The 43,974-nt window shown below is 43.9% G+C and carries 42 protein-coding genes; 27 read left to right on the top strand and 15 right to left on the bottom strand.

Annotation, left to right across the window (positions count from 1 at the left end; all coding sequences use genetic code 11):
- Positions 1-93 precede the first annotated feature (93 nt).
- The 15 genes from yceD to R8269_RS20100 all read left to right on the top strand — a co-directional run bounded on the left by yceD (position 94) and on the right by R8269_RS20100 (position 13,243).
- Positions 94-618 carry a 23S rRNA accumulation protein YceD gene (gene yceD, locus R8269_RS20170; RefSeq protein ID WP_005387307.1) on the top strand — a complete coding sequence of 175 codons (525 nt, stop codon included), beginning with the start codon at positions 94-96 and terminating at the stop codon, positions 616-618.
- A gap of 59 nt (positions 619-677) precedes the next feature.
- On the top strand, positions 678-848 hold the full coding sequence (gene rpmF, locus R8269_RS20165; protein WP_005396978.1) for a 50S ribosomal protein L32: 171 nt from the start codon (positions 678-680) through the stop codon (positions 846-848).
- Positions 849-858: 10 nt separating this feature from the next.
- The gene (gene plsX, locus R8269_RS20160; protein ID WP_017633846.1) at positions 859-1,884 is read left to right on the top strand and encodes a phosphate acyltransferase PlsX; all 1,026 of its coding nucleotides are present in this window, start codon (positions 859-861) and stop codon (positions 1,882-1,884) included.
- 5 nt (positions 1,885-1,889) lie between these two features.
- Positions 1,890-2,840, top strand: coding sequence for a beta-ketoacyl-ACP synthase III (locus R8269_RS20155; protein ID WP_017821385.1), 951 nt, complete (start codon positions 1,890-1,892; stop codon positions 2,838-2,840).
- A 75-nt stretch (positions 2,841-2,915) separates the two neighbouring features.
- On the top strand, positions 2,916-3,839 hold the full coding sequence (gene fabD / locus R8269_RS20150) for an ACP S-malonyltransferase (RefSeq protein WP_005387313.1): 924 nt from the start codon (positions 2,916-2,918) through the stop codon (positions 3,837-3,839).
- 45 nt (positions 3,840-3,884) lie between these two features.
- Positions 3,885-4,619, top strand: coding sequence for a 3-oxoacyl-ACP reductase FabG (fabG, locus tag R8269_RS20145; protein ID WP_031781117.1), 735 nt, complete (start codon positions 3,885-3,887; stop codon positions 4,617-4,619).
- 246 nt (positions 4,620-4,865) lie between these two features.
- Entirely contained in the window at positions 4,866-5,099 is a 234-nt protein-coding gene (gene acpP, locus R8269_RS20140; RefSeq protein WP_004406112.1) for an acyl carrier protein, read from the top strand.
- Between the two features lie 93 nt (positions 5,100-5,192).
- Entirely contained in the window at positions 5,193-6,443 is a 1,251-nt protein-coding gene (fabF, locus tag R8269_RS20135; RefSeq protein ID WP_005372948.1) for a beta-ketoacyl-ACP synthase II, read from the top strand.
- Between the two features lie 107 nt (positions 6,444-6,550).
- A complete protein-coding gene (gene pabC / locus R8269_RS20130; RefSeq protein ID WP_086046934.1) occupies positions 6,551-7,366 on the top strand; it encodes an aminodeoxychorismate lyase in 816 nt (271 codons plus the stop codon).
- On the top strand, positions 7,363-8,379 hold the full coding sequence (gene mltG, locus R8269_RS20125; protein WP_054577646.1) for an endolytic transglycosylase MltG: 1,017 nt from the start codon (positions 7,363-7,365) through the stop codon (positions 8,377-8,379). The genes pabC and mltG overlap by 4 nt, the downstream gene beginning before the upstream one ends.
- Positions 8,376-9,008, top strand: coding sequence for a dTMP kinase (gene tmk, locus R8269_RS20120; RefSeq protein WP_005387350.1), 633 nt, complete (start codon positions 8,376-8,378; stop codon positions 9,006-9,008). Before mltG ends, tmk begins: the two co-directional genes overlap by 4 nt.
- Positions 9,009-9,032: 24 nt before the next feature.
- Complete coding sequence (locus R8269_RS20115) at positions 9,033-9,995, top strand: DNA polymerase III subunit delta' (protein WP_258476835.1); 963 nt, start codon at positions 9,033-9,035, stop codon at positions 9,993-9,995.
- Positions 9,986-10,753, top strand: coding sequence for a TatD family hydrolase (locus tag R8269_RS20110; RefSeq protein ID WP_005372957.1), 768 nt, complete (start codon positions 9,986-9,988; stop codon positions 10,751-10,753). The genes R8269_RS20115 and R8269_RS20110 overlap by 10 nt, the downstream gene beginning before the upstream one ends.
- A gap of 444 nt (positions 10,754-11,197) precedes the next feature.
- Positions 11,198-12,628, top strand: a complete 1,431-nt coding sequence (gene ptsG, locus R8269_RS20105; protein WP_005372959.1) for a PTS glucose transporter subunit IIBC — start codon at positions 11,198-11,200, stop codon at positions 12,626-12,628.
- A gap of 213 nt (positions 12,629-12,841) precedes the next feature.
- Complete coding sequence (locus tag R8269_RS20100; RefSeq protein WP_005372960.1) at positions 12,842-13,243, top strand: hypothetical protein; 402 nt, start codon at positions 12,842-12,844, stop codon at positions 13,241-13,243.
- Positions 13,244-13,312: 69 nt separating this feature from the next.
- Here the strand turns inward: R8269_RS20100 and R8269_RS20095 are convergent, their stop codons facing one another.
- From R8269_RS20095 to R8269_RS20085, 3 genes are all read right to left on the bottom strand, one after another.
- Positions 13,313-13,408, bottom strand: a complete 96-nt coding sequence (locus tag R8269_RS20095; protein WP_017633863.1) for a MetS family NSS transporter small subunit — start codon at positions 13,406-13,408, stop codon at positions 13,313-13,315.
- Positions 13,405-14,871, bottom strand: coding sequence for a sodium-dependent transporter (locus R8269_RS20090; RefSeq protein WP_005372966.1), 1,467 nt, complete (start codon positions 14,869-14,871; stop codon positions 13,405-13,407). The genes R8269_RS20095 and R8269_RS20090 overlap by 4 nt, the downstream gene beginning before the upstream one ends.
- A gap of 569 nt (positions 14,872-15,440) precedes the next feature.
- Entirely contained in the window at positions 15,441-16,031 is a 591-nt protein-coding gene (locus R8269_RS20085; RefSeq protein WP_005372968.1) for an outer membrane protein, read from the bottom strand.
- Positions 16,032-16,158: 127 nt separating this feature from the next.
- Between R8269_RS20085 and R8269_RS20080 the strand changes: the two genes are divergently transcribed.
- Positions 16,159-16,251, top strand: coding sequence for a YnhF family membrane protein (locus tag R8269_RS20080; protein WP_005372970.1), 93 nt, complete (start codon positions 16,159-16,161; stop codon positions 16,249-16,251).
- Between the two features lie 44 nt (positions 16,252-16,295).
- Positions 16,296-17,447, top strand: coding sequence for a patatin family protein (locus R8269_RS20075; RefSeq protein WP_005372971.1), 1,152 nt, complete (start codon positions 16,296-16,298; stop codon positions 17,445-17,447).
- A 108-nt stretch (positions 17,448-17,555) separates the two neighbouring features.
- On the opposite strand, the gene pyk is transcribed toward R8269_RS20075, so the two are convergent.
- A complete protein-coding gene (gene pyk / locus R8269_RS20070) occupies positions 17,556-18,998 on the bottom strand; it encodes a pyruvate kinase (RefSeq protein ID WP_005372972.1) in 1,443 nt (480 codons plus the stop codon).
- 407 nt (positions 18,999-19,405) lie between these two features.
- Between pyk and R8269_RS20065 the strand changes: the two genes are divergently transcribed.
- A complete protein-coding gene (locus R8269_RS20065) occupies positions 19,406-20,623 on the top strand; it encodes an ROK family protein (protein WP_005372973.1) in 1,218 nt (405 codons plus the stop codon).
- A gap of 363 nt (positions 20,624-20,986) precedes the next feature.
- Positions 20,987-21,940, top strand: a complete 954-nt coding sequence (locus R8269_RS20060; protein WP_005372976.1) for a chemotaxis protein CheV — start codon at positions 20,987-20,989, stop codon at positions 21,938-21,940.
- A gap of 72 nt (positions 21,941-22,012) precedes the next feature.
- On the opposite strand, the gene R8269_RS20055 is transcribed toward R8269_RS20060, so the two are convergent.
- The 4 genes from R8269_RS20055 to R8269_RS20040 all read right to left on the bottom strand — a co-directional run bounded on the left by R8269_RS20055 (position 22,013) and on the right by R8269_RS20040 (position 28,091).
- Positions 22,013-25,087 carry an error-prone DNA polymerase gene (locus R8269_RS20055; protein WP_085569763.1) on the bottom strand — a complete coding sequence of 1,025 codons (3,075 nt, stop codon included), beginning with the start codon at positions 25,085-25,087 and terminating at the stop codon, positions 22,013-22,015.
- A gap of 27 nt (positions 25,088-25,114) precedes the next feature.
- Positions 25,115-26,518, bottom strand: a complete 1,404-nt coding sequence (locus R8269_RS20050; RefSeq protein WP_005372978.1) for a Y-family DNA polymerase — start codon at positions 26,516-26,518, stop codon at positions 25,115-25,117.
- 4 nt (positions 26,519-26,522) lie between these two features.
- Positions 26,523-27,215, bottom strand: a complete 693-nt coding sequence (imuA, locus tag R8269_RS20045; protein WP_005372979.1) for a translesion DNA synthesis-associated protein ImuA — start codon at positions 27,213-27,215, stop codon at positions 26,523-26,525.
- Between the two features lie 129 nt (positions 27,216-27,344).
- A complete protein-coding gene (locus R8269_RS20040; RefSeq protein WP_005372980.1) occupies positions 27,345-28,091 on the bottom strand; it encodes a YciK family oxidoreductase in 747 nt (248 codons plus the stop codon).
- Positions 28,092-28,345: 254 nt separating this feature from the next.
- Between R8269_RS20040 and sohB the strand changes: the two genes are divergently transcribed.
- The 8 genes from sohB (at position 28,346) to R8269_RS20000 (ending at position 37,456) form a co-directional block, all read left to right on the top strand.
- A complete protein-coding gene (gene sohB / locus R8269_RS20035) occupies positions 28,346-29,407 on the top strand; it encodes a protease SohB (RefSeq protein ID WP_005385819.1) in 1,062 nt (353 codons plus the stop codon).
- 208 nt (positions 29,408-29,615) lie between these two features.
- On the top strand, positions 29,616-30,296 hold the full coding sequence (gene cmk / locus R8269_RS20030; RefSeq protein ID WP_021033981.1) for a (d)CMP kinase: 681 nt from the start codon (positions 29,616-29,618) through the stop codon (positions 30,294-30,296).
- Positions 30,297-30,406: 110 nt separating this feature from the next.
- Positions 30,407-32,077, top strand: coding sequence for a 30S ribosomal protein S1 (gene rpsA / locus R8269_RS20025; protein ID WP_005385817.1), 1,671 nt, complete (start codon positions 30,407-30,409; stop codon positions 32,075-32,077).
- Between the two features lie 213 nt (positions 32,078-32,290).
- The gene (ihfB, locus tag R8269_RS20020) at positions 32,291-32,572 is read left to right on the top strand and encodes an integration host factor subunit beta (RefSeq protein WP_005385816.1); all 282 of its coding nucleotides are present in this window, start codon (positions 32,291-32,293) and stop codon (positions 32,570-32,572) included.
- A 269-nt stretch (positions 32,573-32,841) separates the two neighbouring features.
- Positions 32,842-33,138, top strand: a complete 297-nt coding sequence (locus R8269_RS20015; protein ID WP_005376663.1) for a LapA family protein — start codon at positions 32,842-32,844, stop codon at positions 33,136-33,138.
- A gap of 18 nt (positions 33,139-33,156) precedes the next feature.
- A complete protein-coding gene (gene lapB, locus R8269_RS20010) occupies positions 33,157-34,332 on the top strand; it encodes a lipopolysaccharide assembly protein LapB (protein ID WP_005376665.1) in 1,176 nt (391 codons plus the stop codon).
- An 84-nt stretch (positions 34,333-34,416) separates the two neighbouring features.
- On the top strand, positions 34,417-35,118 hold the full coding sequence (pyrF, locus tag R8269_RS20005; protein ID WP_005376667.1) for an orotidine-5'-phosphate decarboxylase: 702 nt from the start codon (positions 34,417-34,419) through the stop codon (positions 35,116-35,118).
- A 499-nt stretch (positions 35,119-35,617) separates the two neighbouring features.
- Positions 35,618-37,456, top strand: a complete 1,839-nt coding sequence (locus R8269_RS20000) for an extracellular solute-binding protein (protein ID WP_017633867.1) — start codon at positions 35,618-35,620, stop codon at positions 37,454-37,456.
- Positions 37,457-37,517: 61 nt separating this feature from the next.
- On the opposite strand, the gene R8269_RS19995 is transcribed toward R8269_RS20000, so the two are convergent.
- The 7 genes from R8269_RS19995 to R8269_RS19965 form a co-directional block, all read right to left on the bottom strand.
- Positions 37,518-37,757, bottom strand: coding sequence for a hypothetical protein (locus R8269_RS19995; protein ID WP_005385812.1), 240 nt, complete (start codon positions 37,755-37,757; stop codon positions 37,518-37,520).
- Between the two features lie 206 nt (positions 37,758-37,963).
- Complete coding sequence (locus R8269_RS19990; RefSeq protein ID WP_031778929.1) at positions 37,964-38,737, bottom strand: hypothetical protein; 774 nt, start codon at positions 38,735-38,737, stop codon at positions 37,964-37,966.
- 102 nt (positions 38,738-38,839) lie between these two features.
- Positions 38,840-39,418, bottom strand: coding sequence for a membrane integrity-associated transporter subunit PqiC (locus R8269_RS19985; protein ID WP_017821657.1), 579 nt, complete (start codon positions 39,416-39,418; stop codon positions 38,840-38,842).
- Positions 39,418-41,064 carry an intermembrane transport protein PqiB gene (pqiB, locus tag R8269_RS19980; protein WP_017821656.1) on the bottom strand — a complete coding sequence of 549 codons (1,647 nt, stop codon included), beginning with the start codon at positions 41,062-41,064 and terminating at the stop codon, positions 39,418-39,420. Before pqiB ends, R8269_RS19985 begins: the two co-directional genes overlap by 1 nt.
- Positions 41,057-42,388: a paraquat-inducible protein A gene (locus tag R8269_RS19975; RefSeq protein ID WP_215810316.1), complete on the bottom strand. Its 1,332-nt coding sequence runs from the start codon at positions 42,386-42,388 to the stop codon at positions 41,057-41,059. Before R8269_RS19975 ends, pqiB begins: the two co-directional genes overlap by 8 nt.
- A gap of 303 nt (positions 42,389-42,691) precedes the next feature.
- Positions 42,692-43,744, bottom strand: a complete 1,053-nt coding sequence (locus tag R8269_RS19970; RefSeq protein WP_151515001.1) for a c-type cytochrome — start codon at positions 43,742-43,744, stop codon at positions 42,692-42,694.
- Positions 43,745-43,752: 8 nt separating this feature from the next.
- Positions 43,753-43,974: c-type cytochrome (locus R8269_RS19965; RefSeq protein ID WP_318222646.1), on the bottom strand; the 222-nt coding region annotated here is incomplete at its 5' end.

Below are 43,974 nucleotides of genomic sequence, written 5' to 3'. Positions count from 1 at the left end.
TGGCTAATGCTCTGTATGTTAAGCGTAAAAAAGTACAACTTTTTTGCCTTTTTCTTTGACTAATTTTGATTTGGAAGATAATATTCGCGCCCTATGCAAAAGGTAAAAATACCGCGAACGGTTGACCCAGCTAAAGCTGCACAGAAACGATTGGATTACGATGGCATCATCCAAGCTAGTCTTTTCAAGCGCTTAGTGGAAACAACTGAAGGCGTAAAACGCGACGCAGAAGTCTCATTGTCATTTGGGATGGATGAACAGCGACTCGTTGTTATCTCTGGTAAAGCTAACATCGAAGTCGATTTAGAGTGTCAGCGTTGTAATGAGGTATTCGCACATGAGTGCGAAGTTGAATTCCTTTCTACTCCTTACTACGGTGAGAAAACAGAACAGGAAGCACCAGAAATTTATGATTTGGTAGATCTAAATGAATATGGTGAATTAGACCTCATACAACTTGTTGAAGACGAGTTCATCTTAGCATTACCTCAAATTGCGATGCACGATGAAGCGGATTGTAGCGTTGATTCAAATAACATGGTTTTTGGTGAGATTCCTGAAGAAATTGAGGAAGAAAAACCGAATCCATTCGACGTTTTGAAAAGTCTGAAAAAGTAATAGGTGTGGTAGCCGATTCTTCTTCAGGTTTTTAACCCAATAGTATAGGAGTAGGGTCAATGGCCGTACAGAAAAACCGTAAAACTCGTTCTAAGCGCGGTATGCGTCGTTCACACGATGCGCTAACTACAGCTGCTCTATCTGTAGACGCGACTTCTGGTGAAACTCACCTACGCCACAACGTAACTGCTGAAGGTTACTACCGTGGTCAAAAGGTTATCAACAAGTAAGGTTGAACCTTTGCAAAGTATTACCGTTGCACTTGATGCAATGGGCGGGGATTTCGGTCCACGCGTAACAGTGCCTGCCGCCGTGCAGGCACTGTCTCATTTCCCAGAGCTAAAAGTGATTCTTATTGGTGATCAATCTCTGATCACGTCTCAATTATCTCAACTCGGTACCTCGACCAGTTCCCGCTTGACTATTCTTCACAGCGAGAAAGTTATCTCGAACTCAGAAAAACCTTCATTGGCGTTGCGTAATAGCCAAAATAGTTCTATGCGTATGGCTATCGATTTGGTTTCTGAGCAGAAAGCGGATGCTTGTGTTAGTGGTGGCAACACCGGTGCATTAATGGCACTATCGCGTTTCATTCTTAAGTTACTTCCTGGCATTGAACGTCCTGCTTTAGTTTCCGCTTTACCGACGATTACCGGAAAGCGCACTTGGATGCTAGATCTGGGGGCGAATGTATCGTGCGATGCTGATAGCTTGTTCCAATTTGCTGTAATGGGCAGTGCATTAGCTGAAGAACACTTGGGTCGTCCTCCTCGCGTTGCTGTACTCAATATTGGCGCAGAAGAGATTAAAGGTAACGATTTAGTCAAACGTTGCGCAGAAATGCTTTCTCAGACCGATGCGATTAACTTTGTCGGTTATATTGAAGGTAATCAAATTTTGCATGATGTTGCTGACGTCATTGTTTGTGATGGATTTGTCGGCAACGTATGCTTAAAAGCCAGTGAGGGAACAGCTCAACTTTTTATCGAAAAAATTAAAACCAGCATAATGGCATCAACGATAAAGGGTTGGATAGCTAGAAAGTTGTTTTCTAGGCTGTTTAATGAACTAAAAACACTGAACCCCGACCAGTATAACGGCGCAAGTTTGCTAGGATTGCGCGGCATTGTCATAAAAAGCCATGGAAGTGCGGATGTATCTGCGATTGTCAATGCACTTGGCGAGGCAGTACACGAGGTCAAACGACAAGTACCAAGCCGTATTAGCGATCGTTTGGAAGCGGTTTTACTCGAGAGGCATTATTAGTCTTCATGTATAGCAAAATTTTAGGTACTGGCAGCTACCTGCCATCTCAGGTGCGTACAAACGCAGATCTAGAGAAAATGGTAGATACAAGTGATGAGTGGATCGTTGCTCGCACGGGTATTAAAGAGCGTCGAATTGCTGCAGAAAACGAGACTGTAGCAGACATGGCATTCTACGCAGCTGAAAACGCTATCGATATGGCGGGTATTGATAAAAACGATATCGACCTGATTATCGTAGCCACAACGAGCAGTAGCCATACTTTCCCTTCATCTGCGTGTCAGGTGCAGGCAAAGCTTGGCATTAAAGGTTGTCCAGCTTTTGACTTAGCCGCTGCTTGTTCTGGTTTTGTGTACGCATTATCTGTTGCAGACCAACATATCAAATCTGGTATGTGCAAAAACGTACTTGTGATTGGTTCAGATGCTTTGTCTAAAACGTGTGATCCGACAGACCGTTCAACCATTATCCTATTTGGTGATGGTGCCGGAGCCGTTGTCGTAGGCGCTAGCCAAGAGCCTGGCATTATCTCTACCCACATATACTCGGATGGTCAATTCGGAGAGCTTCTAAGCCTACCTGTACCTGTGCGGGGGCAAGATGCGGATAAATGGCTTCATATGGCTGGGAACGAAGTATTCAAAGTCGCTGTCACTCAGCTATCGAAACTAGTAAAAGATACGCTTGAAGCCAACAACATGCATAAGTCTGAACTAGACTGGCTAGTGCCGCACCAAGCGAACTACCGCATTATTTCAGCGACAGCGAAGAAACTTTCGATGTCACTAGACCAAGTCGTGATTACACTTGATAAACACGGCAACACATCAGCTGCGACGGTGCCAACAGCACTAGATGAAGCGGTACGTGATGGTCGTATTAAACGCGGTCAAACTCTGCTTCTTGAAGCGTTTGGCGGCGGATTCACTTGGGGCTCGGCCCTTGTGAAGTTCTAAGTTTCACAAGAATTCAAAATTTAAGGTGCACTTGGTGCATCTTATTTCTTTTTACTTTGCTTAAAGGAAAACAACATGAGCAAGTTTGCTATCGTATTTCCAGGTCAAGGTTCTCAAGCTGTAGGTATGCTTGCAGAACTAGGCGAACAATATGACGTAGTAAAACAAACATTTGCAGAAGCATCTGACGCACTAGGTTACGATCTATGGGCGCTTGTTCAAAATGGACCTGCAGAAGATTTAAACGAGACTTTCCGTACTCAACCAGCTTTGCTAGCTTCATCTGTTGCAATCTGGCGTGTATGGCAGGAACTTGGCTTAGAGCAACCAGCAAACCTAGCCGGTCACAGCCTAGGTGAGTACTCAGCACTTGTATGTGCGGGTGTTATTGACTTTAAAGAAGCCATCAAGCTGGTTGAATTACGTGGTCAACTTATGCAAGAAGCAGTACCAGCTGGTACTGGCGCAATGTACGCGATTATCGGTTTGGCTGATGATGCGATTGCAAAAGCGTGTGAAGACGCAGCGCAAGGCGAAGTGGTCTCTCCAGTAAACTTTAACTCGCCTGGTCAAGTCGTTATCGCTGGTAGCAAAGACGCAGTAGAGCGAGCTGGTGCGCTATGTAAAGAAGCTGGTGCGAAGCGTGCGCTTCCTCTTCCTGTTTCAGTACCTTCACACTGTGCACTTATGAAGCCAGCAGCGGAAAAACTTGCTGTAGCTCTCGAGTCTATCGAATTTAACTCACCACAGCTGCCAGTTATCAACAACGTTGATGTGGTTGCTGAGACAGATCCTGCAAAAATCAAAGATGCGCTTGTTCGTCAGCTACATAGCCCAGTTCGTTGGACTGAGACAGTTGAACTGATGCACGAACAAGGCGTAGAAAATCTTCTTGAGCTTGGTCCTGGTAAAGTTTTAACAGGTCTAACAAAACGTATCGTGAAAACGCTAACTGCAGCCGCAGTGAATGATATCGCATCGCTAGACGCTGCGAAGTAATCCATCAAGCGATAAATTTGCGATAAGAAAAGGAAACACAACATGATGAATCTAGAAGGTAAGATCGCGCTAGTTACCGGCGCAAGCCGTGGTATTGGCCGCGCGATCGCGGAACTTCTTGTCGAGCGAGGTGCTACGGTTATCGGTACTGCTACTTCTGAAAGTGGTGCGGCTGCTATCAGCGAGTATCTTGGTGATAACGGTAAAGGCTTAGCGCTTAACGTGACTGATGTCGAGTCTATCGAAGCGACATTAAAAACGATCAACGAAGAATTTGGTGTGATCGATATTCTGGTGAATAACGCTGGTATTACTCGTGACAACCTATTGATGCGCATGAAAGATGATGAGTGGAACGACATCATCGATACCAACCTAACGCCAATCTACCGCATGTCTAAAGCGGTTTTACGCGGTATGATGAAAAAACGTGCGGGTCGTATCATCAACGTAGGCTCTGTTGTTGGTACCATGGGTAATGCTGGTCAAACTAACTACGCAGCAGCGAAAGCGGGCGTGATTGGTTTTACTAAATCAATGGCTCGTGAAGTTGCGTCTCGTGGTGTAACAGTGAACACTGTTGCTCCTGGTTTCATCGAAACTGACATGACTAAGGCACTAAATGATGACCAACGTGCGGCAACATTGTCGAACGTGCCAGCAGGTCGTTTAGGTGACCCACGTGAAATTGCATCAGCAGTAGTTTTCCTTGCTTCTCCTGAAGCAGCGTACATTACTGGTGAAACTTTGCATGTAAATGGTGGCATGTACATGGTTTAATGCGACAGTTTATGCAAAATAAGCTATTTTACATTGTGAAAAATAGCCTATAGTTGCAGTTAACTGTCATGAACTTGTCATGCTTATGCGCAAGATTTGTGCATGATTTAAGTCAAAAATGTATTGAAATTCGGTTAAATTCGCTAATTTTGTGGTTTGACCAGCAAGGACCCCCTTGCAACTTTCAATAGTTCGAATAAACTACGGAATCATCGCATTAGGCGAAATCTGTAAAGGAAAAGAAAAATGAGCAACATCGAAGAACGCGTAAAGAAAATCATTGTTGAACAGCTAGGTGTAGACGAAGCAGAAGTTAAAAACGAAGCTTCTTTCGTTGACGATCTAGGTGCTGATTCTCTAGACACTGTAGAACTAGTTATGGCTCTAGAAGAGGAATTCGACACTGAGATTCCTGACGAAGAAGCTGAGAAGATCACTACTGTTCAAGCTGCAATCGACTACGTAAACAGCGCTCAGTAATTAGCTCTCCCAGGCGGTCTCCTAGACCGCCTGTGTTCTTTCTAACTTCTTCTATCCTCTCATAGAAATATTCAATTCCCGGAGAATTATATCGTGTCCAAGCGTCGTGTAGTTGTCACTGGCATGGGTATGTTGTCACCGGTAGGCAACACAGTAGAATCATCTTGGAAAGCCCTGCTAGAAGGTCAAAGTGGTATCGTAAATATCGAGCACTTTGATACTACGAACTTCTCAACTCGTTTTGCAGGTCTTGTTAAAGATTTCGATTGCACAGAGTACATGTCTAAAAAAGATGCTCGTAAGATGGACCTTTTCATCCAGTACGGCATTGCAGCGGGTATTCAAGCTCTTGATAACTCTGGCTTACAAATTACCGAAGAAAATGCGGCTCGAGTTGGTGTTGCTATCGGCTCAGGCATTGGCGGTCTTGACCTTATCGAAACTGGCCATACTGCATTAGTAGACAAAGGCCCTCGCAAAGTTAGCCCATTTTTTGTTCCTTCGACCATTGTAAACATGGTTGCAGGTAACCTATCTATCATGCGTGGTCTTCGTGGTCCGAATATCGCGATTTCTACCGCATGTACTACTGGCCTGCATAATATCGGCCATGCAGCACGTATGATTGCCTACGGCGATGCAGATGCGATGGTTGCTGGTGGTGCAGAAAAAGCTTCTACGCCTCTTGGCATGGCTGGCTTCGGTGCAGCTAAAGCGCTATCTACTCGTAATGAAGAGCCTCAAAAAGCGTCTCGCCCATGGGATAAAGGCCGTGATGGTTTTGTTCTAGGTGATGGTGCTGGCATGATGGTGCTTGAAGAGTACGAACACGCGAAAGCACGTGGCGCGAAGATTTACGCAGAACTGGTTGGTTTTGGTATGTCTGGTGATGCTTACCACATGACTTCTCCAAGCGAAGATGGCTCTGGTGGTGCACTTGCGATGGAAGCGGCAATGCGTGACGCGAACATCACAGGTACCCAAGTAGGTTATGTGAATGCTCACGGTACATCTACTCCTGCTGGCGACGTTGCAGAAATCAAGGGCGTGAAACGTGCTCTTGGTGAAGAAGGTGCGAAGCAAGTACTTGTATCATCAACTAAGTCTATGACTGGTCACCTATTAGGTGCAGCAGGCTCTGTTGAAGCAATTATCACGGTTATGTCTTTGGTTGACCAAATCGTTCCACCAACGATTAACCTTGATGACCCAGAAGAAGGTCTAGACATCGACCTTGTGCCGCACACTGCGCGCAAAGTTGAAGGTATGGAATACGCTATCTGTAACTCGTTTGGCTTTGGTGGTACAAACGGTTCTTTGATCTTCAAAAAGTTCGCTGAGTAACACTATCTAACCTTATTTAGATAAGCGAAACTTGTATTCTAACGGCTCGATGCTTAGCATTGAGCCGTTTTGTTTTATTTGTTGTCTGCTAATTTGAAGGTACGTGAATGTTTTGGGTAAATGGAGTTCCGCAAACGCATGTAGAGCTAGGTGACCGCTCATTCCAATACGGTGATGGAGGCTTTACCACCATCCTGACCCAAAATGGAGAGTTGGTTTACTGGCAAGAACATACTGAGCGCATGAGTGCTTGCCTTGACGCTTTGAAGATCTCTTCACCTGACTGGGAAGTTGTGCATGATTGGGCAAGCAAAGCGGTTTTATCTGACGCACGAGCGGGGGTGAAGATTCACGTTAGCCGCGGTATTGGCGGGCGAGGGTATAGCCCTAATGGGATTGAAGGCCCTATCGTGACGATTTCCAATTTTGCGTTTCCTTCTCATTATTCATCTTGGCAAGAACAAGGTGTGGACTTGGGCGTTTGTAATACTCGTCTAGGGATTCAACCTTTACTTGCGGGACATAAGCACAACAACCGTTTAGAGCAGATTCTCGCCAAGGCTGAAATCGACAATACAGAGTTTGCAGATGCAATAACGTTAAATGTGCAAAACCATGTCATTGAAACTACAATGGCCAACCTTTTTTGGGTTAAAGGTAATAAAGTATTTACGCCGGAGCTGACCTTATCAGGCGTTACGGGCGTAATGCGTCGTAAGGTGCTTGAGTTACTTAAAGTAAGTCATATTGAAGTCATCGAGGGGCGTTTTATACTTCCAGATTTGCTGAGTGCTGACGAGGCTTTCATGTGTAACTCAATATTAGGTATCGCACCTATTCGCAGCATAGTGACATCGAACTCTAAGACTATATTTCCGATAGGAAAATTGACTCAACGACTGCAAGGGAATTTAACTACGTGATTAAAAAACTGTTGGCTTTTGTTGTGCTGATCGCAGTGATAGGCGCAGCAGCTGTTTTTTATATAATTTCACAGGCTAAACAATACGTTGAAAAGCCTATTCTATTGGAACAACCTCAGCTGTTTACTGTAGAAAGTGGTACAAGCTTTCATCATGTCATGCGCGCCTTAGTTGAAGATGAGGTGATTGAAACATCGGAGTATATCCGTTTAATTCCTCACTTATATCCAGAATTGTTGCAAGTGCGAGCGGGTACTTACCAACTTGAGCCTGGTATGTCACTTTCGCAAACATTGGAGGATCTGAATACTGGAAAAGAATACCAGTTTGCGATCACTTTTGTTGAAGGCAGCCGCTTTTCTGAATGGGTAGATCAACTAAAAAGTGCTCCTTATTTAAAGCATGATTTAACCGATCTTTCAGAAAAAGAAATGGCTGCGAAGCTCGGAATTGAGAGAGAAAAGCTAGAAGGGTTGTTTTTAGCAGAAACCTACCATTACACAGCGGGTGCGAGTGAAAGCCAGTTATTAAAACGAGCGCATCGAAAACTCAATAAAATACTGGACGCTAGCTGGGAAGCTCGTCAAGAAAAGCTGCCATTACAGGATAAATATGAAGCCTTGATTCTCGCGTCTATCATCGAGAAAGAGACGGCTATTGATTCTGAGCGTGAGCGCGTCGCTTCTGTGTTTATCAACCGATTGAACAAACGTATGCGGTTACAAACTGATCCGACAGTTATTTATGGTATGGGTGACGCCTACGATGGCAACATTCGTAAGAAAGATTTGCGTACGCCGACACCATATAACACCTATACCATCAATGGTTTGCCACCAACACCGATTGCGATGGCTGGTGAAGCTTCCATTGAAGCGGCTTTGAATCCAGAAAGCAGCAACTATTTATATTTTGTAGCAAGTGGAAAGGGCGGACATGTATTCTCGAAATCCCTTGCTGAGCACAACCGTGCTGTTCGTGCCTATTTAAGAGAACTAAGAAAGAACAAATGATGAAAGCAAACTTTATTGTCGTTGAAGGCCTAGAAGGCGCGGGTAAAAGCACTGCGATTAAAACCGTTTTAGATACGCTAAAAGCGGCCGGTATTGAGGATATCGTAAATACCCGTGAGCCAGGAGGCACACCGCTAGCAGAAAAAATGCGCGCTCTGGTGAAAGAAGAGCACGAAGGCGAAGAACTTAAGGACATGACGGAGTTGCTTCTTCTGTACGCTGCACGTGTTCAGTTGGTTGAGAACGTGATCAAACCAGCTTTGGAAAACGGTCAGTGGGTGGTTGGTGACCGACACGATATGTCGTCGCAAGCTTATCAAGGTGGTGGCCGTCAGATTGACGCATCGTTAATGAAAAATCTCCGGGATACAACGCTTGGTGATTTTAAACCTGCTCTCACTCTCTATATGGATATTGACCCTCGTGTTGGGCTTGAGCGTGCACGTGGGCGTGGTGAGTTAGATCGTATAGAGAAGATGGATATTAGTTTCTTCGAGCGTACACGTGAGCGTTATTTGGAGATTGCTCATGCCGATCCTTCCATCGTTATCATTAACGCAGAACAGACGATTGAAGGCGTGTCGCGTGATATTCGGGACGCTCTAAACGAGTGGCTAGCTCGTCAATAAGTGAAACGTAAATTTAGGTGACTCATGTTAAATGATTATCCATGGCTACAGCCAATATGGGATAACCTCAAAGTAGGGTTAGAGTCGGACAGAATACCAGGTGCGCTTTTATTACAAAGCGAGCAGGGCTTGGGCATCGAAAAACTTATCGAGTTTTTTAGCCAAGTACTTCTTTGCCAAAATTACGCGAGTGAAGCATGCGGTTTTTGTCATAGCTGCCAGCTAAATCAATCTCAAAACCACCCTGATTTACACTGGATCAAGCCAGAGAAAGAAGGAAAGGCGATAACGGTGGACCAAATTCGCGCTTGTAACCGTCTTGCTCAGGAATCATCTCAGCTTAATGGTTACCGCCTATTTGTAATAGAACCGGCGGACTCTATGAACGAGTCGGCATCGAATGCGCTGTTAAAGACGCTAGAAGAGCCTGGGGCAAAGTGCTTGTTTTTGCTCGTTACCCACAATCAGGAGCGTCTGCTCCCAACGATTCGTAGCCGTTGCCAACACTGGGTTGTTGCGCCTCCGTCAGCGGAACAAGCAATGCAATGGATGCACGAACAAGGGGCGAAGCAAGTTCCTGCTTATGCCTTAAAACTGAATATGGGCTCTCCAATAAAAACATTGGATGCGTTAAATAATGGTGATCTCGAAGCTTACTTGGCTTTTGAACGCAGTTTTATTAAGGCAATGTCTTCGCCTGTTTCAGACGTTTCTGAGTGTGCTTCTTTAATCGCTAAACACTCAGAGCAATCACTAGACTGGGCATGGTATTTACTGACAGATGCTCAGAAAGCGCAGTTTGGTGTATCAGAAGCTCAAATGCTTCCGGGCGCGACAAAGTTTCAACCGGACAACTATAACGGTTTGTACTCATCAGCGAAGGCGCTGATGAACCTGAAAGCTCAGGTGCAAGCCTTTCCTGGCCTGAACCTTGAGCTACTATCAATGAATTGGTTAATTGAATCACGAGAGGCATTATGTTCGTAGATTCTCATTGTCATTTAGACAAATTGAATTACGACGATCTCCACATCAATGTGGAAGACGTTATTAACAAAGCTAAACAAGCAAACGTAACTGAGCTACTTTCTGTTGGAGTAACGCTGGATTCTTTCCCGAAAATGATGGAAATGATCGAGCCTTATGACAATGTTTATGCTTCGTGCGGTGTGCACCCACTTGATGTTGAAAGCGACTTTTCGATGGACGTATTGCGCCACCATGCGTCGAATGCAAAAGTCGTCGCTATTGGCGAAACGGGTTTAGATTATCATTACAAGCCCGAAACGGCCGCGTTACAGAAAGAGCGCTTTGAGCAACACGTTGATCTTGCAGTGGAGCTCAACAAACCTTTAATTATCCATACCAGAAACGCACGTGCGGATACTCTAGATATTTTGCGTAAGGGTGGGGCAGAGAAATGTGGTGGTGTTATCCACTGTTTTACAGAAGATCTTCCATTTGCTGAAGCTGCACTGGAGCTGGGGTTTTATATTTCTATCTCGGGGATTGTTACTTTCCGTCAAGCTACAGAGTTAAAAGAAGTGGTGAAGACTCTACCTTTAGAGAAGCTTCTTATTGAGACAGATTCTCCTTACTTGGCTCCTGTTCCCCATCGTGGCAAAGAGAATCAACCCGCTTACGTTGTCGAAGTCGCTTCTTATATTGCGCAACTCAAATCGTGCTCTCTTTCTGAAGTGGCACAAAAAACCACCGAAAACTTCCGAAATCTTTTTTTGCGATGAAAAAATAATAAGAGCATAAAAAAGGAGCTTAGGCTCCTTTTTTGTTGATAAAAACAACAGATACGCTCACGAGTTTAATGTTTACTAAAAATGTTGATTTAATAACATTCAAAAATCACAAATGTAATTTTGTTACTAAAAATAACATTGGGGCGTATTTTATTTACGCCTTAAAATTAATTATATAAATAATTAATTCTTTATAAAACAGTAATATAAGTGCAATGCAAACCTTTTCATCGGCTGTTTTTGGGTGTGATCCAAGACTTGTTTTGAAACTAAATTTCGTAACTGTGTGGAAAGTTTGAGGGTCATCAATATATATTTAGAGCCGGAAAATATAATGCAGTTGTGGTTACATTTTCATTGGGTGCTAACCTTTAGGCTACGGGGGTGTGCCGTTAGTGCCCAAATAATACTTATAAATTTATCAGGAGCATAAACATGTTTAAGAACCTTTTTGCTAACCTGCAAAAAGTTGGTAAGGCTCTGATGCTTCCAGTATCAGTTTTACCAGTTGCAGGTATTTTATTAGGTGTGGGTGCTGCCCATCTAAGCTTTATTCCAGAGATCGTTTCTAATCTTATGGAACAAGCTGGTGGTTCAGTATTCGGCCAAATGGCACTTCTATTTGCAGTAGGTGTAGCGCTAGGCTTCACTAACAACGACGGTGTTGCAGGTCTTGCAGCTATCGTTGGTTACGGCATCATGACGGCAACGCTAGGTGTAATGGCGGGCGTTATGGGTGTTGAGAAAATCGATACAGGTGTACTAGGTGGTATCCTTGTCGGTGGTGTGGCTGCTTGGGCATTCAACCGTTTCTTCAAAATCCAACTTCCAGAGTACCTTGGCTTCTTCGCTGGTAAGCGCGCAGTGCCAATCATCACTGGTTTTGCTGCGATCATCCTAGGTGTTATCCTATCTGTTATCTGGCCACCAATTGGCGGTGCAATTTCTGCATTCTCTGATTGGGCTGCACACCAAAACCCACAGCTAGCATTCGGTATCTACGGTGTTGTTGAGCGTTCTCTAATCCCATTCGGTCTACACCACGTATGGAACGTACCGTTCTTCTTCGAAGCAGGTTCTTGTGTTAACGCTGCCGGTGAAGCTCAAAATGGTGTACTAACTTGTTACCTAGTTGCTGATGAAGCATCTCGTGCTGCTGGTAATGGCTTCGGTCAGCTAGCGGGTGGTTACATGTTCAAGATGTTCGGTCTACCAGCTGCAGCAATCGCAATTGCTCATTGTGCTAAACCAGAAAACCGTGCAAAAGTAATGGGTATCATGGCGTCAGCTGCACTGACTTCATTCCTAACTGGTATTACTGAGCCAATCGAATTCTCATTCCTATTCGTTGCTCCGCTACTATACGGTATCCACGCTCTACTAGCTGGTTCTGCATACATCGTTTCGAACACTCTAGGCTTTGTACACGGTACTTCTTTCTCTCACGGTCTGATCGACTTCCTAGTCCTATCTGGTAACGCTCAGAAGATGGTGCTAATGATTGCCGTCGGTCTAGTTTACGCAGTAATTTACTACGTAGTGTTCCGTGGTGTAATCACAGCGCTTGACCTAAAAACACCTGGCCGTGAAGATGAAACGGAAAGTGCAGCTGTAACTTCTGGCTCTGATATGGGCGGTGAACTGGTTGCAGCGTTTGGCGGTAAAGCTAACATTACTGGTCTAGATGCATGTATCACACGTCTACGTGTAGCAGTTGCAGATACAGCAGCTGTTGACCAAGACAAGCTAAAACAACTAGGCGCTGCTGGTGTTGTAGTTGTAGCTGGTGGTGTACAGGCTATCTTCGGTACTAAGTCTGATAACCTAAAAACTGAAATGGATGAGTGGATTCGTAACCACGGTTAATCGCAGTCATTCATAGTAATGCATAAAAGGAGGCTTCGGCCTCCTTTTTTAGTTCCTATTTTATTAACTGACAGTTCCTTTTTTAGTGTGATCCTAAACTCATCTTTACTTTTGTCAGCTTTTTCATACATCGAGCTTACCCATCGTTGACATATTGATATGCCATTATGTTTGAATAGCGAATAATGTTTTTTTGAATAATTGATAACGTGTATGAAGAACAAATTCATTTTAGTTTTGGGACTAGTTTCTAGTACGGCAATGGCGGCAAGCGAACCAACGGATCTATCAGTTGGTATGGCTGTCGATCAACAATTAAGTGTTGTTGTAGAGTTAGATAACAAATATCGTGGCATTATCGGAAACGATGGTATGGCGTTTGATTACATCGCTAAGCGTGGAACATTCGATCAAAACATGCCTGTGACTTGGTATGTCGGCGTTGGTGGCTGGTATGAATGGGATGACGAGTTTGGTGTGAGAGTACCACTTGGTGTGAACTGGGATTTATCACGCGGCTGGGACCTTTATGGCCAAATACACCCAGAGCTAGATCTTTACAAAGGTGCTGACTTGCAACTTGGCGGCGCCGTTGGCATCAAGTACAGTTTCTAGAATTGAACTAATGTATGTATAAAAAAACGCCGGTAACTACCGGCGTTTTTTTGTATGGAACTTAACGTTCTATTGTTTATTCATGGCTCGCTTAATGCAAACGGCAGCGCCGCCCCAAGTGATACCTAAACCAATAACCATCATAATAATTGCGCTGATTGTCATTTTGCTGTCTCCTTGCGGTTCACTGCGTTGATCACTAGACCAAAGATAAAGAGTGCGGCGATAAGTGCCCAGCCTAAAGTTAGATCATAGCCACCGTAGCCTTCAGTAATTAGGGCGTATAGCTTGGTCGCTAAGATAATGGCGAGCATGATTGGTGTAACGAAGCGTAAGCAGATCTCGAACCATTGACCAACAGAGAAATCAGAGCGCTCGTTAACGTAATTACGTACTTCTGGCACGCGCTTCAATAGCCACGCCATCAAGACAATCTCAACCAGACCACCAACCATGATGCCAACGTTGTTTGCAAAGTGGTCTACTAGGTCGAGTAGCAGCAGACCGCCATTGGTAGCAAACGCCATAGAGACAACGAAGCCAATACCAATCACAACATTTGCAGCTTTTTTACGGCTCCACTTCAGCTTGTCGATAATGGCTGAAGTTACGGCTTCCATAATTGAAATATGCGAACTTAGACCAGCAACCACCAGTGCAAAGAAGAACAGTGGACCAAGAATATATGGGGCAGGTAGTAGGTTAATTGCCGCAGGTAAAGTAACAAAAGCCAAGCCAACGCCTGCAGATACCACCTCTGTTAACGGCTTACCTTGCTCTTGAGCCATGTAACCCAATACTGAGAAGATCATGATGCCGGCTAGGATCGAGAAGCCACAGTTGATCAACACGGTCATAAACGCGTTATTCGTTATGTCTGACTTTTCTGGTAGGTAGCTAGAGTAAGCTAGCATGATGGCGAAGCCGATACTTAGCGTAAAGAAGATCTGACCATATGCCGCTGCCCATACTTTCACATCCCAAATTTTGCTGAAATCGGGTTCGAACATGTAGTTCACGCCATCTAGAGCTCCTGGCAAGAAAATCATACGTCCGATTAAGAAAATCACCATCAAGAATAGGATTGGCATCATAATTTTAGATGCTCGTTCAATTCCTGATTTCACGCCTTTGGCAATGGCGGTGTAAGTAATTGCCCAAGCAATTACCATGGATAAAGCAATCTTCCATTGAATACTGCCTAAGTCTGTTGGTGAGTTGTCACCTAGCTTTAGGTATTCACTAAAGAAAAATGCGTTGGTATCGGTTCCCCAACCTTGAGTGAACGACAACCCAAAGTAAGAAATCGACCAACCGATAACAGCCACATAGTAAACGGCAATAACTGCAGCCACACCAACTTGGAACCAGCCAAGCCATTCAAATTTAGAATGAATTTTCGCAAGTGTTTTTGGTGCCGAGCCTCGGTATTTTTGTCCCATACTGAACTCAAGGATCATAAATGGAATACCGGCAGTGATCATGGCAAAAATGTAAGGAATAAAAAATGCGCCGCCACCGTTTTCATAGGCCATGTATGGGAAACGCCAAATGTTTCCCAAACCGATAGCAGACCCAACTGCTGCTAAGATGAATCCCGCCCGGGATCCCCATTGTTCTCGCTTCATATTTGACTCCTATAAGACTCCCTGAGGAATGAAGCTCTCTACGTAACACAGTAATAATTGCGCAAATAGTTGGAAGAAAGGACCGCTGTTATCCATCAGCTTTTCTATCCTTAATTCTAACTTCTTATAATTTTATAGAGCTATATTCTGGCTACTGTAAGAGAAAGTAGATTATTAATCTTAAAATTTTGATGTGTGTTTGATAAAACTGAAATATTTATCTGTTTTCACTGATCAGACTAACTTCTAATAATACTTAGCGCAATAGAATCTAAATGTTAATTCAGATGCGTTGTCTGGTTTTAATCTTGTTAAATTTGAGTTTGATTGTGGTTTTATGTGGGTGTGTGGTTGTTTGTCTGGAATAAATGACTGGGATCTAATAATTGCTTTGGTGTTTAAGACTATTTTGATTAATTAGGGCGTACGGCTATCTTTTGTGCACCTATCTAGATGATGCTTCGTTACTTTGCCAAACAATGGTGTTTAGACGATATCCTTTATCGGCTCTGTGCAGGACTCGTTCAGCGTTCTTTGTGACGAGTCCTATAAAGGAACATGCATAAAAATTAGAAGCGGAAACTAAAACCGACATTTGATTGGAATTGGTTCATCCAATCAGTATCGAACTTAATGATACAGTTTGAGCCGTCATTAGGTAGAGTACAGGCGCCAGATGTATCGTTATCAACGACCGTTCCTAACCATCTCAGTTGGGCTGTTAATGCAAAGTTCTTTGAAAATTCATATTCCAGCCCTGCAAAAGCGCTAGCCGAAAATCCGTATTTTTTGTCTACCCAATCCACATCGGCGTAAGAAGCGCCCAAACCTACACCGATATAGGTTTGCCATTTTTCTGCGACAGGATAGTACATGCTGCTTTGGAAGTGCAGATAATGGATATCTGCCGAGTTGGACAGCTTTTCAAGTTCCGTCGATTGATTGGAGTAAAACAATCCGATCCTTCCTTTTTCTAAGGGAGTCTCGACTGAAAGAGCGTAATTCACTGCGGGGTCGAGATCGTATGTATTACCACTTTCATCCTCTACTTGGCCGCCTCCTGTATAGCCTATGTATGGTGTAACGATGATATTCGCTTGTGCATTGATAGCAGTACTCATCATCATGATTCCTACTAGCCAGCTGAGTTTTTGGTTCATGCCCTATCTCCTTATTATGACTAAGCTAATTGTGATGGGTTAGTCAAAATTGCGCGACTAAATTAAGCAAATCTTGAACATATTTCACACCGGTGTTATTAATTTGTTACATATTAAGGAGGTGTTTATGGAACACGATCTAAAATCCGCATTAATCATTGTGGTGACTGTTTTTGCAGTGCTTTTGTCATTTGGCATCATTGCTATTACAACAGCTTAAGATAACCACTTTTACCAAACGTTTTAACAAAACGGCGTGAGCCTATGATACGTAACAGCGGTATAATCACAGAAAGCCATGCAGAGCTTGATGTAAAAGTTTATGAGCACTTTAGGCATGGTAAAACTGCTTTAGTCACGCAAGGTGGAGGGCAGAGAGGGATTTTTACCGCTGGCGTTTTAGACGCCTTTTTACTTTCCAACTTCGATCCTTTCGATGAATTCTATGGCACCTCTGCCGGAGCACTTAACTTATGTTCTTACTTGTGTCGTCAACATGGCATGGGCAAAGCTTTTATTACCGAGCTGACAACGTCTCCTGAATTTTTTAATCTGTTTCGCTATATCCGAAAGCAGCAGTACTTAGGTTTAGAGTGGGCATTAGAACGGATTCAAGATTTCCCATACAAGCTTGACCTTGATTTAGGTCGCAGTGCATTGGGAAAACGAGGGGCGTTTGCTGCGGTAACGAATATAGAGACGCTATCAGATCAATATCTACCAATCTTGGATGACTCGTGGTTTAACACTATGCTAGCGACATGTGCGATTCCCAAGTTATATCACGGACCTGTCGACGTAAATGGCAATAAGTTTGTGGATGGCGGCGTGTCTGCCTCTATCCCTGTTCAAGAAGCGTGGCGTCAGAATGCTCGCAACATTATTGTCATTCGCACAGAGCCGTTTTCAGAGATTGAAGCGAGAGCCCAAAGTGAGGTGGGGGATGTGCCTGTCGAATGGTATCGGGAGTCTATCAACTCAGTACAGCAATCATGGCAGCAAAAAGTGAATCAGTGGAAGCTGGATTGGGCGTCGTTCTTCCAACAAAAAATTAATGCAGCACATCAATCGAAGCTTGCAGGGAAAATGCTGTTAAATGGAGGCCGTTGGTTGTTCGGTGCCGATAACTTGTATCGTTTAAGTCATCTGATTGGTGAGAATTTTGATTCAGGTTTAGCCGACATGCTGATGATTCATTATCAAACATTTGAGCTCACTCAGGCCTTTATATCTGCTCCACCTGACGACACTTTTATTTTACAAGTTGCGCCTAAAGAGGGACTTCGTTCTTCTTCTTTGTTAAGTGACCAAGAGTCACTAGAGCATGACTATCAACTTGGGCTTCAAGCTGGGTTTAACCTAGTTCAACTCTATGACCAGCTGGATGTTGAAATTGATGGTAGAGAGAGTGCATAAACCTTCTTACGTTCACGATGTGCGCAATATACAAAGCATATAAATAAGGCTCCATTTTCGGAGCCTTATTTGCGGGTTCTTGTGGTTAACTCCGGTTAGGTATAACGACTACGCTTGTAGAATGCGCATGCAGTTGGTTGAGCCAACAACATCCATTACATCGCCTTGAGTAATAATGACTAAATCACCTTTGTGCAAGAACCCTTGCTCTTTAAGGCTAGTAATCGCTGCTTGAGCCGTTGGTAAACCCGCATCACTTTTTGACTCGAAATATACAGGTGTCACGCCTCGGTATAATGCTGCTCGATTTAGTGTCGATTCATTCCGTGATAAGGCAAATATTGGCAAGCCAGAGCTTAAGCGAGACATCATCAACGCAGTCCTGCCGGACTCAGTTAACGAGATCATCGCTTTAATTCCTTCCATGTGATTCGCAGAGTACATGGTTGCCATTGCGATGGTTTCTTCAGCGGTTTCGAAGGTTCTATCTAAGCGATAGGTTGATAGACTTGCCTCCGACATTTTTTCTGCCCCCACACATACTTCGGCCATGGATTTGACCGTTTCTACAGGATATTTACCTGCAGCGGTCTCTCCAGAAAGCATCACCGCGTCAGTGCCGTCTAGAACCGCATTGGCCACATCCATCACTTCAGCACGCGTTGGCATTGGGCTAGTAATCATGGACTCCATCATTTGTGTCGCAGTAATCACGATACGGTTTAAACTGCGTGCGCGGCGAATCAGTTTTTTCTGGACACCTATGAGCTCAGGGTCACCGATTTCTACACCAAGGTCACCACGTGCAACCATCACCACATCGGATGCGAGAATAATGTCGTCAATAGACTCATTGGTCGCGACGGTTTCTGCTCGTTCGACTTTAGCCACTAACATGGCTTCAAGGCCTGCATCTCTGGCTAAGCGTCGAGCGTAATGCATGTCTTCGCCGTTACGCGGGAATGAAATAGCAAGGTAGTCTACTTGAATTGCTGCGGCGGTAAGAATGTCGGCTTTATCTTTCTCTGTGAGCGCATCGGCTGACAATCCGCCGCCTTTTTTGTTGATCCCTTTATTGTTGGACAGTGGACCACCGACAATCACACGGGTATGAACTTTATTACCCTCTACTTTGGTAACTTGCAGCTGAACGCGTCCATCATCGAGTAATAAAATGTCATTTGGTGAAACATCTTGCGGTAGTTCTTTATAATCTAACCCTACAGATTCTTGATTGCCTTCACCTTTTGGTAAATCACTATCTAATGTGAATTTATCGCCCACATTCAAAATGACTTGGCCGTCTTTAAACGTTGATACACGGATTTTAGGGCCTTGTAAGTCACCAAGAATTGCAACCTGACGCCCAAGTCTTGCTGCAATGGTACGGACTTTGTTCGCACGTTGAATGTGGTCTTCACTGGTTCCATGTGAAAAATTCATACGGACAACGTTTGCACCGGCTTTGATGATCTCCTCAAGTATATTGTCCTTATCCGTTGAAGGACCCAGCGTAGTGACAATTTTTGTTCGTCTTAATTTGGAAGTCATAGATTCTCCGATGAATGTGTGTGTACAGGTAACTTGAACTCTATCCTTACTTTACGCAATCGCTCTCAAGGTTAGCCTCGCTTAGCCCACACCTTAAAGCTACTTGAATATAAGTATATGCACAGAATGTTTACATTAAGAGTAACCCCGGTAAAACAGACAGATATTCGACAGGCAATGGCCTTATTGATAAAAATACGCTGCTTTAAAGGCATTACTTCATAATTTAGTGAATAAAAATAAGTTATTTTTCAAACAATTTAACAGGAGTAGATTCTTCGTTATTTGATTGAATACACAAACAAACAGGTTTATACGTGATGCTTGTCACGGGGATTTATTAATTCACTTCACAATTAGTTCGCAAAGTAAAAAAATTGTCCCGTTATAGAATTTCGGAGTGCAAGATGTACATGGCTCAACCGGGCCATATTGATCATATCAAACAGGTCAATGCTGGTCGTGTATATAAACTAATTGACCTAAAAGGTCCTATTTCTCGAATTGATTTGTCCAAGCAGAGTGAGCTTGCTCCTGCTAGTATCACCAAAATCACTCGAGAATTAATTGAAGCGCACTTGATTCATGAAACGACAGTACAAGAAGCGACGAGTCGTGGTCGACCTGCTGTCGGTTTGCAGGTCAATAATGAAGGCTGGCAATTTTTGTCAATGCGTTTGGGGCGGGGTTATTTAACCATTGCTTTGCATGAGTTAGGCGGTGATGTACTAATCGATACTAAAATCGAGATACACGAGCTTGATCAAGACGATGTGCTTGAGCGCCTGCTTTACGAAATTGATGAATTCTTTCAGACTTACGCGGATCAACTTGATCGTGTTACCAGTATTGCCCTTACGCTGCCTGGTCTCGTGAACTCAGAGCAAGGTGTCGTTTTGCAGATGCCTCATTACAATGTCGAAAATCTTGCTCTTGGACCAGAGATATACAAAGCAACAGGCTTGCCAGTTTTCATTGCCAATGACACGCGAGCTTGGGCATTAGCAGAAAAGCTTTTTGGTCATTCTCAAGATAATGACAACTCCGTTCTTATCTCTATCCACCACGGTTTAGGTGCGGGCATCATTCTGGATGGGCGCGTTTTGCAAGGCCGTCACGGTAACATTGGTGAACTCGGGCATATTCAAATTGACCCAAATGGAAAACGTTGTCATTGCGGCAATATTGGCTGTTTGGAAACCGTTGCCAGTTCTCAGGCAATTCGTGAAGAAGTCGTAAGACGAATCGCTGATGGCGAAGACTCTATTCTTGCTAAACAAGAGGAAATGAGTATTGAGAGCATTTGTGAAGCCGCTGCAAACGGTGATCCTTTGGCCGTCGATGTGATTGAAAAACTTGGAGGCTACTTAGGCTCTGCAATTGCTATTGTGATCAACTTATTTAACCCTGAGAAAATCTTGATCGGTGGTGTGATTAACCAAGCAAAAGATGTGCTTTATCCTGCGGTTCGTCGCTGTATCGAAGAGCAGAGTTTACCTGTTTATCACCAAGATCTTGAGCTGGTGGAGTCTCGTTTCTATAAGCAAGCCACAATGCCTGGTGCCGCGTTGATTAAGCAGGCGTTGTACGATGGTCAACTATTGATGAAGGTTGTGGAAGGTTAAGTACTTTTTAACATGATGATGTGCCTGGCTGTTGAGACTGCATTTGTAGGTGATTTAGGGTGAGACTTAACGGCTCACCCTTTTTGATCGCCTATTACTAGAAAGGGAATTTGAGTTATGCTGCATTGCTATATCTGCGCCATTCATGTAATTTCCTAAAAAGCTCAAGTAAATAAACAAAATGGCTTTCAATGTGCTGCGTGACTTTGCGTCTGATGCAAAGAGAAGTAATACGCTAAAACTGTTGTACTTTAAAGCTGTGCTCGAAAAGCCAAATATTTTAAGGTTATTTGGTTATATAACCTTGCTGTGTCTGTACTGATTTCGAGTAAAATAAGAATTATCCATAATTTAGGTAGTAGTATGTCCGGAGTGTTAAATACGGTTGACCAGCGTACAAACTTGGTTGGTGAAAATCGACTAGAGCTTCTGCTGTTCACTTTAAATAGTCGCCAATTGTTTGCGATTAATGTGTTCAAAGTGAAAGAGGTCATCAAGCTGCCACCGTTAACCAAGCTTCCTGGCTCACACTACAACATTCGTGGGGTCGCTTCTTTACGAGGTGAAGCAGTGCCAGTGATTGATTTGCGTGGCGCGATAGGTTTCCCAGCTTTGCGTGGTGAAGCGGAAGAAGAAAATTTGATCGTGACAGAGTACAACCGCACGGTGCAGGGCTTCTTAGTCGGTCCGGTTAAAAACATTATTAATACGGCATGGACTGAAATTCAGCCGCCTCCTTCCACGTCTGGTCGCTCGAATTACCTCACGGCTATCACGCAAATTAAAGAGGGGGATGCCTCTCAAATTGTCGAAATTATTGACGTTGAAAAAGTTTTAGCAGAGATCGTACATTACGACGTGACTATCTCGGAGGATATTCTCGATCAAGAATTGGCCCAAGCAATGGTCGGGCGTAATGTTCTGATTGTGGATGATTCCTCTACAGCTCGTAATCAAGTTCGCGATACGCTTTCTCAATTAGGTATGAATATCATCGAGTGTCGTGACGGGCTAGAAGCGTTAACGGTTTTAAAACGTTGGTGTGATGAAGGTAAAGATGTAGAAAAAGAGCTGTTGATGATGATTACGGATGCTGAAATGCCTGAAATGGACGGTTATAAACTGACCCATGAAGTGCGCCAAGATCCACGTATGTCTAAGTTGTTTATCACATTGAACACTTCTCTGAGCGGTAGTTTTAATGAAGCCATGGTACAAAAAGTAGGCTGTGATCGCTTTATATCTAAATTCCAACCGGATCTGCTGGTTGAAGTTGCTCAAGACCGATTACGCCAGATGCTTTCTAAAAGTGCATGATTAGATCTAGTGAAATCAGAGGGAGCGCACCTCTCTCTGATTTTTAACATCTCTCTCCTTAATTCCTCTGTACTAATGGAAATCCCGAGATTTACTTTGTAGATTGTTCAAGTAGTGCGTGCAATCAATCAACTTACCAGCAATGACGTGCGTGACTTCTCCCTCTCTTTCAAGAATGCCTTTCACCATTAATACTTTAGCGCCTAAATACGCTTGCTTTTGGGCTCGTGCTGTAGCTTGCCAAACGACCACATTAATGTTGCCCGTGTCATCTTCTAACGTAAAAAATGTCACGCCAGCGGCGGTGCCTGGAGATTGTCTTCCTGTTACCACACCTACCACTGTGACCAGTGACTTATGCGGTTTCTCTGTCAGTTGCCTCATGCGGGTAAAGTGAGGGAGTTTGCCCGTTTCTTCTAATAATTTAATTGGATGGCGGCTAAGAGATAGTCCCGTGCTTGCGTAATCCTCAATTAAATTTTCATATTCAGAGGGTTGAGTCTGGTAGCTAACATTGGGTTCTTCGACCTTGTGAAACAATGGTAGGTCAGATAAGGAATCCATTGCTGCCCAGCGAGCGTTATAACGATTTCCCGATAAGGCTTGAAATGCATTGGCTGAAGCCAATAATTCAATGTCACTTCGGCTTCTTAATATCTGCTTTACTTCTTGAATCGATCGGTAACCATTAAGTGGTTTGCGCTCAATAAGCCTTTGTGCGCTTTCTGCGTTAAAGCCTTTCACCAAGCGAAAACCAAGTTGCACGCCGAGCCTGCCATTCGGACGTGAGACGAGATGATGTTGATATTTTGAATGATTGACGCACACCGGCAATACTTCGACGCCATGTCGGCGAGCATCTTGTACTAATTGCGATGGGCTATAAAATCCCATTGGTTGGCTGTTCAACAATGCAGTGTAAAATTCGGCTGGGTAATAATATTTTAACCATGCAGAACAATATGCCAGCACTGCGAAAGACGCTGAATGACTTTCAGGGAAGCCGTACTCACCAAAGCCGCAAATCTGATCGAAAATGCGCTCAGCAAACGCTAAGTCATAACCTCTCTCTTGCATACCATTGATCAGTTTTGGTCTGAATTTAGCGAGATCGCCATTCTTTTTCCATGATGCCATCGCTCGACGGAGTTGATCGGCCTCGCCGCCGCTAAACCCTGCGGCTACCATGGCTAGCTTGATGACTTGCTCTTGGAAAATAGGGACGCCCATAGTCCGCTCAAGAACGCTTTTTACTTCTTCCGATGGATAACTGACAGGCTCTTTGTGATCTCGTCGTTTTAAAAAAGGATGCACCATATCACCCTGAATAGGGCCTGGACGAACAATTGCAATTTGAATCACTAAGTCGTAATAACAAGCAGGCTTTAGGCGAGGAAGCATGCTCATTTGTGCACGAGATTCTATTTGGAATACGCCTATCGTGTCAGCTTTTTGGATCATGCGATACACGTGTGGATCATCTTGTCGGCGAGTGATTTCGGAAATAGAGAGGGATCGCTGGTGATGTTTCTCGACCAGCTGAAAGCACTTTTTGATGGCGTTTAACATGCCGAGTGCGAGCACATCGACTTTTAGTAGCTTCAAGCTTTCTAAATCGTCTTTATCCCATTGAATGATAGTGCGATCTTCCATCGAGGCATTTTCAACAGGTACCAACTCATATAAAGGGCCAGATGAAATTACAAAGCCACCTACGTGCTGAGATAAATGGCGTGGGAAGCCAATGATCTCGTTGACCAATTGGATAAACTGCTGCCCTTTGAGAGATTCTGGTTGTAAGCCAAGTTCAATAATTTGAGCTTGCCAGCCTTGGCTGCGATCTCGGCGATTAACATTCTTAATGAAAAAATCTAATTGGGTCTCTTCAATCCCTAGTGCTTTACCGACTTCACGCACGGCACTTTTAAAGCGATAGCTGATCACTGTTGCAGCAAGTGCTGCACGCTCACGGCCATATTTTTTGTAAATATACTGGATAACTTCTTCACGGCGCTCGTGTTCAAAGTCCACATCAATATCCGGCGGTTCCTTACGTTCTTTACTGATAAATCGTTCGAATAAGACAGCGATTTGTCGAGGATCGACGGCGGTAATTTCCAGGCAATAACACACCACAGAGTTTGCAGCGGAACCTCGCCCTTGGTAAAGAATGCCTTGCTGTTTCGCGAACATTACGATGTCGTGAATAGTAAGGAAGTAGTAGTGGTATTTCAGCTCTTGAATAAGCGCCAGTTCATTCTCGATGGTTTGATTGACTTCTGCTGGCACGCCTTCAGGAAAACGCAGCCTTTTACCACGTTCGACCAACATACGTAAGTAAGAGTCGGGTGTATAACCATCTGGGATCAGCTCGGTAGGATATTCGTATTTTAAATCGGAGAGCTTAAACTCGCATAAATCGGCGATGTAAGTACTTTCTTCCAGCCATTCTGGTTTGTAAATCCGAATCAACTTTTTAAAAGGACGAAGCGCTCGCTCAGTATTCGAAATACGGCCAAAACCGAGTTTATCGACGCTACACCCATGCTTTATAGCAGTAAGTACATGCTGTAATGGCAAGCGTTCAACATCATGCATGAGAACGCCTCCGCAGGCAGTTATAGGTAATTGAAATTCATGTGCTAACTGCTCGCAGTGCGCAATGTACTCAGTATCGTTGTTACTCAAATGGCGCTGAATCGCTACCCACAAACGATTAGCGTGGTGTTGATTGAGCCAGCGCCCCCAATAGTGATCACTCTCTTGATGTGTGGGCAGCCACAATACCAAACAATGTCGAACCGACATCAAATCCCATTCGAACAGTTGATAGTTGCCTTTTTCACTACGTCTTCTTGCGTTTGTGATGATACGACACAACTCGGCATAAGCCTTGCGACAAGGGCAAAGCAGTACGATTTGGCATTCATCATTTAACCAAAACATACTTCCAACGATTTGTTTGATATCGAGTTTATGTTGTTCGATGGTCGCATGGGCTTTGACAACGCCCGCGACTGAACATTCATCCGTTATAGCTAGAGCTTGATAGCGATAGAAAGCAGCTTGGAGTACCAGCTCTTCTGCATGAGAAGCTCCAGTCAAAAAAGAGAAGTTAGACTGACAAAATAGTTCCGCGTAACTCATAATGACCCAACAAAAATAACTGTCGATTTAACAAAAATAGCCATGAAGAAACCAGTGCTTGTGCTGATCGCGAAATATCCATAACCAGCGGCCTTGCTTGGTGTGTGCAATGTAGTAATCACGCATGATCTCATCACCATCCCACCACCCAGAAACTATTCGCTCAGGTCCGTGGACCAAAGAAACTTGTTCTTGCAATACAATGGGAGTGGGTAATTGCATTGCGGGGCGTAGTATGGAGGGTATGGCGTGCCCCTTTTTATCTGGAGCATCAGCAGGGCGATACTGACTGGCCTTTTCTGGTCTAGGATCGCAAGCAATATTGGGTTTTAAAACGGCACTTTTCCCCAATTTAGCTTGCAGTAAAGAGAGCAGCTCTAAAGCATTCATGTTTCCTTTCTGCCCAGCAAAGAGATCGCGTGATGCACTAAGAGGCTCACCTTGACGGATGACTTTTAACGTTAGCCCTGTGACTGGGCCATTAAGCGAGAGTGACTCTAAGCTCAAACTCGCTAACTGTTGCCAACGCTGACATAGGTAATCACCTTGCGCAGAAGTGAGTTGAAGGTGTTGCTCTTGTTTCTCACGCTGGTGGAGTGTTAAACACAGTTCAAAAGCGACCTTATCTCTTAATTTAAGAAAGGTTTCGAGTTGACGAAGTAATTTGGCCAACGGTTTTTCAATCCACTGAACGTTTTCGATCTCAAACAACAGCTCTAAATAAACTTGGAAGGATTCGGTAGGGTGATAAAGGTCGACAGGGTGTTTAAACTGCCCAGTCAGTCGACCAACGTAGTTCACCAAATCGATATCAAAGCGTCGTGCGATGTCTTGCAATGGCAGTTCAAGCAGGTTTTGCAATGTGGTGACGCCTACACGTTGTAACTTCTCTACTGTAGCGCTTGATAAATCTGCCAGTGTTAACGGTAATGGTGATAGGACTTTTTGTATGGCAGATTTGTCTTCACTGATGACGTTCGCTCCTGATATTGCCATCAATTTGGCAGCAAAAGGCGAAAAACCACATCCGAATTGAAAACTCAGTTTCAGCTCCGATAAGTGAGCTCTGACTTTATTCCAATAGTTTTCAAGCCCTTCATACAGAGCGAGCATTGGAGTAGCACGCAGTAAAATACCTTGGTTTGGCATCAACACAACGTCAGATGTGATCAAATACAGCCATTGAGCAATTTCTTGTAACTTGCTCCATTCGGTGTGCGGATGATAAGGATGCACTTGTAAATCTCGACACAAGGACGCAGCACTGCCTAGGCCCATACCTGGTTTAATGCCTTGTTGTTCGGCAATCTCGTTGTATTGAATAATCTGGCAACGTTGGCTTTCGACAATCACCACGGGTTGTTCTTGGTTATCACCAAAGAGTGCGTCTAGCTGCAGGCGAGGGAAGTGCAAGTAAATCCACAGAGCCATATCACTAACCTTGGTTCGCCAGTGGGAAATTGACCACAGTCGAGTGCACAGTTTCAGATGATGGTTTCACCAGTTGCGGATAATGGTGTTGGAAGCCGATACTAACGCTACCTCTATTCCAGCCTCCTTTCCTTTTCAGCACTTCAACATGAATCCCTTGCTCGTCGCCTTTCAGTTTTAAACTGAGTGACACAGGCAAAGACAAGCGGTTGATAGTATCTGTTTTAAGCATAAAGAGAGGGCAAGTACCTTGTTCACTCGCTACCTGTAAGCGTTTCACTTGGTGTATTTCAAGCTCTTCTTGCCATAACAAAACATTACTGCATACCCCACTTTTCAGACATTGCTCTGCAGCCCAAAGAGCATCTTTGGGGTGAGTTGGAGTAACAACCCACACTTGGTTTATATCCAACCCGATGTAGTGTAAAAACAGAGAATTCACTAGCGCAGGTGGTTGAATAAATGCGGTCATACCATTGGTCTGAGTGGCTTTTAAATAGGGAGCGAGCAAACGCAATTCACCAATACTACCAATAGATTCCATCTCCACTACGCCATGAGGTGGAAAGCCTCCGCCGAGCAAATCATCTAATTCAGAAAAACCGGAACTAGTCTGCAACTGCTGAGGATCTGCTTTCGTTAAATTTGCTTGCCAAACAAGGTGTTGGCTTTTTAAGTTCTGAATAATATCTTGCATAATAAATACCTGTATATATGTACAGTATATTTCTGTGGGAGAAAGTCGCAAGATTTTTATGAAGAGAGAAATGAAAAAAGGCAGCGTTTGCTGCCTTTTCAATCGATTATGTGAGGTAACCTGAATGAGTTATTTACGCTTCGGTTGAGCGTCGATGCACTGACCGTTCACATCGGTAACCGCAGGATCCATTAAGTGCAAATATAGCGGCATGATATCCAGTGGCGTTTTGAGAGTATTCGCATCTTCACCCGGATATGCTTTTTCACGCATGCGAGTACGAGTGGCACCAGGGTTAATTGCGTTAACGCGGATCGGTGTATCACTCAGCTCGTCAGCTAAAACTTGCATCATGCCTTCTACGGCAAATTTAGAGATAGCGTATGGCCCCCAGAATGCGCGGCCAGAGTGGCCGACAGTTGAAGAGGTAAAGATAATACGCCCAGCTTCTGATTTACGCATCACAGGCAGTAATGCTTGAGTCATTAGCACTTCGGCTTTCACGTTGATCTGCATGATATCGTCGAAGTCTTCCTCTTTGATTTGATCAAATGGACACAGCGAACTCAAGACACCTGCGTTGTGTAATAGACCATCCAAGCGACCAAACTGTCCTTCGATTGTCTCTGCCATATCAATGTAATTCTGCTGAGTTGCACCCTTGAGATCCAATGGAATGATAGCAGCTTGTGGATAGCCAGCAGCTTCAATCTCATCATAGATAGATTCAAGGTTTTGCACATTTCTACCCAAGAGAATAACAGTTGCACCGTGCTCGGCATAAGAAAGCGCGGCTTGACGGCCGATGCCATTACCAGCGCCAGTAACAAGAATGACTTTACCTTTTAGAGCATCAGCTGAAACGGAGTAGTTCACGGCGATAAATCCTTATTATTGTAAGAGGGTCCATGATAGTTAATTGACGCTAAAAAACGCCTGTTTCTCAATGGAAAATCTTGGTAATCGTGACAAGATGGTTACAATACACCAATTCATGTGTTATACCAATTCCAGAACTTTCGTTAGGTATGCTATCAATCAGAACAAGTGGTTACAAACCGCGCTGCCTTCTCGCTGATGTTTCTGCGTAACATACTAACGTCATCTGAAATGAGATAAAGGAGCTCTCGTTGGAATTTTTATTAGATTATGGTCTGTTTCTGGCCAAAATTATCACGGTGGTTGCTGCGATAATTGTTCTGCTCATTATTGCAAAATCGGCTGGTGGCAAATCGGGTGCGGCGAAAGGGGAGTTAGAGATTACCAACCTTTCAGAGCAACACAAACAATCTGTTGAGCAGTTAGAGCATCATTTGCATGACGATGCTTTCATCAAGGCTCGAGATAAAGCCGTCAAGAAAGAAGAAAAAGAGAAGAACAAATCTCGCGAGAAAGAAATCAAACAAGCGAGCAAAGACGGTTCATTAGATAGCAAGCGTGAACCACACCTATTTGTTCTTGATTTCAACGGTAGCATAGACGCAAAAGAAGTCGCGTCTCTACGTGAAGAAATCACCGCTATTTTGGCTGTCGCACGTGAAGGTGATGAAGTGTTACTTCGCTTAGAGTCTGGCGGTGGTATGGTTCATGGTTACGGCCTTGCCTCTTCTCAACTGGACCGAATCAAAGCTGCGGGTCTTCCTCTGACCATCTCTGTTGACAAAGTTGCGGCAAGTGGTGGTTACATGATGGCATGTGTAGCAGATAAGATTGTTTCTGCACCATTTGCAATTGTGGGGTCTATTGGCGTTATCGCACAAATTCCTAACTTCAACAAACTGTTGAAGAAACATGACATTGAGTACGAACAACTAACAGCGGGTGAATATAAACGCACGCTAACGATGTTCGGTGAGAATACCGATAAAGCGCGCGATAAGTTTAAGCAAGAACTTGAAGAAACACATGTCTTGTTTAAAGACTTCATCCGTGAGCGTCGTCCTAGTTTGGACCTAGACAAAGTAGCCACTGGTGAGCACTGGTTCGGTACACAAGCGAAAGAGCTTGGTTTGGTGGATGACATTAGTACATCTGATGATATCGTTGTTGCGGCATGCAAAGATAAAACCGTACTTTCTGTGCATTATGTGCAGAAGAAAAAGCTGGCAGACAAGCTAGCAGGTGTCGCGGGCAAAGTTGCTGACAGTGTGATCTTAAAGTTAGCTGAGCGTGGTCAAAAACCGATTGTTTAATCGAGCTTAAGTTCATGACATTTAAAACGGCGAGGGCAGAAGCTCTCGCCGTTTTTGTTGAACTTTATGTTTATTGATGAATCCAATTACGCATTAGGTGTAATGCTTTACACGACATTTTTCCTCGCTCCAAAGACTGATTACCCGTATAATGTGCGCCTCGAAAACCGAGCAAATTGCTGAAAAGAAACTATTGGTGGAGAAGAACATGTCCTCTCAAACTCCGGTTGTAACCGTAGATGGACCTAGTGGTGCAGGTAAAGGCACTTTATGTATGTTGCTGGCGAAAAAGTTGGGTTTCCAACTCTTAGATTCTGGCGCAATTTATCGTGTACTTGCACTCGCTGCGATTCACCACGGTGTCGACACCGAGTCAGAAGATGCTCTTGTCCCACTAGCAACCCACCTAGACGTTCAATTTATCGCGGAAGGTGACTTAGTTAAGGTCATTCTAGAAGGCGAAGACGTGTCAGGGGAGCTTCGCAAAGAAGAAACAGGCATGGCAGCATCTAAAGTTGCGGCTTTGCCACGTGTTCGTGAAGCATTACTACGTCGTCAGCGTGCATTTGAGACCGCTCCGGGTCTGGTTGCTGATGGTCGTGATATGGGCACAATTGTATTCCCGAGTGCGCAAGCAAAAATCTTCCTTGATGCGAGTGCTGAAGAGCGTGCAAATCGACGCCTTAAACAGTTGCAAGAGAAAGGGTTAGATGTTAGATTTGCTGACCTTTTAAGCGAGATCCAAGAGCGTGACGACCGAGATCGTAACCGCCCAGTGGCGCCATTACGCCCTGCTGAGGATGCGCTTGTGCTAGATTCTACGTCGATGACTATCGACGAAGTAGTAGAAAAGGCACTACAATATATCGAATCGAAGCTAGCTGAGTAATAATACTCGACTAGGCTAAGAGCGTTGGTCGCAAGGATGATGACTGGCGAATTTAATAACCCCATGCGGTAGGATACCCGTGGAAGTTTAATTTATTGAAGATTAATTAAATGACTGAATCTTTTGCTCAACTCTTTGAAGAGTTTCTAAACGAAACAGAATTCCAACAAGGCAGCATCGTTAAAGGTACTGTAGTAGCTATCGAGAACGGTTTCGTTCTTGTTGACGCTGGTCTTAAGTCTGAATCTGCTATCCCTGCTGAACAGTTCAAGAACGCTGCTGGCGAACTTGAAGTTGAAGTTGGCGCTGAAGTAGACGTAGCTCTAGACGCTGTTGAAGATGGTTTCGGTGAAACTCAACTTTCTCGTGAGAAAGCTAAGCGTCACGAAGCTTGGATCGTACTTGAGAAAGCTTACGAAGAAGCTGAAACTGTTGTTGGTATCATCAACGGTAAAGTTAAAGGCGGTTTCACTGTTGAACTAAACGGTATCCGTGCTTTCCTTCCTGGCTCTCTAGTAGACGTACGTCCAATCCGCGACACTGCTCACCTAGAAAACAAAGAGCTAGAGTTCAAAGTTATCAAACTTGACCAAAAACGTAACAACGTAGTTGTTTCACGTCGTGCAGTTATCGAATCAGAGAACAGCGTTGAGCGTGACGAGCTTCTAGAAACTCTACAAGAAGGTTCTGAAGTTAAAGGTATCGTTAAGAACCTTACTGACTACGGTGCGTTCGTTGACCTAGGTGGCGTTGACGGTCTTCTACATATCACTGATATGGCTTGGAAGCGCGTTAAGCACCCATCTGAAATCGTTAACGTTGGTGACGAGATCCAAGTTAAAGTTCTTAAGTTCGACCGTGAGCGTACTCGCGTATCACTAGGTCTTAAGCAACTAGGCGAAGATCCATGGGTAGCAATCGCTAAGCGTTACCCAGAAGGTCACAAACTAACTGGTCGCGTAACTAACCTAACTGACTACGGCTGCTTCGTTGAAATCGAAGAAGGCGTTGAAGGTCTAGTTCACGTTTCAGAAATGGATTGGACTAACAAGAACATCCACCCTTCTAAAGTTGTTAATGTTGGCGACGAAGTTGAGGTTATGGTTCTTGAAATCGACGAAGAACGTCGTCGTATCTCTCTAGGTCTGAAACAGTGTAAAGCTAACCCATGGCAGTCATTCGCTGAAGCACAAGCTAAAGGCGACAAAGTTACTGGTAAGATCAAGTCTATCACTGACTTCGGTATCTTCATCGGTCTAGAAGGCGGCATCGATGGTCTAGTTCACCTATCTGACATTTCTTGGAATGTTGCTGGCGAAGAAGCTGTACGTGAGTACAAGAAAGGCGACGAGATCTCTGCAGTTGTTCTAGCAGTAGACGCTGAGCGTGAGCGCATCTCTCTAGGCATCAAGCAAATGGAAAATGACCCATTCAATGCTTACGTTGCTGACAACAAGAAAGGTGTTCTAGTTAACGCTACTGTAACTGCTGTTGACGCTAAAGGCGCTACTGTTGAAATCGCAGAAGGCGTTGAAGGTTACATCCGTGCTTCTGAAGTATCACGCGATCGCGTAGAAGATGCTTCTCTAATCCTAAGCGCTGGTGATGTTGTTGAAGCGAAGTTCACAGGTGTAGACCGTAAGAACCGCGTAATCAACCTATCTATCAAAGCTAAAGACGAAGCTGACGAGCAAGAAGCAATGGCATCTATCAACAAGCAAGATGACAATGCATTCGGTAACGCAATGGCTGACGCTTTCAAAGCTGCTAAAGGCGAATAATATACTCGCTTAAGCAAAAAAGGAGCCGCAAGGCTCCTTTTTTATATTTGGTCATATTTAAGTAGTAATACTAATGACAGTAAACTATCTTAATAAAAGGCATTTCTTCATTGCGCATTTTGCATAAAATTTGTCTAGAATTGTCAGCAAGTGTTTGTTGGAATTAGTATTACTTACTATAATAAGTGATAAAGATACTCAAAGAGGGCAACTATGACTAAGTCTGAACTGATTGAAAGACTCTGCGCTGAGCAAACACACTTATCAGCGAAAGAGGTAGAGGATGCTGTAAAAGATATTTTAGAGCACATGGCCTCTACACTAGAGAGCGGTGACCGTATCGAGATCCGTGGCTTTGGTAGTTTTTCTCTTCATTACCGCGAGCCTCGCGTAGGTCGTAACCCTAAAACGGGCGATAAAGTGGAATTGGAAGGTAAATACGTTCCACATTTCAAACCTGGTAAAGAACTTCGTGAGCGTGTAAATATTGGTTAATGCACTCTTATTAGTTTGAAAAAAGCGGCATACGTTTGTGTATGCCGCTTTTTTGTAATGTATCCAAGTTAGTCATACATCCAAGATCGTTTACTAATCTAATTGTGGATTCAGCTGTTTTCTATACCCAAATAACTTTAACTTCTAAGCATGTCTACAAACTAAGCATCTTGAGGTTACTTGGGTATAGATTATTGCTAATATACGTAGTCTGAAGAAGCATTTTCCTGCATAATCTTACCGACTTACTCCTAGAAGGGTGATGTAACATGAAAATTATAAAAATCGTTGCTGTTTTAGCTCTCTTTTTAATTGCATTGGCGTTAGGTTCCCAAAACCAAGAGCTCGTGACTTTTAACTATCTTCTAGCAAAAGGAGAGTTCCACTTATCTACGCTATTAGGTGTAGTATTTGTGGTTGGCTTTGCTTTAGCGTGGGTTATCTTTGGTAGCATCCAACTGAAAACTCAGCTACAGGTCCGTCGTTTAAAGAAAAAACTGAAAAAGTACGAACCAACTGAATCAAACAACGCTGCTGATAAGCCAGCCATTGAAAAACAGGCATAAGGATAAGGCTTAACTTTAATGCTTGAACTACTCTTCTTGTTGTTGCCTATAGCTGCTGCGTATGGCTGGTATATGGGGCATCGCAGCGCTCAGCAAGACAAGCAGAAGCAATCTCATCAAATCTCTCGTCAGTATATGACGGGTCTTAATCTGCTGCTCTCTGACCAATCAGATAAGGCTGTCGATCACTTTATTGAATTGCTCCAAGTTGATAACGAGACCATCGATACTCACCTTGCGTTGGGTAACCTGTTCCGGTCTCGTGGTGAAGTCGACCGCGCAATCAGAATTCACCAAAATCTTATTTCTCGTTCAGGCTTAACACTGGACCAAAAGAACCTCGCCCTTCAACAGTTAGCGAAAGACTACATGGTCTCAGGTTTTCTTGATCGTGCAGAGAAAATCTTCGAACAGTTAGTCGAAGAGCCAGATTACAAAGAGGCGGCTCTTCAACAATTAGTGACCATTTATCAGCAAACACGAGAATGGGAAAAGGCGATTTATTACGCGAACCAATTGGCTAAGTTAGGTAATAAACGCTCAAGGATGCGTGCAAATATTGCCCATTTTTGGTGTGAAATAGCCATGCTCGACCAAGCTGATGGGAATACTAATAAGGCGATACAGCATTTTAAAAAAGCGTTAGCGGAAGACCCGAAGTGTGTTCGAGCAAGTATTGCTTTGGGACGAATTTATCTAGAGTCTGAAGACTATAAGCACACCATCAAATATCTGACAGGGGTACTTGAGCAAGATAAAGACTTTATCAGTGATGTCTTGCCAACTATTGCAGAATGCTATCATCATCTGGGCCAGGAAGATGAACTTGTCGAGTTTCTGCGAGCTTGTATTGATAAGAAAGCAGGCGTATCAGCCGAGTTGATGTTGGCTCAATTAGTTGCTCATCACGAGAACGTTGGGGCTGCTCAAGAGTTACTGACGAAACAATTGCTGAAAAACCCAACCATGAAGGGCTTCTACCGTTTAATTGACTACCACATTGCAGAAGCAGAAGATGGTCGAGCGAAAGACAGCCTATCAACACTACAAGCGATGGTGGGTGAACAGTTAAAAGTGAAACCACATTACCGATGCCGGAAGTGTGGATTTTCTACCCATTCCCTTTATTGGCATTGTCCGTCCTGTAAAGGATGGGGGACGATCAAGCCAATCCGCGGATTGGATGGTGAATAATTCTTAATGCAGCTGGCAGAGTTTCTGTCCGCTGCATTTTTTTAACTTTTTATTTAATAAGAACCAAAACAGTTAGGAGATGAAATGATCGACCAAAAAGTTATTGTCGCACTGGATTATGATAACCAAGCAGATGCACTTGCGTTTGTAGATAGAATTGATCCTGCGTCATGCCGACTAAAAGTTGGCAAGGAGATGTTTACGCTATTTGGTCCTGATTTTGTACGTGAACTCCATAAACGTGGTTTCTCGGTATTCCTAGATTTAAAATTTCACGATATTCCAAACACCTGTTCGAAAGCAGTTCGCGCTGCGGCTGAAATGGGTGTATGGATGGTGAACGTACACGCGAGCGGTGGTGAGCGTATGATGACGGCATCACGTGAAATTCTTGAGCCATATGGTAAAGATCGTCCACTTCTTATCGGTGTAACGGTACTAACCAGTATGGAACAAAGTGATTTAGCTGGTATTGGTTTGAATGTTGCGCCTCAGGAGCAAGTGATTCGTCTAGCAACCTTGACCAAAAACGCAGGCTTAGATGGTGTGGTATGTTCAGCGCAAGAGTCCTCATTACTGAAGAGCGAACTAGGCCAAGAATTTAAGTTAGTGACCCCTGGTATTCGACCTGCTGGCTCAGAACAAGGTGACCAACGCCGTATCATGACGCCAGTAGACGCTATCCAATCAGGTTCAGATTATCTTGTGATTGGTCGCCCTATCACTCAAGCGTCAAATCCTGCAGAAGTGCTGAAGTCGATCAATGAGAGCTTATCTAACATGTAAGCACTGTCTCGATTGTATGGAGAAAAGTGAGGCTAAGATGCCTCACTTTTTACATCGAATGAAAATACTGATCGCGGTAAACAACCATTCCTTTTAACCAGCTATGTCTGATCATTTACTCGCTTTAACTGGTATATCGGGGCCAATTGAGATAAAGGTTCTGCGGTTTATTCTGAGTAAAGTAGGGCTTGGTACTATGCCGATCACACTTTTGTAACATAACTCACTGTGATGCCTCGAAAATGCAACCATGTGTTATTGATGGCTTGCGTTACAAATGTCTAAAGAATACTATGGCGAAGATGCATTCACTGCGTTGTAAGGTCTAGGATGACCTAGTGAAACTCTTTGAAATTAATATAGAAGCTGGCAGGACGTCACTTCATATTACGTTCCTATTATTTCCTATCTGCGTATTTTAAATCGCAGCTTTCTGTGAGCTTTCACACGCTGTCTTCCTTGTTACGACCTTAGTGCGCAAACACAACAAGGAAGAAACATGACTAAAAAACTGCCATTTTCAGTACTAGCAACACTGACCGCTGCCAGTTTTCAACTGAGTGCGGCAGAATTGCCAGCTGATATCGAATGGATTTCAAACAACAACGAACCTCTATTTGCCTCTGAAGAGGCGGTACGAGGTGGCACCTATCGCACTTACATTCAGAGCTTTCCGCAAACATTACGAAGTGTTGGTCCAGATGCGAACTCAGGTTTGCGCCAATACTTAATGGATGGTTCACCAAAACTGGCTCAGCGTCATCCAAATACTGGCAAATGGATCCCTCAACTTGCTAAGTCATGGGCATTTGGAGAAGACAACAAAACCGTATTCTTTAAACTCGACGAAACGGCCGAGTGGTCAGATGGTGAAAAAATTACAGCAGATGATTACGTCTTTATGATGAAGTACTACACGTCAAAAGACATTATCGATCCGTGGTATAACGACTTCTTCACAAACAGTATTGTGAGTGTTGAAAAAATTGATGACTACACGATCAAAGTCAATCTTGCTGTAGCTCAAAGTCATGACTCACTTATGGTTATGATTAACATGCCAAGTAATGGTTTTCAGCCTCGTCCTGAACACTTCTTTGAAGGAGAAAAGGACGCAAATAACGATGGCATGCCTGATAACTTCGTCAGAAAGTTTAACTTTAAATCTGAGCCAACCGCAGCGCCTTACTACATTGATCAAGTGAAGAAAGGTAAGAGCGTGACATTCAAACATGTCGGTGAAGATTGGTGGGGATACAACAACCGCTACTATAAAAACCGTTATAACGTTGAAAAGGTTCGCATTAAGGTAATTCGCGATCCTGATATTGCCATGAAGCACTTTGAGAAAGGCAACTTAGACTACTTTGAGATGGTGCTACCAAGCTTTTGGCATGACAAAACCAATAGTGATGTGTACAAAAAAGGCTATATCCAAAAGTACTGGGGCTTTAACGAAGCACCGCAAGGAGCTGGTGGTCTTTGGATGAACACAGCGATGCCGATGTTGGATAACCTAGAAGTGCGTAAAGGTGTTATGGCAGCCACTGACTATGACGGCATGATTGAAAACATCATGCGTGGAGATTATTCACGTAAACCGCATGGACTCGGCTTTGGTCATGGCGAATACGATGATCCTAACAATACACCGCCAAAGTTTGATGCTGATGCGGCGGTTAAACACTTCGAAAAAGCGGGCTTTGACAAAGTGGGCGCAGATGGTATTCGTGTTAACGACAAGGGTCAACGCTTGAGCTTTGCTATCACCTATGGATACAACTCTTGGACACCGCGTATTGCATACCTGAAAGAGCAAGCGAAACTTGCTGGTCTTGAGTTCACGTTAAACTTGGTGGATGGCTCATCTGCGTTTAAATACATTCTTGAGAAAAAGCATCAGCTAGCGTTTTTGAATATGGGCTCTGGTGAGATCCCTGCGTATTGGGAATACCTACACTCGGATAATGCAAATCGACCACAAACGAATGCTCACACCAACTACAGCAGCCCTGAGCTAGACAAGTTAATTGAAGCGTATGATTCTGAGTTTGATCAGGAGAAGCGTTACGACTTGTCGCATCAAATCCAAAACTATGTCAGCAAAGCGAACATCATCGTTCCTGGCTACATGGTGCCTTATTCTCGAGTTGCTCATTGGCGCTGGGTTAAAATTCCTAAAAACGGCATGACAAAAGCGACAGAATGGGTGCTTCATCCAATGGATATCGGTAATTTCTGGATTGATAACCAAGTAAAAGAAGAGACAGAGGAAGCGATGGACGAGGGTAAAACCTTCCCAGAATTAACGGTAATTGATGATCGTTACAAATTGTAAATCAGTAGTTTAGATAGAAAATGATAGCCCCGGTAATGAATTTTATCGGGGCTTTCTTTTTTTACTTAATAAGGTAAGACACTTCTAAAAGGTAGGTTTTTGCATCACCAAGCAAAGAGAACGCTTTATCGATGGTTTTAAATCGATCATCAAGCGAGTCGCTTGATATCAGCTGGCTGAATGTTTGCAACGAGAAAGCTTCGTTTGCTTTGAAGAACTGATGTACGTTTTCAAGCTGCACTTTATGAATATGCTCCACCTTATTTAGGGCGGTGGTTAAATCGGAAATGTTAATCGACATTGCTATTCGGGAACCTTATCAACAAGACCTATATGAGGTCATAGAGTGGGGTTTTATATTTTGTGACAGAGAGTAGCACCGAAGAGCAATTTATAGTCTGATGAAGATCAATTTGCCTTATTTAAGCATCTGTAACGTGGCACTAGACGTGTACCTAGAGTTGGTACAAGTTACAACGCTTGAATATAGGCTAGGGTTCAACCTAATCAAAAGTAAAAGCCAAGTCCGACTAAAAGCCCTTGAGAAGCCGTATCATATTCAAATACCTCTTCATTTTTGTAATCGACCCAGGTCGACTTGTAAGCTAAGTTGAGATCAGACCATTCGTTAAAGCTATAACGAACACCAGTTTGAATGGCATAAGTGAAGTGAGTATCGTTGCCAAGTCCGGCGTCGATGCTGGCATGAAATCGCCAGTTTTCGCTCAATTCATCAATGAGTCGCAAGCCAACTAAAAAATCGACCCAATCTTCTTGTAATGACAGTCTATCTTCTAGTACCCGGTTGTCATTACGATACAGCTTGCCGGTGATGTCATTGTCCCACCAACGTAATCCAAACATATAATCCAGTTTACCAAATGAATATTGTTCGCGTTGGAATGCCTTTGCTTCTAGAACACCTTGCCGTATTTCGATGTCCGCACGATAACGAGCGTTAGGCAGAGCGCCCTTGATATTATTAACATCACCACTTAAGTTCATGAAACTATAATCTATGTAGTAGCCCCACTTACTTTGGTAAATACTCTCGAATCGCAACATCGCCCCAATATCGAGGTGGTCTACGATGAACTTAGGATCGACATCCACCTCTGATGAAAAGCGACCAATACTGGTATCCCCGTGGATATTCAGTCCTAGCATGTACACTTCTATGCTATTTCGCCAACGAGATTCTTGTGTCTCGGCTGAGAGCGCTACTGATGTAGGTAATACAAGAATGAGTGAGGAGAGTGATAGCAGGTTACATGGTTTCATCCAATTTCCTTTTCGGCTTTTCGTCAGCTTTCAGCTTAGTAGAAGTCGCTACACTCTGCATAAAAAAGGGAAGCAACTTGCTTCCCTGTAATTAACATTGACTTAGAGTTGTTTGGCAATGTCTGAGGTTAGGCTTTCTAAGCCTATGGATAAAGCGTTGACGAGCGCTTCATAGCCCTCATCTTGAAGCGGCTGTGAGATTTGTATTGGCGCGCTGTTTTCTACCTTACCTTCGGCATTAATGAGTAACCATTCCCCCTCAATTTCGATATTACCTTTGTAGCTGCCATTAAATTTATTTAACGTAAGCTGGAGTTTGGCTTCACCGCTTTGATCCAACAGATTATTCATTTCAGTCGGCCAGTAATGACTTTGCTTGTGACGTAGTTCCGCGACGACTCTCTGAGTGATTTGCTCAGAAATACTGTGCGCCCATTGATTGTGCTTCGCCTGAATAACTTGGGTCTCAGAGGTTCGATAAACAATGCCATTATCATTCAAATAACTCGCCAATGTCACTGGACGAACAACTAAAGTTGGGCGCTGAGCGATATCAGAAGAGCTCAGCGTCACTGGTTCCGCCTTAGGTAGAAGGTACATAGCTCCTTTAGTTTGCGGAGCGCTACTGCAACCCGTTAGACCGACAAATAGCGCGATAGACAGAAAGAATACTCGTTTCATTAGTTTTTGCCTTTAACTGGTATTGGGTCACTGATTTCATCTTCTCCAAACACGAGAGAGTTTGGCTTTTCGTTTAGCTGTTTAAGTACGGGTTTAAACTCTGTCATCACGCTTTCTAATTCTTTTAGCGTGGCTTCCATTTCGCTGTACATGGTTGAGTTGGGCCCATAACCATCGAGTGTTTTTTGTAATTGCTGTAAGCTTTGGCGAATATCTGTTGGGATCTCTTGCGTCTCTTTTTGATTCAAAAGTTTATCAATACTGTCCGCCACGCGTTCTGCTGAAGCTAACGTTTTTTCAGACGTTTTTAACGTTGAATTGAGAGAGTCTAGTGTTTCTTCCATTGGTAAGTTATTAATCTTATTTAGGAAGTCGTTCACTTGGCGCTGAACCTGCGCAAAACCACCACGCATGGTTGGGAAAACATCTAAATCAGCAAACTTACTCGGTACGTAAGGCTCGTCGTTTGGATAGAAGTCGGCGTCAACATACAGTGCGCCTGTTAATAAGTTACCTGTTTTTAAAGTACCACGTAGGCCTTTAGCAAACTCACTCTTCAATTTATCTTTTAACATTGGTAAAGATTGGGATTGGAAATCGCCATAAACACGGCCGAGCTCGATACGTACCAATACAGGGATTTTTTTCGCAGAAAAGTTCTCTTCTGGGGTTGGAAGTCGCATTGGTACACGCATCACAGTACCAATTCTCAAGCCTCGATATTCGACAGGTGCCTTACGTTTAAGTCCTCGTACCGATTCATCAAAAAGCATAACGAATTCAATATAATCATCGTACATGCCTTCTCGAAGTTGTTTAATATCATCGTACAAGCGGAAGTTGACCATATTTTCAGTGAGCTGTTCACCGGATTCAAGACCTGGAACGGTATCGAAGGTAACACCACCCGTTAGCATGCTCTCTAATGAGCCAAACTTGACTTCGAACCCTTCAGCATTGAGCTGTAAATCTACGCCAGAATTCAGCCAGAACTTGGTACGAGTGCGCACTAAGCTGTCATAAGGCTTGAAAATAAAGAGTTGGTATAACGCTTTGCGAGTGTCAACATCAAAGCTAGTTTTCTCTACACGACCAACCGTAAAGCCTTTATAAATGACGGGGTCACCAACGCCTAGCTTACCAGCCTCGCGGTGTGTTAACACAAGGCGTAACCCCTCTGCATCAGGAGAGGCCACTGGGGGAACATCTAAGACCGTAAAGCGCTCTTTCTCTATTTTAGATTTACCCGGCTGAAGTTGGATATAAGCGCCAGAGAGCAAGGTCTCTAAACCTGAAACGCCATCACGGCCAATACGAGGCTTCACCACCCAAAACATGGTGTCATCTCGCAGCATGCGTTCTGCATCCTTGTTCATTTGTGCCTTAGCGATGATGTGATCGTAATTTTCACTGAGAGTGACTTCAGTAATCAGTCCGACTTTTACATTCAATGCTCGGATTTCGGTTTTGCCAACCTCAATCCCATCTGCGGTTGGCAGTTGGAGAGTAATTTGTGGGCCTGTACTGTTGATATATTGGAACAGCATCCACGCTCCCATGGCTAGCGCAAGGATCGGGACAATCCATATCGCAGAAATCTGCTTTTGCGGTTTTATTTGAGCGGTTACGTTGTTCTCATCACTCATATTTGGCTTTCTCGTTTAAGTTGTCAGAAATCGGCTCCTGCACTTCGTTTTGTGGCAATTGCCACAACAAACGTGAGTCAAATATCATTGCAGAAAGCATAGTAAAAATGACCACTGCCGCGAAAGAGAGCGCAGCAGGACCTGGATAAATCGCCATTAAGTTTTGCAGCTGAACCAGTGCAACTAAGATCGCGACGACGAAGATATCGATCATGGACCAACGACCAATAAACTCAGTTATGCGGTAGATCTTTAAGCGTGAAATACTCTCTTCGTGCGGAAGATATCGCGCTTTTTGCGCATTGTAATACAGCCACGCGAGTGCCAGCATTTTCGCCATTGGAATAAATACGCTAGCAAAGAAAATTACCATCGCAATAGGGTAAGAACCTAAATGCCAAAGCAATATTACCCCCTCCATGATAGTTGAACCTTCTGCATGTCCAAGGCTTACGGTGTACATCATAGGGTAGAGGTTCGCAGGGATATAGAAAATGACTGAAGCAAACAAAAGCGCCCAAGCTTTTTGTAAATTGTCTGCGGGGTTGTATTTGTGAATAGGGCTTTTACAACGAATGCAGTGTTGGTGTTTTTTAGCTTCAATAGGGTTGAGCTGGTGACACGTATGACAACCAATATGGTTGTGGTTATGGTGCGTATCACCCTCTTTTACATCAGATAGCTCGATAGCTGGAATAAAGTGCCCCCAGAGCCAGCTTTTGTCGACCATTGATATGCATTTGACTACCAGAACGGTATATACACAAAACGCCCAGAATGAAGTGCCCATTCCTATGTCTGCGAGGGAAGCGATTTTAATTAAGCTGACCAACACGCCAATCAAAAAGACATCCACCATTAACCAGGGTTCGACTCGAAACAGAAGACGGCATAAAACTTTTGCCATTCGTTGCTGCTTTCTAGAGGGGGTATGTTTACGTGCTTTTAATGCTTCAAGGTGAAGAAAGAGAATGAGACCAACATAGATTGCAGGCAAAACGATAACTGTTGCGAGTAGCAGCACACCCAAAAGCACATTTTGAAACTCAGCCAGCATTTTGGCAGCGTGCAACAAGGTGATTTCTTGCGACAACCCTTGCACGCTGAACGACATAAAAGGGAAAGAAATGCTTAGCACTAACATGATCAAACATGCCGATGATATGGCGATCACGCTTTGGTAAGGCTTGGCATTCACTTTAGTCAGCGAATGCGAACATCGAGGACATTGTGCTTTTTGCCCCGGTTCGATATCGGGAATGCGAACAACAAGGCCGCACTCTTCGCATGAAATTAACTGACGGGAATTAGGTTGAATACTCATCGGGTAGGTTTTAGATTCATTTGCTTTAAGAATACTCTTTTTTCACTAGGCACGCTTGTTTTGATTCAGGAGTTTACGAGTTTCTTACTTTTGGCATTAGAGCATATGGGAAATCTAAGACATAAACGAAGTCACGTTTGGTACAAGATTTTACGGCGAAGATGAGTATGTTGGAAGTCGAAAATAATGTGATATTGCTTGTCTGTGGAGGGGGGTAATTACTTGTTTTTAAGGGTAAGTAACCCTGCCCAGATAATCTGAGCAGGGAAAAAGAGCATTTTATTTAAGGTGCTTAGTTGTACTTTACTTGACCGTTCCGCTCTTAAAGGCATTGGCCCCGACTTGCGTACCGTTGAGCGTTTTGCCGTAATAGCCTTGGTGCTGGTGATATTTCTCCGCGTTTGCGGTGACATTGCCTTTGAATCGAGGATCTTGTGGACGCTCATGGCTGTTGACGTATGCTGCGACATCCCAAGCTTCTTGCTCTGTCAGCTGCACACTTTTCCCAAGCGGCATGTTTTCGTAAATAAAATAGGCTGCAGTGTTAATCCGGTGCATACCTGCGCCCCAGTTATACGCATATTCGCCCCAAAGTGGTGGAATGTATGAATGGTCGTTGGTGTCTTTGATGCCTGAACCGTCGGCGCGATGGCAAGTTTCACAGTTCTTTTCGTAGACCAATGCGCCTCGCTCTATTGATGGTTCTTGCTCAGGGGCGGCGATTTTTGGGTAGCCACGCCCAGAGAGATTACCCCGCTTTTCAATTGGTAATGCTTGTGCGATGGCTTCGGGCAACGGGAAGTCTTTTGCTTTTCCACCAATTTGCAACGTTTTTGCGTCTAGTTCTGGAATGGGTTCATCCGCCATACCATGTTTGTCAAGCAAGCCGCCCATCGCTAACCAGTAGGCGTAAGCACTAAGGGCAACAATTTCTGTCGAATCGTAAGCGGGCGCTTTACCGTTCATGGAATACTCGAAACAACCTTGGATACGGTCAGCATAGCTGTTTACGCGATCGTTTTTCTTACGATATGCAGGGTATGCCATGTAAGCTGCCCACAGTGGCGCAGCGTTTGCTTTTCGTCCTGCCTCCATATGGCAGTTCACACAGTTTTGTTCGTTGCCAACGTATTTTCCGCGCATTTGTTGTGAGTTAACAAAGAGCGAGTAACCGCGTTTTACTTGCTCACCAAATGCGGTGTTTGGGATTGTGCTGAGATCACGCGATTTTAAGTATTCACCGTGCTTTTCTTTTTCTATCGCAGGTAGCTCTTTCTGGCGGTCCGGTAATGGATCGTTAGCTAGTACGAGCGTAGAAATGAAAGGCAGTGCGAACAAAGAATAGAAACGTTTCATGACTGCTCCTAGTAACGTAATGAGGCAAAGTAGTAAGCAAGATTTTCGATCTCTTTGTCAGTGAGATTTTTTGCGATGGTCCCCATCATATTGAGCGGGTCGCCACTGCGAGTGCCGTTTTTCCATGCCATCAATTGCGTTTTTAAGTAATCAGCATGTTGGCTTGCGAGGCGAGGGAACTTGTCGACGCCCATACCGCTGGCTCCATGACAAGTTGCGCAAGCTGGAAT

The sequence above is a fragment of the Vibrio sp. Vb0667 genome, from assembly GCF_033391095.1.
The sequence above is the reverse complement of the archived record's forward strand: the minus strand, read 5'-3'. Positions and strand labels throughout refer to the sequence as shown.

What these genes read in the sequence shown, in the direction of transcription:
- yceD (WP_005387307.1), top strand. Translation starts at nt 94, where the DNA reads ATGCAAAAGGTAAAAATACCGCGAACGGTTGACCCAGCTAAAGCTGCA.
- rpmF (WP_005396978.1), top strand. Translation starts at nt 678, where the DNA reads ATGGCCGTACAGAAAAACCGTAAAACTCGTTCTAAGCGCGGTATGCGT.
- R8269_RS20155 (WP_017821385.1), top strand. Translation starts at nt 1,890, where the DNA reads ATGTATAGCAAAATTTTAGGTACTGGCAGCTACCTGCCATCTCAGGTG.
- fabD (WP_005387313.1), top strand. Translation starts at nt 2,916, where the DNA reads ATGAGCAAGTTTGCTATCGTATTTCCAGGTCAAGGTTCTCAAGCTGTA.
- fabG (WP_031781117.1), top strand. Translation starts at nt 3,885, where the DNA reads ATGAATCTAGAAGGTAAGATCGCGCTAGTTACCGGCGCAAGCCGTGGT.
- acpP (WP_004406112.1), top strand. Translation starts at nt 4,866, where the DNA reads ATGAGCAACATCGAAGAACGCGTAAAGAAAATCATTGTTGAACAGCTA.
- pabC (WP_086046934.1), top strand. Translation starts at nt 6,551, where the DNA reads ATGTTTTGGGTAAATGGAGTTCCGCAAACGCATGTAGAGCTAGGTGAC.
- tmk (WP_005387350.1), top strand. Translation starts at nt 8,376, where the DNA reads ATGATGAAAGCAAACTTTATTGTCGTTGAAGGCCTAGAAGGCGCGGGT.
- R8269_RS20115 (WP_258476835.1), top strand. Translation starts at nt 9,033, where the DNA reads ATGTTAAATGATTATCCATGGCTACAGCCAATATGGGATAACCTCAAA.
- R8269_RS20110 (WP_005372957.1), top strand. Translation starts at nt 9,986, where the DNA reads ATGTTCGTAGATTCTCATTGTCATTTAGACAAATTGAATTACGACGAT.
- ptsG (WP_005372959.1), top strand. Translation starts at nt 11,198, where the DNA reads ATGTTTAAGAACCTTTTTGCTAACCTGCAAAAAGTTGGTAAGGCTCTG.
- R8269_RS20100 (WP_005372960.1), top strand. Translation starts at nt 12,842, where the DNA reads ATGAAGAACAAATTCATTTTAGTTTTGGGACTAGTTTCTAGTACGGCA.
- R8269_RS20095 (WP_017633863.1), bottom strand. Translation starts at nt 13,408, where the DNA reads ATGACAATCAGCGCAATTATTATGATGGTTATTGGTTTAGGTATCACT.
- R8269_RS20090 (WP_005372966.1), bottom strand. Translation starts at nt 14,871, where the DNA reads ATGAAGCGAGAACAATGGGGATCCCGGGCGGGATTCATCTTAGCAGCA.
- R8269_RS20085 (WP_005372968.1), bottom strand. Translation starts at nt 16,031, where the DNA reads ATGAACCAAAAACTCAGCTGGCTAGTAGGAATCATGATGATGAGTACT.
- R8269_RS20080 (WP_005372970.1), top strand. Translation starts at nt 16,159, where the DNA reads ATGGAACACGATCTAAAATCCGCATTAATCATTGTGGTGACTGTTTTT.
- R8269_RS20075 (WP_005372971.1), top strand. Translation starts at nt 16,296, where the DNA reads ATGATACGTAACAGCGGTATAATCACAGAAAGCCATGCAGAGCTTGAT.
- pyk (WP_005372972.1), bottom strand. Translation starts at nt 18,998, where the DNA reads ATGACTTCCAAATTAAGACGAACAAAAATTGTCACTACGCTGGGTCCT.
- R8269_RS20065 (WP_005372973.1), top strand. Translation starts at nt 19,406, where the DNA reads ATGTACATGGCTCAACCGGGCCATATTGATCATATCAAACAGGTCAAT.
- R8269_RS20060 (WP_005372976.1), top strand. Translation starts at nt 20,987, where the DNA reads ATGTCCGGAGTGTTAAATACGGTTGACCAGCGTACAAACTTGGTTGGT.
- R8269_RS20055 (WP_085569763.1), bottom strand. Translation starts at nt 25,087, where the DNA reads ATGAGTTACGCGGAACTATTTTGTCAGTCTAACTTCTCTTTTTTGACT.
- R8269_RS20050 (WP_005372978.1), bottom strand. Translation starts at nt 26,518, where the DNA reads ATGGCTCTGTGGATTTACTTGCACTTCCCTCGCCTGCAGCTAGACGCA.
- imuA (WP_005372979.1), bottom strand. Translation starts at nt 27,215, where the DNA reads ATGCAAGATATTATTCAGAACTTAAAAAGCCAACACCTTGTTTGGCAA.
- cmk (WP_021033981.1), top strand. Translation starts at nt 29,616, where the DNA reads ATGTCCTCTCAAACTCCGGTTGTAACCGTAGATGGACCTAGTGGTGCA.
- rpsA (WP_005385817.1), top strand. Translation starts at nt 30,407, where the DNA reads ATGACTGAATCTTTTGCTCAACTCTTTGAAGAGTTTCTAAACGAAACA.
- ihfB (WP_005385816.1), top strand. Translation starts at nt 32,291, where the DNA reads ATGACTAAGTCTGAACTGATTGAAAGACTCTGCGCTGAGCAAACACAC.
- R8269_RS20015 (WP_005376663.1), top strand. Translation starts at nt 32,842, where the DNA reads ATGAAAATTATAAAAATCGTTGCTGTTTTAGCTCTCTTTTTAATTGCA.
- lapB (WP_005376665.1), top strand. Translation starts at nt 33,157, where the DNA reads ATGCTTGAACTACTCTTCTTGTTGTTGCCTATAGCTGCTGCGTATGGC.
- pyrF (WP_005376667.1), top strand. Translation starts at nt 34,417, where the DNA reads ATGATCGACCAAAAAGTTATTGTCGCACTGGATTATGATAACCAAGCA.
- R8269_RS20000 (WP_017633867.1), top strand. Translation starts at nt 35,618, where the DNA reads ATGACTAAAAAACTGCCATTTTCAGTACTAGCAACACTGACCGCTGCC.
- R8269_RS19995 (WP_005385812.1), bottom strand. Translation starts at nt 37,757, where the DNA reads ATGTCGATTAACATTTCCGATTTAACCACCGCCCTAAATAAGGTGGAG.
- R8269_RS19990 (WP_031778929.1), bottom strand. Translation starts at nt 38,737, where the DNA reads ATGAAACCATGTAACCTGCTATCACTCTCCTCACTCATTCTTGTATTA.
- R8269_RS19985 (WP_017821657.1), bottom strand. Translation starts at nt 39,418, where the DNA reads ATGAAACGAGTATTCTTTCTGTCTATCGCGCTATTTGTCGGTCTAACG.
- pqiB (WP_017821656.1), bottom strand. Translation starts at nt 41,064, where the DNA reads ATGAGTGATGAGAACAACGTAACCGCTCAAATAAAACCGCAAAAGCAG.
- R8269_RS19975 (WP_215810316.1), bottom strand. Translation starts at nt 42,388, where the DNA reads ATGAGTATTCAACCTAATTCCCGTCAGTTAATTTCATGCGAAGAGTGC.
- R8269_RS19970 (WP_151515001.1), bottom strand. Translation starts at nt 43,744, where the DNA reads ATGAAACGTTTCTATTCTTTGTTCGCACTGCCTTTCATTTCTACGCTC.